Annotated in this window: 52 protein-coding genes and 2 pseudogenes (1 of these 54 only partly in view); 19 read left to right on the forward strand and 35 right to left on the reverse strand. The window is 73.0% G+C overall.

Annotation, left to right across the window (positions count from 1 at the left end; translation table 11 throughout):
* The 3 genes in view from pyrE to ABC138_RS07865 are tightly spaced (at most 25 nt apart) and all read right to left on the reverse strand, a layout consistent with a single transcriptional unit that may run on beyond the window.
* Positions 1-87 carry the beginning of an orotate phosphoribosyltransferase gene (gene pyrE / locus ABC138_RS07855; RefSeq protein ID WP_345913200.1) on the reverse strand. The gene continues 468 nt to the left of window position 1, outside the view, so 87 of the gene's 555 nt are visible here — the first part of the coding sequence; its start codon is at positions 85-87; its stop codon lies off the left edge, out of view.
* A gap of 25 nt (positions 88-112) precedes the next feature.
* Positions 113-886: an SDR family oxidoreductase gene (locus ABC138_RS07860; protein ID WP_068328683.1), complete on the reverse strand. Its 774-nt coding sequence runs from the start codon at positions 884-886 to the stop codon at positions 113-115.
* Positions 883-1,659, reverse strand: a complete 777-nt coding sequence (locus tag ABC138_RS07865; protein ID WP_068424144.1) for a dienelactone hydrolase family protein — start codon at positions 1,657-1,659, stop codon at positions 883-885. The genes ABC138_RS07860 and ABC138_RS07865 overlap by 4 nt, the downstream gene beginning before the upstream one ends.
* A 65-nt stretch (positions 1,660-1,724) precedes the next feature.
* Here ABC138_RS07865 and ABC138_RS07870 point away from each other — a divergent pair, with 65 nt between their 5' ends.
* Both ABC138_RS07870 and ABC138_RS07875 read left to right on the forward strand, forming a co-directional pair.
* A complete protein-coding gene (locus tag ABC138_RS07870) occupies positions 1,725-2,528 on the forward strand; it encodes an exodeoxyribonuclease III (RefSeq protein ID WP_345913201.1) in 804 nt (267 codons plus the stop codon).
* Complete coding sequence (locus ABC138_RS07875) at positions 2,525-3,403, forward strand: alpha/beta hydrolase (RefSeq protein WP_345913202.1); 879 nt, start codon at positions 2,525-2,527, stop codon at positions 3,401-3,403. Before ABC138_RS07870 ends, ABC138_RS07875 begins: the two co-directional genes overlap by 4 nt.
* Here the strand turns inward: ABC138_RS07875 and ABC138_RS07880 are convergent.
* The 4 genes from ABC138_RS07880 to ABC138_RS07895 form a co-directional block, all read right to left on the reverse strand.
* Positions 3,365-5,146, reverse strand: a complete 1,782-nt coding sequence (locus ABC138_RS07880; protein ID WP_345913203.1) for an MFS transporter — start codon at positions 5,144-5,146, stop codon at positions 3,365-3,367. The genes ABC138_RS07875 and ABC138_RS07880 overlap by 39 nt on opposite strands.
* Positions 5,147-5,148: 2 nt before the next feature.
* Positions 5,149-5,841 (reverse strand): LppX_LprAFG lipoprotein, encoded by a 693-nt coding sequence (locus ABC138_RS07885; protein ID WP_082807715.1) that lies wholly within the window; start codon positions 5,839-5,841, stop codon positions 5,149-5,151.
* Positions 5,842-5,894: 53 nt separating this feature from the next.
* A complete protein-coding gene (locus ABC138_RS07890) occupies positions 5,895-6,764 on the reverse strand; it encodes an ATP-binding protein (RefSeq protein WP_345913204.1) in 870 nt (289 codons plus the stop codon).
* Between the two features lie 411 nt (positions 6,765-7,175).
* Positions 7,176-8,204 carry an NAD(P)/FAD-dependent oxidoreductase gene (locus tag ABC138_RS07895; RefSeq protein ID WP_345913205.1) on the reverse strand — a complete coding sequence of 343 codons (1,029 nt, stop codon included), beginning with the start codon at positions 8,202-8,204 and terminating at the stop codon, positions 7,176-7,178.
* 48 nt (positions 8,205-8,252) lie between these two features.
* Between ABC138_RS07895 and ABC138_RS07900 the strand changes: the two genes are divergently transcribed.
* Positions 8,253-9,428, forward strand: a complete 1,176-nt coding sequence (locus ABC138_RS07900) for an acyl-CoA dehydrogenase family protein (RefSeq protein ID WP_068328643.1) — start codon at positions 8,253-8,255, stop codon at positions 9,426-9,428.
* Positions 9,429-9,431: 3 nt separating this feature from the next.
* Positions 9,432-10,520 (forward strand): acyl-CoA dehydrogenase family protein, encoded by a 1,089-nt coding sequence (locus ABC138_RS07905; protein WP_068328640.1) that lies wholly within the window; start codon positions 9,432-9,434, stop codon positions 10,518-10,520.
* A gap of 63 nt (positions 10,521-10,583) precedes the next feature.
* On the opposite strand, the gene clpB is transcribed toward ABC138_RS07905, so the two are convergent.
* The 8 genes and pseudogenes from clpB to ABC138_RS07945 form a co-directional block, all read right to left on the reverse strand.
* On the reverse strand, positions 10,584-13,148 hold the full coding sequence (clpB, locus tag ABC138_RS07910; RefSeq protein WP_345913206.1) for an ATP-dependent chaperone ClpB: 2,565 nt from the start codon (positions 13,146-13,148) through the stop codon (positions 10,584-10,586).
* Positions 13,149-13,241: 93 nt separating this feature from the next.
* Entirely contained in the window at positions 13,242-13,973 is a 732-nt protein-coding gene (locus ABC138_RS07915) for an aldolase/citrate lyase family protein (RefSeq protein WP_345913207.1), read from the reverse strand.
* 2 nt (positions 13,974-13,975) lie between these two features.
* Complete coding sequence (locus tag ABC138_RS07920; RefSeq protein WP_303621118.1) at positions 13,976-14,977, reverse strand: nitronate monooxygenase family protein; 1,002 nt, start codon at positions 14,975-14,977, stop codon at positions 13,976-13,978.
* A gap of 57 nt (positions 14,978-15,034) precedes the next feature.
* The gene (locus tag ABC138_RS07925; RefSeq protein WP_345913210.1) at positions 15,035-15,847 is read right to left on the reverse strand and encodes an enoyl-CoA hydratase-related protein; all 813 of its coding nucleotides are present in this window, start codon (positions 15,845-15,847) and stop codon (positions 15,035-15,037) included.
* A complete protein-coding gene (locus tag ABC138_RS07930) occupies positions 15,844-16,467 on the reverse strand; it encodes a hypothetical protein (RefSeq protein WP_345913211.1) in 624 nt (207 codons plus the stop codon). Before ABC138_RS07930 ends, ABC138_RS07925 begins: the two co-directional genes overlap by 4 nt.
* A 50-nt stretch (positions 16,468-16,517) precedes the next feature.
* Positions 16,518-16,676 (reverse strand): annotated as a pseudogene (locus ABC138_RS07935) (LysR family transcriptional regulator); the annotation flags it as partial.
* A gap of 62 nt (positions 16,677-16,738) precedes the next feature.
* Complete coding sequence (locus ABC138_RS07940) at positions 16,739-18,235, reverse strand: LCP family protein (RefSeq protein WP_345913212.1); 1,497 nt, start codon at positions 18,233-18,235, stop codon at positions 16,739-16,741.
* Between the two features lie 135 nt (positions 18,236-18,370).
* Positions 18,371-18,643, reverse strand: a complete 273-nt coding sequence (locus ABC138_RS07945; protein ID WP_068328589.1) for a ribonuclease E inhibitor RraB — start codon at positions 18,641-18,643, stop codon at positions 18,371-18,373.
* A gap of 62 nt (positions 18,644-18,705) precedes the next feature.
* Here ABC138_RS07945 and ABC138_RS07950 point away from each other — a divergent pair, with 62 nt between their 5' ends.
* Both ABC138_RS07950 and ABC138_RS07955 read left to right on the forward strand, forming a co-directional pair.
* Positions 18,706-19,170, forward strand: a complete 465-nt coding sequence (locus ABC138_RS07950; protein WP_345913213.1) for an SRPBCC family protein — start codon at positions 18,706-18,708, stop codon at positions 19,168-19,170.
* A gap of 46 nt (positions 19,171-19,216) precedes the next feature.
* Positions 19,217-20,431, forward strand: coding sequence for a cysteine desulfurase-like protein (locus ABC138_RS07955; protein WP_345913214.1), 1,215 nt, complete (start codon positions 19,217-19,219; stop codon positions 20,429-20,431).
* 52 nt (positions 20,432-20,483) lie between these two features.
* Here ABC138_RS07955 and ABC138_RS07960 read toward each other — a convergent pair whose 3' ends face one another.
* A complete protein-coding gene (locus ABC138_RS07960) occupies positions 20,484-21,050 on the reverse strand; it encodes a maleylpyruvate isomerase family mycothiol-dependent enzyme (RefSeq protein WP_068328580.1) in 567 nt (188 codons plus the stop codon).
* Positions 21,051-21,190: 140 nt separating this feature from the next.
* Between ABC138_RS07960 and ABC138_RS07965 the strand changes: the two genes are divergently transcribed.
* Entirely contained in the window at positions 21,191-22,030 is an 840-nt protein-coding gene (locus ABC138_RS07965; RefSeq protein WP_068328577.1) for an SGNH/GDSL hydrolase family protein, read from the forward strand.
* A 7-nt stretch (positions 22,031-22,037) separates the two neighbouring features.
* Here ABC138_RS07965 and ABC138_RS07970 read toward each other — a convergent pair whose 3' ends face one another.
* The 7 genes from ABC138_RS07970 to ABC138_RS08000 all read right to left on the reverse strand — a co-directional run bounded on the left by ABC138_RS07970 (position 22,038) and on the right by ABC138_RS08000 (position 27,767).
* Positions 22,038-22,238 carry a helix-turn-helix transcriptional regulator gene (locus ABC138_RS07970; protein WP_068328574.1) on the reverse strand — a complete coding sequence of 67 codons (201 nt, stop codon included), beginning with the start codon at positions 22,236-22,238 and terminating at the stop codon, positions 22,038-22,040.
* Positions 22,238-22,666: a hypothetical protein gene (locus tag ABC138_RS07975; RefSeq protein WP_345913215.1), complete on the reverse strand. Its 429-nt coding sequence runs from the start codon at positions 22,664-22,666 to the stop codon at positions 22,238-22,240. The genes ABC138_RS07970 and ABC138_RS07975 overlap by 1 nt, the downstream gene beginning before the upstream one ends.
* Positions 22,667-22,734: 68 nt before the next feature.
* Positions 22,735-23,172 carry a helix-turn-helix transcriptional regulator gene (locus ABC138_RS07980; RefSeq protein ID WP_068328564.1) on the reverse strand — a complete coding sequence of 146 codons (438 nt, stop codon included), beginning with the start codon at positions 23,170-23,172 and terminating at the stop codon, positions 22,735-22,737.
* 61 nt (positions 23,173-23,233) lie between these two features.
* Complete coding sequence (locus ABC138_RS07985; RefSeq protein WP_068328563.1) at positions 23,234-24,256, reverse strand: DnaJ C-terminal domain-containing protein; 1,023 nt, start codon at positions 24,254-24,256, stop codon at positions 23,234-23,236.
* A 21-nt stretch (positions 24,257-24,277) separates the two neighbouring features.
* Positions 24,278-24,919: a nucleotide exchange factor GrpE gene (gene grpE, locus ABC138_RS07990; RefSeq protein ID WP_068424116.1), complete on the reverse strand. Its 642-nt coding sequence runs from the start codon at positions 24,917-24,919 to the stop codon at positions 24,278-24,280.
* The gene (gene dnaK / locus ABC138_RS07995) at positions 24,916-26,802 is read right to left on the reverse strand and encodes a molecular chaperone DnaK (RefSeq protein WP_345913218.1); all 1,887 of its coding nucleotides are present in this window, start codon (positions 26,800-26,802) and stop codon (positions 24,916-24,918) included. Before dnaK ends, grpE begins: the two co-directional genes overlap by 4 nt.
* 182 nt (positions 26,803-26,984) lie before the next feature.
* Positions 26,985-27,767 (reverse strand): DUF427 domain-containing protein, encoded by a 783-nt coding sequence (locus ABC138_RS08000; RefSeq protein ID WP_345913219.1) that lies wholly within the window; start codon positions 27,765-27,767, stop codon positions 26,985-26,987.
* Between the two features lie 89 nt (positions 27,768-27,856).
* On the opposite strand from ABC138_RS08000, the gene ABC138_RS08005 reads away from it, so the two are divergent.
* The gene (locus ABC138_RS08005) at positions 27,857-28,111 is read left to right on the forward strand and encodes a type II toxin-antitoxin system prevent-host-death family antitoxin (protein WP_345913220.1); all 255 of its coding nucleotides are present in this window, start codon (positions 27,857-27,859) and stop codon (positions 28,109-28,111) included.
* A 1-nt stretch (position 28,112) separates the two neighbouring features.
* The gene (locus tag ABC138_RS08010; protein WP_345913221.1) at positions 28,113-28,370 is read left to right on the forward strand and encodes a Txe/YoeB family addiction module toxin; all 258 of its coding nucleotides are present in this window, start codon (positions 28,113-28,115) and stop codon (positions 28,368-28,370) included.
* 51 nt (positions 28,371-28,421) lie between these two features.
* Here ABC138_RS08010 and ABC138_RS08015 read toward each other — a convergent pair whose 3' ends face one another.
* Both ABC138_RS08015 and ABC138_RS08020 read right to left on the reverse strand, forming a co-directional pair.
* The gene (locus ABC138_RS08015) at positions 28,422-29,129 is read right to left on the reverse strand and encodes a spermidine synthase (RefSeq protein ID WP_345913222.1); all 708 of its coding nucleotides are present in this window, start codon (positions 29,127-29,129) and stop codon (positions 28,422-28,424) included.
* A 23-nt stretch (positions 29,130-29,152) separates the two neighbouring features.
* A complete protein-coding gene (locus ABC138_RS08020; RefSeq protein WP_345913223.1) occupies positions 29,153-29,956 on the reverse strand; it encodes a hypothetical protein in 804 nt (267 codons plus the stop codon).
* Positions 29,957-30,018: 62 nt separating this feature from the next.
* Here ABC138_RS08020 and ABC138_RS08025 point away from each other — a divergent pair, with 62 nt between their 5' ends.
* The 3 genes from ABC138_RS08025 (at position 30,019) to ABC138_RS08035 (ending at position 32,373) form a co-directional block, all read left to right on the forward strand.
* A complete protein-coding gene (locus ABC138_RS08025; protein ID WP_338537412.1) occupies positions 30,019-31,383 on the forward strand; it encodes a potassium transporter TrkG in 1,365 nt (454 codons plus the stop codon).
* The gene (locus ABC138_RS08030; RefSeq protein WP_068328541.1) at positions 31,376-31,783 is read left to right on the forward strand and encodes an NAD-binding protein; all 408 of its coding nucleotides are present in this window, start codon (positions 31,376-31,378) and stop codon (positions 31,781-31,783) included. The genes ABC138_RS08025 and ABC138_RS08030 overlap by 8 nt, the downstream gene beginning before the upstream one ends.
* 317 nt (positions 31,784-32,100) lie before the next feature.
* Complete coding sequence (locus ABC138_RS08035) at positions 32,101-32,373, forward strand: hypothetical protein (RefSeq protein ID WP_345913227.1); 273 nt, start codon at positions 32,101-32,103, stop codon at positions 32,371-32,373.
* Here the strand turns inward: ABC138_RS08035 and ABC138_RS08040 are convergent.
* Positions 32,349-33,089: a hypothetical protein gene (locus ABC138_RS08040; protein ID WP_338537410.1), complete on the reverse strand. Its 741-nt coding sequence runs from the start codon at positions 33,087-33,089 to the stop codon at positions 32,349-32,351. The genes ABC138_RS08035 and ABC138_RS08040 overlap by 25 nt on opposite strands.
* Positions 33,090-33,162: 73 nt before the next feature.
* Here ABC138_RS08040 and ABC138_RS08045 point away from each other — a divergent pair, with 73 nt between their 5' ends.
* Positions 33,163-33,738 (forward strand): GNAT family N-acetyltransferase, encoded by a 576-nt coding sequence (locus ABC138_RS08045; protein ID WP_170307560.1) that lies wholly within the window; start codon positions 33,163-33,165, stop codon positions 33,736-33,738.
* Here ABC138_RS08045 and ABC138_RS08050 read toward each other — a convergent pair.
* The 4 genes from ABC138_RS08050 to ABC138_RS08065 are packed head-to-tail and all read right to left on the reverse strand — an operon-like array spanning position 33,659 to position 35,704.
* Complete coding sequence (locus ABC138_RS08050; protein ID WP_345913235.1) at positions 33,659-34,288, reverse strand: RsmD family RNA methyltransferase; 630 nt, start codon at positions 34,286-34,288, stop codon at positions 33,659-33,661. The two genes, ABC138_RS08045 and ABC138_RS08050, sit on opposite strands and share 80 nt — an antisense overlap.
* Complete coding sequence (locus ABC138_RS08055) at positions 34,288-34,494, reverse strand: CDGSH iron-sulfur domain-containing protein (protein WP_068328525.1); 207 nt, start codon at positions 34,492-34,494, stop codon at positions 34,288-34,290. The genes ABC138_RS08050 and ABC138_RS08055 overlap by 1 nt, the downstream gene beginning before the upstream one ends.
* Positions 34,491-35,486 carry an iron-containing redox enzyme family protein gene (locus tag ABC138_RS08060; RefSeq protein WP_345913239.1) on the reverse strand — a complete coding sequence of 332 codons (996 nt, stop codon included), beginning with the start codon at positions 35,484-35,486 and terminating at the stop codon, positions 34,491-34,493. The genes ABC138_RS08055 and ABC138_RS08060 overlap by 4 nt, the downstream gene beginning before the upstream one ends.
* On the reverse strand, positions 35,483-35,704 hold the full coding sequence (locus ABC138_RS08065; RefSeq protein ID WP_068328521.1) for a hypothetical protein: 222 nt from the start codon (positions 35,702-35,704) through the stop codon (positions 35,483-35,485). The genes ABC138_RS08060 and ABC138_RS08065 overlap by 4 nt, the downstream gene beginning before the upstream one ends.
* An 87-nt stretch (positions 35,705-35,791) precedes the next feature.
* On the opposite strand from ABC138_RS08065, the gene ABC138_RS08070 reads away from it, so the two are divergent.
* The 4 genes from ABC138_RS08070 to hrpB all read left to right on the forward strand — a co-directional run bounded on the left by ABC138_RS08070 (position 35,792) and on the right by hrpB (position 40,447).
* Positions 35,792-36,559, forward strand: a complete 768-nt coding sequence (locus ABC138_RS08070) for an SDR family oxidoreductase (RefSeq protein ID WP_068424094.1) — start codon at positions 35,792-35,794, stop codon at positions 36,557-36,559.
* Positions 36,556-37,104: a DUF1697 domain-containing protein gene (locus tag ABC138_RS08075; RefSeq protein ID WP_068424092.1), complete on the forward strand. Its 549-nt coding sequence runs from the start codon at positions 36,556-36,558 to the stop codon at positions 37,102-37,104. The genes ABC138_RS08070 and ABC138_RS08075 overlap by 4 nt, the downstream gene beginning before the upstream one ends.
* A 351-nt stretch (positions 37,105-37,455) precedes the next feature.
* Positions 37,456-37,857, forward strand: a complete 402-nt coding sequence (locus tag ABC138_RS08080) for an aromatic ring-opening dioxygenase LigA (protein WP_345913244.1) — start codon at positions 37,456-37,458, stop codon at positions 37,855-37,857.
* An 82-nt stretch (positions 37,858-37,939) separates the two neighbouring features.
* Entirely contained in the window at positions 37,940-40,447 is a 2,508-nt protein-coding gene (gene hrpB, locus ABC138_RS08085) for an ATP-dependent helicase HrpB (RefSeq protein WP_345913246.1), read from the forward strand.
* A gap of 92 nt (positions 40,448-40,539) precedes the next feature.
* Here hrpB and ABC138_RS08090 read toward each other — a convergent pair whose 3' ends face one another.
* From ABC138_RS08090 to ABC138_RS08110, 5 genes are read right to left on the reverse strand one after another with little or no spacing between them, the layout of a single operon-like run.
* Positions 40,540-40,986: a hypothetical protein gene (locus ABC138_RS08090; RefSeq protein ID WP_345913248.1), complete on the reverse strand. Its 447-nt coding sequence runs from the start codon at positions 40,984-40,986 to the stop codon at positions 40,540-40,542.
* Positions 40,983-41,483 (reverse strand): DinB family protein, encoded by a 501-nt coding sequence (locus ABC138_RS08095; RefSeq protein WP_338537404.1) that lies wholly within the window; start codon positions 41,481-41,483, stop codon positions 40,983-40,985. Before ABC138_RS08095 ends, ABC138_RS08090 begins: the two co-directional genes overlap by 4 nt.
* Positions 41,483-42,187 carry a DsbA family oxidoreductase gene (locus tag ABC138_RS08100; protein ID WP_338537403.1) on the reverse strand — a complete coding sequence of 235 codons (705 nt, stop codon included), beginning with the start codon at positions 42,185-42,187 and terminating at the stop codon, positions 41,483-41,485. Before ABC138_RS08100 ends, ABC138_RS08095 begins: the two co-directional genes overlap by 1 nt.
* A 29-nt stretch (positions 42,188-42,216) precedes the next feature.
* Positions 42,217-43,425, reverse strand: coding sequence for an MFS transporter (locus tag ABC138_RS08105; protein WP_338537402.1), 1,209 nt, complete (start codon positions 43,423-43,425; stop codon positions 42,217-42,219).
* Positions 43,422-44,126 carry a DUF1361 domain-containing protein gene (locus ABC138_RS08110; protein WP_345913251.1) on the reverse strand — a complete coding sequence of 235 codons (705 nt, stop codon included), beginning with the start codon at positions 44,124-44,126 and terminating at the stop codon, positions 43,422-43,424. Before ABC138_RS08110 ends, ABC138_RS08105 begins: the two co-directional genes overlap by 4 nt.
* A gap of 54 nt (positions 44,127-44,180) precedes the next feature.
* On the opposite strand from ABC138_RS08110, the gene ABC138_RS08115 reads away from it, so the two are divergent.
* Both ABC138_RS08115 and ABC138_RS08120 read left to right on the forward strand, forming a co-directional pair.
* Positions 44,181-44,765 (forward strand): DinB family protein, encoded by a 585-nt coding sequence (locus tag ABC138_RS08115; RefSeq protein WP_345913254.1) that lies wholly within the window; start codon positions 44,181-44,183, stop codon positions 44,763-44,765.
* 11 nt (positions 44,766-44,776) lie between these two features.
* Positions 44,777-45,439: pseudogene (locus ABC138_RS08120) on the forward strand (hypothetical protein); the annotation flags it as partial.

The raw sequence follows: 45,439 nt of genomic DNA on the forward strand, positions 1-45,439 counted from the left end.
GGAGGACAGCGTCACGCGTCCGTGGACGATGGCCTTGTCCTTGACGATCTCGAGCAGGCGGGCGCGGTCGGCAGCGATGTCAGTCACGCCTGCCAGTTTAGGTCGACCGTCGTCAGTGGGTGTCCTTGCGATGCAGCGCGGTGACGCGCGGGTTGCGCAGGAGCACCCGGGGCAGGTGGCGGACGAGCGCGACGACGGCCTTGTACTGCGGGCTCGGCACGGAGACGACGCGACCCCGCTCCGAGTCGGCGAGCGCCGCGCGCACGAGGTCGCTCGCGTCGAGCCAGAAGGGACCGGACCGGGTGCCCTTGTCGATCCCGGCGCGCTCGTGGAACTCGGTGCGCACGTAGCCGGGCAGGAGCGCGGTGACGCGGACCCCCTTCGGCCGCAGCTGTGCCGCGATGGACTCCGTGAAGGTCGTCACCCAGGCCTTGGCCGCGGCGTACGTGCCGCTCGTCAGGTGGCCGGCGACGGATGAGACGTTGATGATCCGGCCGTGCCCGCGCGCGACCATGGCGCCGGCGGCCGCGTGGCTGAGGACGAGCACCGCGCGCACGAGCACGTCGAGCAGGCGCTCCTCGTCCTCGACGTCGGTGTCGACGAAGGGGGTCCCCAGCCCGTACCCCGCGTTGTTGACGAGCAGGTCGACGGGCCGGTCGGCGGCGCGCAGCCGCTCGGCGACCCGCTCCAGCTGGGCACGGTCGGACAGGTCGGCCGCGAGCACCTCGGCGTGCACCCCGTGCGCCTCGCCCAGCTCGGTGGCGAGGTCGTGCAGCCGCGCGGTGTCGCGGGCGACGAGGACGAGGTCGTGACCCTGCGCGGCCAGCTGGACCGCGAACTCGCGGCCGATGCCGGCCGTGGCACCGGTGACGAGGGCGGTGCTCATGCGTGCTCTCCCCCGGCCTGCAGGGTCCGCGCGAAGAGCTCCTCGAGCTCGGCGAAGTGCCGCTCGGCGCCCGCCTCCTGGTAGCTCGACGTGTCGCTCATCGTGAAGCCGTGCGGGGCGTCGGGGTAGATCGCGGTCTGCGCCTGCAGGCCGTGCTCCGCGAGCGCCGCGTCGAGCCGCTCGACCATCTCCGGCGGCATCGTGCCGTCGCGGTCGGCGTGCCCGTAGACGAAGGCCGCCCGCGCGCTCCCCAGCGACAGGTGCGGGCTGTCGGGCCCGTCGGAGGCGACGTGCGCCCCGTGGAAGCCACCGCAGGCCGCGATGCTCGGGTCGACGCAGGCGGCCCGGGTCGCGTGCTTGGCCCCCATGCAGTACCCCGTGGTCCCGATCGGGCCCTCGGCGACGCCGGGCAGGGCGCGCAGCGCGGCGACGAAGGGGGCGACGTCCGCCTCGGTGCGCTCCTTCGTCAGCTCGGCGACACGCGGCAGGCTCAGCTGACCGTAGGTCGCCCGCTGCTCGGGGTCGGTCAGGTCGGTACCTGCAGGGGGCGACATCTCTGCCGCAGAGCCGAGCCGGTAGAAGGTGTTGGGCGCCAGCACGATGTAGCCCCACGAGGCGATGCGGTCGGCCATCTCCTCGATGCGGGGCCGCAGCCCGATGGCGTCCATCCACAGCAGGACGCCGGGGTACGTGCCGTCCGCGTCGGGCCGGGCGACGACCGCCTCGGCCGTGCCGTCGGCAGCGGGGATCTCGACGAGGGGTCGCATGGCCATGGGCCCATGGTGTCAGGCCGCGCTCACCCGCGGGGCAGGCCAAGGCGCCCGGCTAGGGTGGCGCCGTGCGTATCGCGACCTGGAACGTCAACTCCATCCGCTCCCGCGTCGACCGCGTCGAGGCCTGGCTGCAGCGCAGCGACGTCGACGTGCTCGCCATCCAGGAGACCAAGGCCAGGGAGGAGCAGTTCCCCTTCGACCGCTTCACCGCCCTGGGCTACGAGGTCGCCCACCACGGCCTGAACCAGTGGAACGGCGTGGCGATCCTCTCCAGGGTCGGCCTGCAGGACGTCTCGATCGGGTTCGACGGTGACCCCGGGTTCGGCGATCCGCTCGCGCCCGAGGCGCGCTCGATCGGCGCGACGTGCGGGGGCGTGCGCGTGTGGTCGCTCTACGTCCCCAACGGTCGCACCCTCGACGACCCGCACATGGCCTACAAGCTCTCCTGGCTCGAGCAGCTGCGGCAGCGCGCGAGCGAGTGGAGCGCCGACGGGACCCCGACGGCGCTGTGCGGCGACTGGAACGTCGCGCCGCAGGACGAGGACGTGTGGTCGATGGCGTACTTCGCCGACAAGACCCACGTCTCGCCGCCGGAGCGGGCCGCCTTCAACGCCTTCCTCGAGTCCGGTTTCGTCGACGTCGTCCGCCCCCACACCCCCGGGCCGGGTACCTACACCTACTGGGACTACCAGCAGCTCGCCTTCCCCAAGAAGCGCGGCATGCGCATCGACTTCATCCTCGGGTCGCCGTCCTTCGCCGACCGCGTCACGGGCGCCTCGATCGACCGCGAGGAGCGCAAGGGCAAGGGCGCGAGCGACCACGCGCCGGTCATCGTCGGGCTCGACGGCGACCCGGGGAGCCCTGCGTGACCTCGACGGCCCGTCGCCTCACGGTCGCCGCCCCTGACGGGGCGCGCATCGCGGTCCTCGACCACCCGGCGGCCGGCGACCGTCCCGAGGGCCCGACGCTCGTCCTCGCCCACGGCTGGTGCTCGACGACCGAGGTGTGGGAACCGGTCGTCGCCGAGCTGCAGCGCCGGCGCCCCCACCTGAGGGTCATCACCTACGACCAGCCGGGCCACGGCCGGTCGACGCCGGGCCGGGACCGCCGCGTCTCCCTCCTGGACCTCGGGGTCACGCTGCGTGAGGTCATCGCGGAGACCGCGCCGGAGGGCGATGTCGTCCTCGGTGGCCACTCGATGGGCGGCATGACGATCATGGCGATGGCCCAGGTCGACCCCGAGCTGGTGCGCCGCCGCGTCCGTGGCGTCGCCCTGGTCGGCACCGCCGCGCACCTCGACCGGCGGGCGATCCGGGGCGAGGCCCTCGCCATGGGGCTGCTCGGCCGTCTGCCGGCCAAGGCCCGCGGGCTGCCCTCCACGGCGCGGCTCACGGCAGCCAACCTCTTCGGTCCGGACCCCGACCCGGTCGCCGTGCGGACGACGATGCGGATGACCACGCGCACCCGGGCCAATGTCGTCTCCGACTGGCACCGCGCGATCGGCGAGCTCGACTTCCGCAAGCACCTCGCCCCCTTCGCGGACGTGCGCACGGTCGTCGTGACGGGCGGGATGGACCGGCTCACCCCGGTCTCCGCCGGCCGGCGGCTGGCCGCCGGCATCCCGGGGGCCGACTTCTGGATGGTGCCGCGCACCGGCCACATGGTCCTGCTCGAGGTCCCTGCGGTGGTCGCCGACAAGATCGAGCTACTCCTCGACGCCGAACCCGCGCGCCAACGAGCCTGAGCCCTCGCGCCGCCGGATGCCGAGGAAGACGAAGGCGAGCAGCGCGCCCACCGCGGCGGCACCGGCGGCCCCGACGAAGACCGTGTGCACCTGCAGCAGCGCGGCGTCGAGCAGCGCCCGGCCGCTCGTCTGCTGCTCGCGCGGCAGCGCCTCGACGGCCGCGTAGTAGCGGTGCAGGCCGACACCGGTGAGCAGCGCGAGCCCGACGACCATCCCGACCATGCGGGCGACGACCACGAGGCTCGAGGCGGTGCCGTGGACGTCCTGGGGCGAGTCCGCGAGCGCGGCGTCGTTGACCGGCGCGAGCGCCATGCCGAGCCCGAGCCCGACGAGCGCGAGGGTGAGGGTCGAGGTGAGCTCGGCGAGCGACCCGCGCTCCCAGCCCGACATGAGCAGCAGCCCGACGGCGGCGAGGGTGAGCCCGACGCCGGCGGCCAGACCGTCGCCGACCCAGCGCAGCACCCACCCACCGAGGAGGGCGCCGACCGGGACGGCGACGAGGAACTTCACGAGCTCCATCGCCGCGTCGGTCTGCGAGCCCTCCGTCGTCAGGCGGGAGAAGAGCGGCACGTCGACGACGACCGCGACGAGGGCCACCCCCACGGCGAGCGAGACGAGCAGCGACCAGCCCGTGCGGCCGCGGACCGTGCCCCGCGGGACGAGCGGCGCTCCGGCCGTGCGGTGCCGGACGACGTAGAGCAGCACGGCGACGACCGCGACGGGCAGCAGCGCGTAGCCGAGCGGGCCGACGACCTCGCTCTCGGGGTCCGCCGAGCTGAAGGTGAGCACGACACTCCCGAGTGCCGTCCCGAGGAGCAGCGCGCCCGGGAGGTCGCTGTCGCGCAGCGGCGCCCACCAGAGGCGGGCGGTGCGGACGAGCAGGAGCACGGCGAGGGCCGCGGTCAGCGCACCGACCGGCGTGAGCACCCGGCGGTCGCCGACGAAGGGGACGAACGGCACCCCGAGGTAGACGTCCGTGGCGAGCACCGCGGGGGCCGCGAGCGTCAGCCAGAGCAGGCCGACGGTGACGACCCCGAGGACGACCGTCCCAGTACGCCTCCCCCGCTCCCTGCCCGCAGCCGGACTCCCCCGCTCCCTGAGGAGGCCGCCCGCAGCCGGACTCCCCCGCTCCCTGAGGAGGCCGCCCGCGGCCGTCTCGAAGGGCGCCACCCGGGTGATCGACGCGATCGCGACCCAGAGGACCAGGCCGAGCACGACGTTGAGCCAGAAGATCGCCCGCCAGTCCGCGACGGCGAGGACCGCTGCCCCGAGCAGGGGGCCGAGGACCGAGCCGAGCTCCTGGACCGCGCCGACGACGCCGAGCGGCATCCCCCGGCGTCCCGGCGGCCAGAGGTCCGCGACGAGCGCGAGGGTCGCTGGGACGAGGCCGCCTCCGCCGACGCCCTGGACGACGCGGCCGACGACGAGCACGTCGAGGTCGACCGCGAGCGCGGTGATGCCTGAGCCGACGACGAAGACGGCGAGGCAGCCGAGGAGGATCCGCGATCGGCTCACGACGTCGGCGAGGCGCCCGATGAGGGGCAGGACCGCGACGTAGCCGAGGAGGAAGCCCGAGATGATCGGTGCGGCGCGCTGGAGGTTGTCCAGGCCGAGGCCGACGCCGTTCATCATGTCGGTCAGCGCGAGGACGACGACGTAGGTGTCCGCGGCGGCGAGCGCGACCGCCGTCGAGGCGAGCGCGAGCAGGGCCCGGGGGCTGCGCCCGGGGACGTCGAGCGTCACGGTCAGGACGCGGGCTCGGAGATCTCGACGGCCTTGCCGTAGTCCTTGATCTTGAGCGTGAAGGTCGTCTCCTGCTCCTCGTAGAAGTTGCCGGTGATCTCCGCCGAGCGCAGCTCCCCGCTCTCGGGCTCGATGCCGTACGTGACGTCGAAGTCGTCGGCGCCCTCACCGAGCGCGAACAGTCGGTGGACGTCCTCGGCCGGGACCTTGCCGGTGTACTCCTGCAGGACGGTGTCGCCGGCGCGGGTGCGCTCCCCTTCGCTCGCGTCGGTCGTGCCGGCGAGGATCTGGTCGACGCCGCTGCCGGGGCGGAAGAACTCGGCCGGGTTGGGCGCGCCGAGGTCGGACATGTCGACCGGGTTGAAGTCCTTGGTGAAGAAGGACATCCACGTCTTGTCGTCGACGGCGATGATCTCGACGCCTGCGGAGTTGCCCCGGATGACCCCGGTGACCTCTCCCTGGAACTTGGGCGTGGTCGTGTCGACGATGCCCGAGCCGTCCGCCGCGGACACGCCGTCGCGCCCCTTGGGGATGGCGGACTGCTTGAGGTCGAAGCCGACCGCACCGGCGTCGACGAAGGCCGTGCGCGCCGTCTCGAGGGCCTCTGCGGGCGGGGCTGCGTCCTCGAAGGCCGAGCAGCCGGCCGGCAGTGCCAGGGCGAGGGGCACGGCGGCCACCAGGAGTCGTCGTCGCATGTCGGCCAACCTAACCGCTGCGGGCACCGGTCCCGGTGCGGACGTGACCCGGGTCAACGCACCTTGTTCTTGCGCATCCAGTCCCGCAGCTCGTCGTAGGCACCATCGACGTTGGCGAACTCCACGACATTGCGCGCGGACGTGAACCATGGCCCGGTGGAGGGGCGCACCTCCCCGAGCGAGCGCTTGAGGTCGGCCATGCCGATCCAGCGCATCGTCCCGGTGCGCGCGCCCTCCATGAGCGCGAACTCGGTGGCGGTCGCGCAGACGTGCGCGATGTCGGCGCCCGAGAGGCCCTGCGACCGGCGCGCGAGCCAGGCGACGTCGACGCCCTCGACGGGTCGGTCGGTGAGGTGGTGGCGGAAGATCGCGGCCCGCGCCTCCTCGTCGGGCGGGGCGACGAAGAGCGTGCGGTCGAGTCGGCCGGGGCGGCGCAGGGCCGCGTCGACGTCCCACGGCTGGTTGGTCGCGCCGACGACGAAGACGCCCTCGTTGTCGGCCTCGACCCCGTCCATCTCCATGAGCAGCTGGTTGACGACCGTGCGCAGGCCGCTGTTGTGCGTCGTCGCGCGCTTGGCGCCGATGGCGTCGAGCTCGTCGAGGAAGACGACCGTCGGCGCGTGCGAGCGGGCGAACTCGAAGATCTCCGAGACATTGCGCTCGGACCGGCCCGTGTACATGTCGAGGACGTCGCTGATCCCGACGTTGACGAAGCCGGCGCCGAGCTCGCCTGCCAGGGCGCGGCCGATGAAGGTCTTGCCGCAGCCGGGCGGACCGTAGAGCAGGATGCCGCCCTTGAGCGACGTGCCGTAGGCCTTGCGCAGCCCCGGATGGCGAAGGAGGGCGAGGAAGGCCGCGTCGAGCCGCGCCTTGACCTGCTGCATGCCCCCGACGTACATCGGCTGCGGGGAGATGTCGCCCATCTCCCCCTCGGCGGAGCTCCAGTCAAGGCCCTCGTGGGAGCGGTCAGGCGCGGCCGTGGTGGGCCCGGGTGAGGTGGGCCCTGGCGTGAGGGTCGCGGCCATCGAAGGGGGCCAGCCGCGACGGCGTCGCCGTGGTGGCCGAGTCGCGACAGGGCCATCGACGCGAGGAGGTGCAGGGTCGAGTCGTCAGGGTCGGCGACGAGCGCGTGGTTGGCCGCGTCGAGGGCCCACTGCGAGCGACCGGAGTCGAGGAGGGCGACGACGCGCAGGCGTTGCAGCTCGGCGTCGTCCGGGGCGCTCGCCAGGGCCTGCTCGACGTCCTGGAGCGCCGCGTCGTAGAGCCCTCGCGACAGGTGGAGGCGCACGCGCTCGCGCGCGACGTCCAGGTGGTCGTGGTCCACGCGCCAGAGACTAGGGCACGAGGCGCAGCGCTCGGTCGCGCACACCGCGGCCGCGGCGGCTCGTCGCCGCCCGGAGGGCGACGGTCGCGGTGAGCCGCAGGACCTGGCCGGAGGCGTGGCGGCGTCTGCTGTAGGCGAGGGGGGCTCCCTTCGTCCCCCGGCGGTGGATCTCCTCGGCGAGGACGACCGCGTCCCGGAGCGCCTCGTTGGCGCCGCGGCCGAGGTTGGGGCTCATCGCGTGCGCGGCGTCGCCGACGAGGACGAGGCCGTCGTCGACGATCGTGCGCATCGGCGGCGCGAGGAGCACCCGCTGGACGTCCGCGGCATCGCCGACGCGGGCCAGGACGTCGCGGACCGTGAGGTCCCAGTCACCGAAGTGGCCCCGCGCGGCGGCGACCGCCTCCGCCGGGTCGACGGTGACGCCCCGGTGGTCGGCGCGTACCGCGCAGAACCACGCAGCGCCCTGTGGGCCGGGCGTCGTCCCGAAGAGGCCGTCCGGCCCCCACCACTCCGTGGCGCTCGTCGTCGGCGGTCCGGGCAGGTGGCCGCGCAGCGCGATCCACTCCGTGACGACCGGCGCGCTGCCCTCGAAGGCCTGCTGCCGGCAGACCGAGCGCACCCCGTCGGCCCCGACGACGAGGTCGGCGCCGACCTCCGCGGCGAGCGCGCGCGGGTCGGTGACCTGCCGGGTCGTGCGCGTGACCGAAGGGGGGATCCCCGCCTCGAGCGCCGTCACGAGATCGCGGCGCGGGACGAACCACAACGGCAGGTCGCGGCGGGCGACGAGGGGGGCGCCGTCCGCCGAGCGGAGCGCGGCCCGCTCGACCGGCAGCGCGGTGCGCCGGACCGTCTCGCCGACCCCGAGGTCGTCGAGGGCCGATCGGCCGCCGCGCCACAGGGCGAGGACGGTGCCGTGCCCGGCCCGCTCGGGGCGTTCCTCGACGAGAGTGACATGCACCCGGCGCGGGTCGAGGGCCGCGGCGAGCGCGAGGCCGGCGATGCCGCCCCCGACGACGAGGACGTGATGGCGTGGTCGCACGGGTCCACCCTGCCAGCAACCGGAGGTCGTCCCGACTAGCCTGACCCCATGCATCGACGCCTCTCAGCCGACGACTCGGCCTTCCAGCAACGGCTGCGTGAGTACTTCACGACGACCTTCCCCCAGGATCTCCGCGACAAGGTCGGGGCGGGCGAGAAACTTGGACCAGAGGACATCCGACGCAGTCAGGCAGCCCTCGCCGAGGCGGGTCTCGCCACGCCCGGGTGGCCGACGGAGTGGGGCGGTCAGGACTGGACCGCGTTGCAGAAGCACATCTGGAACACCGAGCTGCAGGCAGCGGGTGTCCCGCCGCCGCTCCCCTTCAACGCGTCGATGGTGGGGCCGGTCATCGCGACCTTCGGGTCCCAGGAGCTCAAGCAGAGGTTCCTCCCCAAGACGGCCACCGCCGAGATCTGGTGGTGCCAGGGGTTCTCCGAGCCGGGTGCCGGGTCGGACCTCGCGTCCTTGCGCACGACCGCTGTGCGCGACGGTGACGTGTACGTCGTCAACGGCCAGAAGACCTGGACGACCCTCGCGCAGCACGCCGACTGGATGTTCGCCCTCGTCCGCACCGACCCCGCGGCACCCAAGAAGCAGGCCGGGATCTCCTTCCTGCTGCTCGACATGCGCAGCGAGGGGGTGACGGTCCGGCCGATCCGCACGCTCGACGGGGGCCAAGAGGTCAACGAGGTCTTCTTCGACAACGTCCGCGTACCGGCCGACCAGCTCGTCGGCGAGGAGAACAAGGGCTGGGACTACGCGAAGTTCCTGCTGGGCAACGAGCGCGTGGGCGTCGCCAACACCGGGCTCGTCAAGCGCTGGCTCGTCGAGCTCAAGGAGCACGCTCGACAGGTGCGCCTCGGCGACGGCACCCTCCTCGACGACCCGGGCACGGCCGCGCGATTCGCCGACCTCGAGTCGCGGCTCATGGCGCTCGAGCTGACCGTCGTGCGGGTCTCGGGCACCTCGGAGGACGGCCGGCCCAACCCGGCGTCCTCGATCCTCAAGCTGTGCGGCTCCCAGCTCCAGCAGGAGGTCCTCGAGCTGGCGGTGGACATCAGCGGCCCGATGGGCCTGGTCTGGGACGAGCTCGACTCCGTGCCGGCCTGGGCCGCGCGCAGCGTCCCCACCTACCTCAACTACCGCAAGGCGACGATCTACGGCGGATCCAGCGAGGTCCAGCGCGGCATCGTGGCCGCGACCATCCTCGGACTGAAGGGCTGACCCATGGACTTCACCCCCACCGACGAGCAACGTGCCCTGGCCGATGCCGTCCGCGGCGTGCTGCGCCGCCACGGCTCCCCTGCGGCCGAGCGCGGCGACTCCGCCGCCCCTGCTCACCATGACGAGACCGTCTGGTCGGGTCTGGTCGAGACAGGCGTGCCGGCTCTGCTCTGGTCCGAGGAGGACGGAGGGGTAGGCGCCGGTTTCGCCGACCTCGCCGCCGCCGCCACCGAGGTCGGCCGGTCCCGAGTGCAGGTACCGCTCGCCGAGACGGTCGTCGCCGGGTCGCTCGTCCGCTCCCTCGCCACCGACGAGGTCCGCCGCGAGGTCCTCGCCGGCCTGTCGTCAGGAGAGGTCCTGGCGGTTCCCGCGCTCGCCGAGCCGATGCGCGCGTGGTCCCCCGTCCCGACCGACGTCACCGCGACCGGCGCCGACGGTGCGTGGACCCTCACCGGCACCAAGTCGCCCGTGCGCTACGCCCCGTCCGCGACCCACCTGGTCGTCACGGCAGCCACGGACGCGGGGACCGGGGTCTTCCTCGTGTCGACCACGGGTGCGACCACGCAGGAGGTCGTGCTCGACGCCACCCCTGCGACCCTGCTCGGGCAGGGGCCGGCCGCCGACACCGCGCTCCGTGAGGCGCTCGCCTCCGGCCACACGGTCCTGTGCGCCGAGGCGATCGGCGCCATGGACGAAGCCCTGCGCCTCACGACGGAGTACCTGCGCACCCGGACCCAGTTCGGCCGCAGCCTCGCCAGCTTCCAGACCCTGACCCACCGGGCCGCCGACATGTACGCCGAGCTGGAGCTGGCCCGCAGCGCGACGCTCTACGCCGCGATGGTGGTCGACGAGTCACCCCTCGACGTCGACACCGTCCTGCGCGCCCTGGTCGTCGTGGACAGGGCAGCCCGGCTCGTCGGCCAGGAGGCCATCCAGATGCACGGAGGCATCGGGGTCACCGCTGAGCACCCGGTCGGGCACCTGACCTCCCGGCTGACGATGATCACCCGCACGTGGGGTGACCGGCGAGCACACCTCGCGGACCTGTCCGAGCGCATCGCCGACCACGCCGGCGTCGACGTCCTCGCGTGAGCCACGAGGGCCCACGGACTCCTGGTCCGTGGGCCCTCGTCGACCGTGCCGGCGGTTCGGCCCTCAGCGAAGGGAGAGCCGCCCCCCTTCGTCATCGACGTCCACGACGACGGTCGAGCCGTCGCGCACGTCACCGGCGAGCAGGGCGGTGGCCAGCCGGTCACCGATCTCCTTCTGCACCAGGCGACGCAGCGGTCGGGCGCCGTAGGCGGGGTCGTACCCGGTCTCGGCGAGCCACTCGCGCGCGGCCAGGGTGACCTCGAGCCCGATCCGCCGGTCGGCCAGGCGGGTGGTGAGCTCACGCACCTGCAGCTCGACGATGTGGCCGAGCTCGTCACGGGTCAGCGCGTCGAAGATGACGATCTCGTCGAGCCGGTTGAGGAACTCCGGCTTGAAGGACTGCCGCACGAGGCCCATGACCGACTCGCGTCGCGCCTCCTGCTCGATGAGCGGGTCCGTGAGGAACTGGCTGCCGAGGTTGGAGGTCATCACGAGGATGACGTTGCGGAAGTCCACCGTGCGCCCCTGGCCGTCGGTCAGGCGGCCGTCGTCGAGCACCTGCAGCAGGATGTCGAAGGTCTCGGGGTGCGCCTTCTCCACCTCGTCGAGGAGCACGACGGAGTACGGACGGCGCCGCACGGCCTCGGTGAGCTGGCCGCCCTCCTCGTACCCGACGTAGCCGGGAGGCGCACCGATGAGGCGCGCGACCGCGTGCCGCTCGGCGTACTCCGACATGTCGATGCGCACCATCGCACGCTCGTCGTCGAAGAGGAAGTCCGCGAGCGACTTGGCCAGCTCCGTCTTGCCGACACCGGTCGGGCCGAGGAAGAGGAAGGAGCCGGTCGGCCGGTTCGGGTCGGCGATGCCGGCCCGCGAGCGGCGCACCGCGTCGGAGACGGCCCGCACGGCCGCGGTCTGGCCGATGAGGCGTGAGCCGATGATCGACTCCATGCTCAGCAGCTTCTCCGTCTCGCCCTGGAGCAGGCGCCCGGCCGGGATGCCGGTCCACGCGGAGATGACCTCGGCGATGTCGTCGGCCCCGACGCGCTCCTTGACCATGAGGTCGTCGTCGCGGTTGGCCTCGGCCTCGCTGGCCTGCGCGAGCTCGGCCTCCAGCGCGGGGATGTCGCCGTACATCAGGCGCGACGCCCCCTCGTAGTCACCCTCGCGCTGCAGCCGGTCGGCCTGGGTGCGCAGGTCGTCGAGCCGCGCCTTGAGGTCACCGACGGCGTTGAGGCCGGTCTTCTCCGCCTCCCACCGCGCGGTGAGCCCGGCGAGCTCCTCGCTCTTGTCGGCGAGGTCCTGGCGCAGCCGCTCCAGGCGCTCCTTCGACGCGTCGTCGCTCTCCCGGGCGAGGTGCAGCTCCTCCATCTTCAGCCGGTCGACGGCGCGGGAGAGCTCGTCGATCTCGACCGGGCTGGAGTCGATCTCCATGCGCAGCCGCGAGGCCGCCTCGTCGACGAGGTCGATCGCCTTGTCGGGCAGCTGCCGACCGCTGATGTACCGGTCGGACAGGGCCGCGGCCGCGACGAGCGCGGTGTCCTCGATCTCGACCTTGTGGTGGGCCTCGTAGCGCTCCTTGAGGCCGCGCAGGATCGCGACGGTGTCCTCGACGCTCGGCTCGCCGACGAAGACCTGCTGGAAGCGTCGCTCCAGCGCCGGGTCCTTCTCGATGTGCTCACGGAACTCGTCGAGCGTCGTCGCGCCGACCAGCCGCAGCTCGCCGCGGGCGAGCATCGGCTTGAGCATGTTGCCCGCGTCCATCGCGCCCTCGCCGGTGGCGCCGGCGCCGACGACCGTGTGCAGCTCGTCGATGAAGGTGATGATCTGCCCGTCGCTGCTCTTGATCTCCTCGAGCACCGCCTTGAGCCGCTCCTCGAACTCACCCCGGTACTTCGCACCCGCGACCATGGCCGCGAGGTCGAGGCTGACGAGCCGCTTGTCCCTCAGCGACTCGGGCACGTCGCCGTCGACGATGCGCTGGGCCAGGCCCTCGACGACGGCGGTCTTGCCGACGCCGGGCTCGCCGATGAGCACGGGGTTGTTCTTCGTCCGACGAGAGAGCACCTGGACGACGCGGCGGATCTCGGCGTCGCGACCGATGACCGGGTCGAGCTTGCCGTCACGGGCGACCTGGGTGAGGTCGGTGCCGTACTGCTCGAGCGACTCGCCACCCTCGCTCGGGGTCTCGGAGGTGACCTTGCGTCCACCGCGCAGCTCGTCGATCTTCGCCTCCATGTCGGCGGCACCGCGCTTCTCGACCGCCGCGAGGTGGCCGCCCTCGGCGAGCGCGAGGAGGAGCAGGTCGAGGGCGAGGTGGGTGTCCCCCTTCGCCCGCATGAGGGTGTCGGCCTGCTGCAGGACGGCCAGCGCCTCCCGGCCGAGCGAAGGGGAGGCCGCGGCACCGCTCGTGGTCGGCAGCGCCGCCACGGCCCGGTCGGCCTGGCCCAGGACGTGGGCGGCGCCGGTCCCGGCGGCCTGCAGGAGGGTGTCGCACTGCGGGGTGTCGAGGCGCACGAGGGCGCTCACGAGGTGGGCGGGGGTGATCTCCGGGTGCCCCTCGGTCTGCGCGGCGCGCTGCGCGAGGGCGATCGCCTCGGCCACCTTGGCGGTCGGCTTGAGCTCCATGGGTCTCCTTCACGGCTGGTGGGGGTCTCTGCTGGGAGCAACCTCTCCAGAGTTGAGTCTATTCCGCTCAACTCTCTGCCGTGAAGGGCCGGGTCAGGGTCGGCCGCGCCCGGCCGCCCCGAGGACCCGGCGGGCCCGGTCGACGACCGGCTTGTCGACCATCGTGCCGTCGAGCGCCACCGCCCCGGAGGTCGCGGACTCCCAGGCCTCGACGACCCGCTGCGCCCACGCCACCTCCTGCGCCGAGGGGGCGAGTGCCGCCGCCACGACGGGCACCTGCCGCGGGTGGATGCACAGCTTCGCGGCGTACCCACCGCGGAGCGCGTCGCGCGTGTCCGCCTCGATCGCCGCGGCGTCGTCGATGGCGCCGCTCACCCCGTCGACCGGCGCGGGCAGACCGGCCGCCGCGGCGGCCACGACGAGCTGGGTGCGCAGCGAGCGCAGCGTGTCGCGGTCGTCCGGGTGGAGCCCCAGCTCCGTCGCGAGGTCGAAGTTGCCGAAGGCCAGGCGCACGACGCCCGGCACCGCCGCGGTCGCAGCTGCGGCGAGCACCCCCGCGGCGGTCTCGACCAGCGCGAGCACGCCGGCGTCCGGACGCTCCCGGCGCAGGCGGGCGACGAGCTCGGACACCACGGACGGGTCCTGCGCCTTGGGCAGCAGCACCACGTCGACGTGCGGCGCGAGCGCCGCGACGTCGTCCTCGAGGTCGACGACGACCACGTCCGCACCGGAGTCCACCGCTTTGGCGAACCGCTCCGGGCGGTCTCCGGGCACGAAGAGCATGGTCTGCGCGGCCGCGACCTCGGCGACCCGGGAGGCTGCCACGATCAGACCCCCGCCGGCTCGGTCACGAGGAGCCCGGACAGCCGCTCGGCGATCACCCCGGCGGCGTCGTCGACGATGCGATCGACGAGCTCCGCCACGGTCGGGACGTCCGTGACGAGTGCCTGGACGAGGCCGACGCTCCAGATGCCCGCGTCGAGGTCACCGGTCTCGTACACGCCTCGGCCGCGGGCGCCGGCCACGAGCTCGCGCACGTCGGCGAAGTCGGCCCCCGCCTCCAGTCGCGCGACGACCTCGCGGCTCACGGCGTTGCTCGCCACCCGGGAGGTGTTGCGCAGCTGGCGGAGGATCAGCTCTGTGGCGTGCTCGTCACCGGCGACGACCGCCTGCTTGACGTTGTCGTGCACCGGCGCCTCGACCGTCGCCATGAACCGCGTGCCCATGTTGATGCCGTCGGCGCCCAGGGCGAGGGCCGCAGCCAGACCCCGCCCGTCGCCGAAGCCTCCGGAGGCGATGAAGGGGATCGTCAGCGCGTCGGCCGCCCGCGGGATGAGCACGAGACCGGGCACGTCGTCCTCGCCGGGGTGCCCCGCGCACTCGAAGCCGTCGATGCTCACCGCGTCCACCCCGAGCGCCTGCGCCTTGAGCGCGTGCCGGACCGTCGTGCACTTGTGCACGATCTTCACTCCGTGCGGCTGCAATGCCTCGACGTGCTCGGCCGGCAGGTTGCCCGCCGTCTCGACGATGCGCACGCCGCCCTCGACGATCGCCTGCCGGTACTCGTCGTACGGCGGTGGGGTGATCGTCGGCAGGATCGTCAGGTTGACGCCGAAGGGCCGGTCGGTCATCTCCCGCGTGCGGGCGATCTCCGCCGCGAGGGCCTCCGGCGTCGGCTGGGTGAGGGCGGTGAGCATGCCGAGGGCGCCGGCCTCGGCGACGGCCGCGACGAGCTCGGCCCGGCCGACCCACTGCATGCCGCCCTGGACGACGGGGTGGTCGATGCCGAAGAGCTCGGTGAATCGGGTCCGGATGCGGGTCGAGGTCACTGCGTGCTCCTGGGGGTGGGGACGAAGGGGGATCGGTCGGGTGAGCGGTCGGGGGGCCTACAGGCGCCAGCGGCCCTCGAAGACCGGCTCGGTCTTGTCGAGGAAGGCCTGCTTGGCGACCGGCCCGTCGGTGCCCTGGTTGACGACCTGGGCGACGGCCTCGCGCTCCAGCGCCTCGCGCAGGGACGAGCCGCTGCCGGCGTGCAGCATCTCCTTGGTCTGGGCGAGGGCGATCGGTGGGCCTGCGGCCAGCCCGGCGGCGAGATCCTCGACGAACTCGTCGATCTCGTCGGGCTCCTTCAGCCAGGTGACCAGGCCGAGCCGCTCCGCCTCCGGCCCCTCGATGATCTCACCGGTCAGGGCCAGTCGCTTGGCCTGCTGGATCCCGACGATGCGGGGCAGCAGCCAGGTGCCACCGAAGTCGACCGACAGCCCGCGCTTGGCGAAGATCTGCGAGAAGCGTGAGCGCGGGGTCGCGACGACGAGGTCGCAGCCGAGGGCGAGGTTGCAGCCAGCGCCGACCGCGACCCCGTCGATCCTGGCGACGACCGGCTTGGGCAGCTCGTAGAGCGTGGCCGCGATGTCACCCAGCGCACGCATCCGGGTGAGGGCGTGGCGGGGGTCGGGCGGTCCGCCGAGGTCGGAGCCGGCGCACAGGTCGCCACCGGTGCCGCACAGGACGACGGCCCGGACCTCCGGGTCGACGCGCACGGCCTCGACGACCTCCCCGAGGAGCTCCCAGGAGGCGGTCGTCACGGCGTTCTTGCGACGGGGGCGGTTGATGGTGATCGTGGCGACGCCGTCGGCGACGTCGAGGAGCACCTCGGGCTCGATGACGTCCGGGAGCGGCTCGCTGGTCTGCGCGGTCATCGGGTACCTCCGTCGGTCGTCCGGGACAGGGTCGCACTCGCGGTGGTGCGCCCGTGGACGTCGAGCACGCGCACCGCGTCGTCGACGGACCCGGCCTCGTCGGCTCCCTCCTCGTCGACTCCTGCCGGGGCAGCGGTCACCGTCTGGGTGCCCACGAGGGGCGCCACGAGGCGGTAGTCGAAGACGCGGCCGAGCAGCCCGGCGCCCTGCCGACGCACGAGCTCACCCATGAGCAGTGCCTGGAGCGGGCCGTGGACGACGAGGCCCTCGTACCCCTCGACGGCGCACCAGCCAAGGTCGTAGTGGATGCGGTGCGCGTTGTACGTCAGCGCGGAGAAGCGCATGAGCGCGACCTCGTCGGCGCGGAACCGCAAGGTGGGACCCGCCACCGGCGCGGGCTGCGCGTCGAGGGTCCCGACGGGTACCTCCAGGGCGGAGCCGGCGGCGCGGTAGACGATGTCGTTGTCCTCGACGACCGCCACCTCGTCGGCCTGGCTCACCTCGGTGCGCACGGAGACGAACCGCAGTGTGCCGGAACGACCCTCGACCTCGCGCGAGCCGGTCACCCAGGTGCGGCGCGTCGCCTGCTCACCCATCCGCAGGGGACGAAGGGAGTGCACCCGGCCTCCCGCGAACATCCGCTTGGTGCCCGGCCCGGGCGGCGACGGCACCTCGTCGTGCGGTCGAAGAGGGCGCTGCCGAGGCTGCGCTCGAGCTGCTTGATCGTCCGGCTCAGCGGCGGCTGGGCCATGTGGAGACGCTGGGCCGCGCGACCGAAGTGCAGCTCCTCGGCGACCGCGAGGAAGGCCCGGACGTGGTGAAGCTCCATGCCTCATCCTCCCATCCCACCCGGAGCGGCACCGCCGGTGACGGGGCCCGGCGGCTCGGTACTCAGCAGGTCGAGGTGATGTCGCTCAGCTCGTCACCGGTGGAGGTGCTCGACGAGGGCGTCGGGGTGGTCGTCGTGGACGACGGGGTCGCCGACGGCTTCTTCTTCCCGGGCGTGGCCTCCGGCGGGTCGACCGCCTTCTGGACCATCTGGTGGATCTTCACGTAGTCCGGGTGGTTGACGTCGATGTTCTGGTTGGTGAGCGGCAGCGACTTGATCGAGCCCCCCTCCTGGATGCGCAGGACGAGCTCGGCCCAGGCCGAGAGGTCCTGCTGCGGGATGTCGACCTTGACGTTGTCGCGCAGGGTCTTGGCCAGCGCCGGGTAGCGCACGAGCATCGAGGTCGGGTTGACCTGGTTGAGCAGCGCACCCACCATGCAGCGCTGGCGCCGCATCCGGGAGAAGTCACCGTCGGCGGACTCCGCGCGGGAGCGCGAGTACCACAGGGCCCGGTAGCCGTCGAGGCGCTGGATGCCCGGCTCGATGTAGCCCGTCGTGCCCACGACGTTGCCACCGGGATCGAGGTGGCAGCCGATGCACACCCGCTCCTTGACGTCGATCTCGACGCCGCCCATCGCGTCGACGAGCTGGGTGAAGCCCTCGAGGTTGATGACGGTCGTGTAGTCGATGTCGAGCCCGAGGACCTGCGAGGCCGCGTCCTTGGTCACCGTCAGCCCCGGGTTGGGGTCACCCGGGAAGAGCGCGGCGTTGTCGCGGCCCAGGGTCCAGACGTACTCCATGAGGCACTCGTCGCCGCAGTTGAACCCCTCCGGGTACTGCTTCGACAGCGGGTTGTCCGGGGAGAAGGGGATGTTCTGCAGGTTGCGGGGGATGCCGAAGAGGACGGTCTCACCTGTCTGGGTGTCCACGCTCGCGACCATGACCGAGTCCGGACGGATGCCGTCGCGGTCCTGGCCGGCGTCGGACCCGACGAGCATGATGTTGACCCGCTCGGTGCCGGCCCACGGGTCCTCGCCCTCGACGGGAGCGGCCGCGCCGTCCGGGCGGAACTTCTCGAAGACCGTGCCGATGACGGAGCGCTGGATGACGGCGTACCGGACCGACTGCGCGGCCGGCGCGAAGACCAGGATCGAGGCGAACGCGGCGAAGACGACCATCGCCACCTTGGATCGCCCCCGCGTGCCCTCCGGCAGGTTGTCGCGAGCGGTGGTGATGATCCCCCAGATCCACACGAGAGCGCCGACGACGACGAGCGGGATGAGCACCATCAGGGCGCGACGGCTCACCCCGACGCTGATGACCGAGGAGGTCACCCCCTTCGTCAGCATCCAGCCGAGCGCGGCCAGGAGGGCGATGACGAAGCCGGTGAGGATCGCGATGCCGGTGCGCCGCCGGGTGCGGATCAGGCCGAGGCCGGGGACGAGCGTGCTCGCGGCCGTCAGCGTGTAGTACCTGCGGGTCTGCAGCGCCTTGCGCCGCGAGATGCGGGCGCGTTCCCCCAGGGCACGGCTGGGCCCGGTCTCGCTCTCAGGTACCAACTGGTCCTACCTCCGACGTCCGGGACCCGTGGACGAGCGGGAGCCATCCGTGGGGAGTTCTTCATCGTATCGTGACACGGGGGTGGCCCACGGACGCAAACTCGGCCCGCGACGAGCCCCCTCACGCAGGTCGGGTCACGCGCCGGTCGCCGGCTCCGGGTCGTACCACCCGTCGAACTCCTCGGCCAGCGCCGCGAAGCGCTCGCGCAGCCCGTGGGCCACAGCGCCACCGTCGTCGCCGACCATCTCCTCGCGCACGTGCACGGCCCACTCGTGGTCCTCGCCGTCGTCCTCACCCGCGAGGGCCTCGCGGACGACGCGGACCTCGGTGAAACCCTCGTCACGCAGGTCGTCGGCGATGCGCTCGGCGTCGTCACGGTCGGGGAAGACCATCAGGTGCTCGGACATGGCTCCAGCCTGACACGCCGCAGGGGTGGACACCGACCGGCTTCGCGTGGTGTCGTCGAGGCATGGCACAGGAGCAGAGGATCACCGTCCAGCGCACCATCGACGCGCCCGCCAAGGACGTCTTCGAGGTGCTGACCAACCCCGAGCGGCACGCAGAGCTCGACGGGTCCGGCTTCGTCCGGTCGGACGAGAAGACCGACCGGATCCAGGCCGTCGGCGACGTGTTCCGGATGAACATGTCCGGGGACCACATGGGTGGCGACTACCAGACCGACAACCACGTCACCGCCTTCGACCCGAACAAGATGGTCGGCTGGAAGACCGCCCCCGCCGGCACCGAGCCGCCCGGCTGGGAGTGGCTGTGGGAGCTGGAGCCGCAGGGTCCCGACAGCACGCTCGTGACGCACACCTACGACTGGAGCGCCGTGACCGACAAGGCGCTCCTCGACAAGGTGGGCTTCCCGCTCGTCGAGGAGGGGCAGCTCGAGGAGACCCTGGGTCGGCTCGCGGCGGCTGTGAGCAGCTGAGCGGACCACCCTGTCGCGCGGCGGCGCCGACCTGCATGATCGACCCATGCCCCTCGACGTCGCCGCGCTGCGCACCGCGTTCCCGTCCCTCACCTCGGGGATCGCTCACTTCGACGGACCGGGCGGGACGCAGACGCCCGCCGTCGTCGGCGAGGCGATCGTCCGCACGCTCACCGGACCGCTGTCCAACCGCGGCACGTCCGTGCTCAGCGAGCAGCGCGCCGAGGAGTCCGTCGCGGCCTTCCGCGGCGCGATGGCCGACCTGCTCGGCGCCGACCCCCGCGGCATCGTGCACGGCCGGAGCGCGACGCAGCTGACCTTCGACATCGCCCGGACGATGGCGAAGGGGTGGGGCCCGGATGACGAGGTCGTCGTCACCGAGCTCGACCACGACTGCAACGTCCGGCCCTGGGTCGTCGCGGCCGAGTCCGTCGGTGCGACCGTCCGCTGGCTACGGCTGGACCCCACGACGGCCGAGCTGGACCTCTCCACGCTCGACGTCATCTCCGAGCGCACCCGCGTCGTGGCGGTGACCGGGGCGAGCAACCTGCTCGGCACCCGTCCGCCGGTCGCCGCGATCGCCGAGCGGGCCCACGCCGCAGGCGCGCTCGTCCACGTCGACGGGGTGCACCTGACCGCGCACGCCGCCGTGGACGTCGCCGCGCTCGGCGCCGACCTCTACGTCTGCTCGCCGTACAAGTTCTTCGGCCCGCACGGCGCCGCCCTCGCCGCCTCGCCCGACCTCCTCGAGACGCTGCGCCCCGACAAGCTGCTGCCGTCGAGCGACGCGGTGCCCGAGCGCTTCGAGCTCGGGACCCTGCCCTACGAGCAGCTGGCCGGTGCGAGCGCGGCCGTGGACTTCATCGCCGACCTGGTGCCGGAGGGCCCGTCACGACGTGAGCGGCTCGTCGCGGCGCACTCGCTCGTCCATCAGCACGAGAGCGGGCTGCGGGCCCGGGTCGAGTCCGGGCTCGCCAACCTCGGCGACCGGGTCGTGCTGCACTCGCGGGCTGCGGACCGGACGCCGACGCTCTTCATGACCTTCCCCGGTCGGGACGCCCGCCGCGTCGCTGCCGCCCTCGCCGACCGGGACGTGCTCGCGCCGGCCGGGACCTTCTACGCGTACGAGACCTTCCGCACGCTCGGCCTCGACGTGGACTGCGGCCTGCGCGTCGGCGTCGCGCCCTACACCGACGACGCGGACGTCGACCGGCTCCTCGACGGCCTGGCCCACGCCCTGTCCTCCCCGACACTCGGGTGATGGCCGCAATCGGGCGCCGGTAGCGGCCATCGCCCGAGTCTCGACGGGGCGGTCAGCGGGGGTCGCGGCCGGTGTCGGCCAGGACCCGGTCCTGGCGGGAGGCGTCCGGGCCCACCTCGACGGCCGGGCCGCACACGCCCTCGCCGCGGATCTGCTCGCCGAACCCCTCGATCGCGCGCTCGACCTCGTCGAGCTCGCGGTCGGTGAGGACGACGTCGACACCCGCGGCACGGCCGATGTCCCAACGGTGGACGAGCAGGTCGAAACCGTAGAACTGGTCGAAGGCGCCGCCCACGGTGCTCGTGCCGAAGGGCGTCTCGTAGGGCCGCTCGGCGAAGGTCGAGTCGGCGAGCTGGCGCGCCACGGCCTCGGCGTGCGTGCGCCACGCGGTCGGCGCCCCGAGTGCCTCGACGGTCGGGGCCGGGTCGGGCAGGTCGGCGCCGGCCTTGAGCATGAAGTCCCGCTGCGTGTCGATGAGGTGCTGCAGGACGTCGAGCCCGCTCCAGCCCTCGCAGGGGCTCGCCCCGGCGATGGCCTGCGGGTCGAGCGAGTCGACGAGACGCATGAGCGGGGTGTTCTTGCGGTCGAAGACCGACGCGGCATCACGAGGCAGGGGCATGCGGACAGCCTGCCAGCCCCCCGTGACGACCGCCACGGTCTCCCCCCTTCGACCTGCGGATGAACGTCGGGCGGCGAGATGGCGAAGGGAGCGCTCGGCACCTTGATCCGGGCCGGCCGCCCGGCGAGCATGGCCCCGTCATGAGCGGACTCTTCGTCGCGGTCGGCGACTCCTTCACCGAGGGCGTGGGCGATCCGCACCTGCACTACCCCAACCAGGTCCGCGGGTGGGCCGACCGGCTGGCCCGCCAGCTCGGCCGGGCGGACCCGACGTGGCGATACGCCAACCTCGCAGTCCGCAGCAAGTTCCTCCACCAGGTCGTCGCGCACCAGCTCGAGCCGGCCCTCGCGATGGACCCGACCCACATCTCCTTCGCCGCGGGCGGCAACGACCTGCTGTCGCTGCGCACCGACCTGGACTCACTCGCGCTGCGCTACGAGGCCGCCCTGCTGCGGCTCGTCGGCTCCGGGGCCGAGGTCATCGTCTTCACGACCTTCGAGCCGCGGGCCTCGCGCCTGCTCGAGCCGCTCGTGCGGCGGGCGCGCGGCTTCAACGCCGCGATCCGGGACCTCGCCAGCACGCACGGCGCGACCCTCGTCGACCACACGCTCATGCGTGAGTACGACCACCCCTCGCTCTGGGCGCTCGACCGCATCCACATGTCGCGGCACGGGCACAAGCGGATGGCGGCGGCGGTCGCCCACCAGCTCGGCCTGCCGCACACGCTCAAGCTGCGCGACCTCGTCCCGCACGAGCCGACCGGCTGGCGGCACGTCGTGGGCACGGAGGCAAGGTTCGTCCGCGAGGAGGTCGTCCCGCTCGTGCAGCGGCGCCTGCGGCGGGAGTACGAAGGGGACACCACGCGCGCGAAGTGGCCCGAGCCGATCCACCCCGCCGACGGCATGAAGCGCCTCGCCGCGGAGCAGGCCGCCGTCGAGCGCCGGCTGCGCGCCTGGGGTGAGGTGCTCGACCGGGTGTGAGACCCCGTCACTCGCCGACGTCGGGCCGGAAGATCTCCTCGATCGTGCACCCGAAGGTCTCCGCGAGGCGGAAGGCGAGCGGCAGGCTGGGGTCGAAGCGACCGCGCTCGATGGAGATGACGGTCTGCCGGGAGACGCCCAGCTCCTGCGCCAGGCGCGCCTGGGACCAGCCGAGCTGCGCCCGGCGCGCGGCCAGGTCGTTGTCCATCAGGACTCGCGGCGCGAGATGACCGCGTAGCGCCGGGTCGCGTCGACGCCGGCCGCCACGACGACCGCGAGCAGGACCAGCCCGCCGGGGAGGTCCATGTCGAGGACCGAGGTCAGCGTGAGGGCGACGCCTGCAGCGAGGACCAGGTCGACGAAGGCACCCGAGCACGCGCGCTCGACCCATCGCGCCTCGACGCTGTCCTCGACGTGCGGGTCGGGCTGGACGGTGTGGCCCGAGACGAAGACCAGCCAGCCCAGGGCGATCGCCGGGCCGAGCGTGCACGCGGCGAAGACGACGGCCACGGGCCAGAACTCGTCGGCGCGCACCCACCCCGCCACGGCTCCGGCGACGGCTGCGACGAGGAGCGCGAGCGCCCCTGCCCTCACGTACGCGCCCGTCGGTGCCGTCGGCCTCGTCGTCGTGGTCATGTTCTCCCCCTGAGAGTCAAGCGTGCTTTACAGGGGACAGTACAGCACGCTTGACAGCACGAAGGGAGTCAGCGCCGGCCGCGTGGCTCCCAGACGACGAGCGCCTGACCACCCGTGCGCGGGCTGGGCCGCTGCCCGTGGCGCAGGGCCACGATCTCCCCCTGCGAGCCGACGGCGAAGAAGCGCCGCCCGCGGCCGAGGGCCTCGCGGGCGGCGCCGAGCTCCTCGTCGAGCTCCGCGACCCGGGCACGCAGCGCCTCGACCTGGTGCTCGAGGTCGAAGATGCGCTGGATCGCCGCGAGCGAGACGCCCTCCTCCTGGGAGAGGCGCTGCACCTCGCGCACCCGGGTGACGTCGGCGGCGCTGTAGCGTCGGCCGCCACCCCGGGTGCGCGAGGGCGTGACGAGCCCGATCCGGTCGTACTGGCGCAGCGTCTGCGCGTGCATGCCGGCGAGCTCGGCGGCAACGGAGATGGCGTAGACGGGCGTGCGGTCGTCACCACTCATGGCGGATCCGTGCAATGTGCCCACCTCCCTTCGTCATCGGTGCGTCACCAGTGCGTCGCGGTCAGGCGCTCGCGGCGGCGAACAGCGCGGCACGCGGGTCATCGGTGCGGGCATCGCGCAGGACCTCGACCGCCTCGCGCTCGGCCTCGCTGAGCTCGGTCGGCACGATGATCTGGACCTTGGCGAGCAGATCGCCGGTGGCCTTCTTCGTCGCGATGCCGCGTCCCTTGAGCCGCAGGACGCGGCCGCTCGGGGTCCCCGGCGCGATCCTGACCTTGACCTGCGACCCGTCGAGGGTCGGCACGGCGACCGTGGCACCGAGGGCGGCCTCGGCGAAGGTCACCGGCAGGTCGAGGGTCAGGTTGTCGCCGTCGCGGCCGTAGACCGGGTGCTTGCCCACCGACACGGTGAGGATGAGGTCACCGCGGGGCCCGCCCTGGTCGCCGTGACCTCCCTTGCCGCGCAGGCGGATCTTCTGGCCGTCCTTGACGCCGGCAGGGATCCTGGCGTTGACCTTCTCGCCGTTGACGGTCAGGGCGATGGTGCGCCCCTCGACCGCGTCGCGGAAGGACAGCTCGGTGCGGGCGGTGAGGTCCTGGCCCTTGACCGGGCCCCGCGGGGCGCGGAAGCCCGCGCCCTGCTCGCCGAAGCCGGCGCCGCCGCCCCCGCCGAACATCGACAGGATGTCCTCGAGGTCGGGCTCGCCCGCCCCACCCCCGGCGAAGGGGGAGCCGCCGCCGGTGCTGTAACGCACCCGCGAGCCGCCCCCTCCCCCGCCGAAGGCGGAGAAGATGTCCTCGAAGCCTGCGCCCCCACCCGGGCCACCGGCGGTGAATCGCGCACCGCCGCCGGCCATCGAGCGGATGGCGTCGTACTCACGACGCTGCTCCGGGTCGGAGAGCACGGCGTGCGCCTCGCCGACGTCCTTGAACTTCTGCTCGGCGGCGTCGTCCCCGGCATTGCGGTCGGGGTGGTACTGCTTGGCGAGCTTGCGGTAGGCCTTCTTGATCTCGGCGGTATCAGCGTCCTTGGCGACACCCAGGACCGCGTAGAAGTCCTTGTCCAACCAGTCCTGACTGGCCATGTCTCCTCCTCTCGGTGGTGGTTACTGCGGGTCGGCGACCGCGACGCGGGCGGCGCGCAGGACGCGCTCGCCGGCGCGGTAGCCGGGCTGGAGCACGGTGACGACCGTCGTGGCCGTCGCGTCGCTCGGCAGCTCCGGGTCGGAGGCGTCCCACGCGCCGTGCATGAGGGCCTCGTGCACGTTGGGGTCGAAGGCCTCGCCCTTGACGCCCACGCGCTCCAGACCCTGCTTGGTGAGGACCTGCTCGAGCTTGTCGGCGATCGCGCGGAAGGGGGAGCCCTCCGGCAGGTCGCCGTGCTGCTCGGCGAGGTGGATCTCGTCGAGGACCGGCAGGAGCGACTCGAGCAGGTCGTGGACGGCGCGCTCCTTGTGCACCGGGAGGTCCCGGTCGACGCGACGCTTGTAGTTGACGTACTCGGCCTGGAGGCGCAGGTAGTCGTCCTGGAGCTGGTCGGCGCGGGCCGTGTCGGGGTGGACCTCGGCGTCTCCGGTGGCCTCCCCTTCGCCCGGGGCGGTGGCCCCGTCGGCCGGGGTGGCCGACTTGGGCGCAGCGTCGGCCGCGTCCTCGTCGACCACCTCGGCCTCGACGACCTGCTCCTCGGCCTCCGGGTTCGCCGCGTCGGCGGTCACCTCGGGCTCGATCGGCTGGTTGGGGTCGGTCACTTCTGCTCCTCGTCGTCGTCGACGACCTCGGCGTCGACGATGTCGTCGTCACCCTCGGGAGCGGGCTGCTCGGCGCCGGCGTCGCCGCCGGGGGCCGCGCCCTCGCCCTGCTCCGCGGAGGCCGCGTAGAGGGCGGCGCCCATCTTCTGCGACTCCTCGTTGAGGGTGTCGACCTTCTTGGCCAGCTCCTCGACGCTCACGCCGGACTCCGGCTTGAGGGCCTCCTTGAGGTCGGCGAGCGCGTCGTCGACGGGCTTGCGCTGCTCGTCGGTCAGCTTGTCGCCGGACTCGCCGAGGAACTTCTCGGTGGAGTAGACGAGGTTCTCGCCGTTGTTGCGGGCCTCGGTCTCCTCGCGACGCTTCTTGTCCTCGTCGGCGTGCGCCTCGGCCTCCTTGACCATGCGCTCGATCTCCTCCTTCGACAGCGCGGAGCCGCCGGAGATGGTGATCTTCTGCTCCTGGCCGGTGCCGCGGTCCTTGGCGGTGACGTGCACGATGCCGTTGGCGTCGATGTCGAAGGTGACCTCGACCTGCGGCACGCCGCGCGGCGCCGGCGCGATGCCGGAGAGCTCGAAGGTGCCGAGGTTCTTGTTCTGCTGGGCGATCTCGCGCTCACCCTGGAAGACCTGGATGAGGACGGAGGGCTGGTTGTCCTCCGCGGTGGAGAAGACCTCGGAGCGCTTCGTCGGGATGGCGGTGTTGCGCTCGATGAGCTTGGTGAAGAGCCCGCCCTTGGTCTCGATGCCGAGCGAGAGCGGCGTGACGTCGATGAGCAGGACGTCCTTGCGCTCGCCCTTGAGGACACCGGCCTGCAGAGCCGCGCCGAGCGCGACGACCTCGTCCGGGTTGACGCCCTTGTTCGGCTCCTTGCCACCCGTGAGCTCCTTGACGAGCGAGCTGACGGCCGGCATGCGGGTGGAGCCACCGACGAGGACGACGTGGTCGATGTCGGAGAGCTGGACGCCCGCGTCCTTGATGACGTTCTGGAAGGGGGCCTTGGTCCGGTCGAGCAGGTCCTTGGTCATCTGCTCGAAGTTCGCGCGGGAGAGCGACTCGTCGAGGTGGATGGGGCCGTTCTCGCCCATGGACAGGTACTGCAGGTTGATCGAGGTGTTCGACGAGGAGGACAGCTCCTTCTTCGCCTGCTCCGCGGCGTCGCGCAGACGCTGCATGGCGATCTTGTCGCCGGAGAGGTCGACGCCGGTGTTGTTCTTCACCTGCGTGAGGAGGTGCTTGACGATGCGCTCGTCCCAGTCGTCGCCACCGAGCTGGTTGTCACCGGAGGTCGCGCGGACCTGGATGGTGGAGAAGCCGTCCTCCGGGTCCTTGCCGACCTCGAGGAGGGAGACGTCGAAGGTGCCACCGCCGAGGTCGAAGACGAGGATGAGCTCGTCCTCCTTGCCCTTGTCGAGGCCGTAGGCCAGTGCCGCGGCGGTGGGCTCGTTGACGATGCGCAGGACGTTCAGGCCCGCGATCTCGCCGGCCTCCTTGGTGGCCTGGCGCTCGGCGTCGTCGAAGTAGGCGGGGACGGTGATGACCGCGTCGGTCACGTCCTCACCGAGGTAGGACTCGGCGTCGCGCTTGAGCTTCTGCAGCGTGCGGGCGCTGATCTCCTGCGAGGTGTACTTCTTGCCGTCGATGTCGTCCGTCGTCCAGTCGGTGCCCATGTGGCGCTTGACGGAGCGGAGGGTGCGGTCGGCGTTGGTGACCGCCTGACGCTTGGCGACCTCACCGACGAGGACCTCGCCGCCCTTGGTGAAGGCGACGACGGACGGCGTGGTGCGACCACCCTCGGCGTTCGCGATGATCGTGGGCTCGCCACCCTCGAGGACGGCGACGGCAGAGTTGGTGGTTCCGAGGTCGATGCCAACGGCACGGGCCATGGGGGCGCTCCTTTGTTCGGGTGGTCGAGGTGGTCTCCCCGACGCAAGTTGAGTTGCTGCTGCTCAACCTAGGAGCCGGTCCGCGACCTGCGCAAATCCGGCGCCCAAAAGTTGAGTTCACCTCGCTCAACTACGGACGAAGGGGGTTCATTCCCGCCCTTCACCCAGCGCTCACCCGGCGCTCACCCGGCGCCCGGGCGCTGCTCGCTCCTGCTGAAGGGCGACTCGGGCCGCTCGAGCAGGACCCCGTCGACGCGCAGGTCGACGAGCTCGTTGTAGAAGCAGACCCGCCCCTGGACCGCTTCGACGGCTCGCAGGGGGGAGGAGTAGGACCAGGCGATGTCGGCGAGCTCGGGCGGGCCCGGCCACGTCCAGTACCCGTCCGCCGTGCCCTTGTAGGGGCACGCCGAGGTGGTGTCGGTCGCAACGAGCAGGTCCAGCCGCACGTCCTCGCGCGGGAGGTAGTACCGCGTCGGCAGGTCGGTCTCGAGCAGGAGCACGGGCGCGTCGCTCACCGCGAGCACCTGGTCGCCCACGCTCACCTCGACGTGCCGGGAGCTGCGCAGGGTCTCCACCCGCTTGTGCGGGTCGCGTGGGTGCAGGCCGACGCTCTCGTCCTCCTCGGTCCACGACAGGCGGCCGGGCTCCCACGTGAGGACGACCCGGCCCGGCAGGTCGGCGAGTCGCCACGCGCCGCGCGGGACGACCTCGTCGCCTGCGACGACGTCGAACCACTCGTCGACCCGTGCGTGCGGACCGAAGAACCACTCGCCCGGGTAGCCGGCATCGCGGTCCGCTGCCGGTCGCAGGACCCCCTGCGCGATCTCGTCGGAGGCGAAGCCGTATACCGGCGGGAAACCCGGCTGCCACACGAGGAGGGGGTCCCGGGACTCGACGAGGACGACGTCACCCAGCCGGCCGCGAACCCGCTTGTCGATCCACTCCGTGCTCAGCTCATCGCTCATCCACCGAGTTTGGCACCGAAGGGTGGACTCGGCCCCGCTCTTGCCACCCTGAAGGCCCAGGCGTACGCTTATCTGTACAGGAGGTCACCATGAAGACCATGAGCTACACGGAGTCCCGGGCGCGCTACGCACAGGTCCTTGACGGGGTCGTCAACGACCGCGAGGAGGTCGTCATCACGCGCGCCGGGCATGACCCCGTCGTGATCGTCTCCCTGGACGACTACGAGTCCCTCCGCGAGACGGCGTACCTCATGCGATCGCCCCGCAACGCGCGCCGGCTGCTCGATGCCATGGAGCGTCTCGAGAGCGGTCGGGGCGGGCCCCACGAGCTCATCGAGGAGTGAGTTGCTCCTCGTCTGGGACGAGCATGCGTGGGAGGACTACGTGTGGTGGCAACGCCAGGACCGCAAGGTCCTCAAGCGCATCAACACCTTGCTGACGGACATCCAACGCAATGGCAACGACGGCATCGGCAAACCTGAGGCACTCAAGCACGACTTCGCCGGGTACTGGTCTCGTCGCATGACCGATGAGCATCGGCTCGTCTACAAGGTCGTCGACGACGAGATCCGTATCGCCGCCTGCCGGTACCACTACGGCTGACTCGACCGGTCCAGGCCTCGCGACCACCCTCGCCCGCACGCACCTCGCCCATCAGACCGCGACGTACACCGTGTTGCTCGACGTGCCGCCCGTGAGGAAGTTGTCGAACTCCACGACGTGCGCCTCCACCCGGTCGAAGACCCGCTCGAGCAGCGCGCAGAACCCGTCGTCCGGCGGGTCGTCGGACCAGAGCGCGAAGACCCCGTCGGGACGCAGGTGACGCTTCAGGCGGCGCAGCCCGTCCTCCGTGTAGAAGGGGGCGTGGTCGGGGTGGAGCAGGTGGTGCGGCGTGTGGTCGATGTCGAGCAGCACCACGTCGAAGGTCCTGCCCGGCGTCTCGACGTCGAAGCCCGCGTCGGACGCCGCGAGCTCGAAGAAGTTGGCCAGCTGCAGCCGGGTGCGCGGGTCCCGGACCAGCGCAGCGGCGTCGGGCAGCAGCTCGCGCTCGTGCCAGTCGATGACCTCCGGCATGGCGTCGACGACGATCATCGAGCGCACCCGCTCGTCCTCGAGCGCGGCGCGGGCGGTGCACCCGAGCCCCAGGCCGCCGACGACGACGGCGAGGTGCTCCCCCTTCGCCTGCGCCAGACCGAGCCGGGCGAGCTCGATCTCGGCGGCCGTGAAGAGGCTCGACATGAGGAACTCGTCGCCGAGCTTGACCTCGTAGACGTCGACCTCGAGCGTCGGCTCGACCCGACGTCGCAGGCTGATCTCGCCGCGGGGCGTCTCGCTCCAGGCGAGCTCCTCGAATCGTCGCATCGCCCCAGTCTGCCCTGCGGCGCTCAGCGCGAGGTCCGTCCGTAGAAGATCTCGGAGGTCAGGTCGGACAGGCGCATGTCGGGACGTACGCCGTAGGTGAGGACCGAGTTGATCCTCGGACGGCTGCCCTCGACGGGGGTGACGCGGTGCAGCGCGTGCTCCCCGCGGAAGAAGGCGAGCGACCCCGGCGCGGCGGGCAGCACCTGGAGGCCACCTTCGTCCCCGTCGAGGACGCGCCGCACGCCGTCGTGGCTGTCGTCGTCCTCGCTGCGCAGCCCCGGCACGTAGACGAACTCGCCTCCGCGCTCGGCCGGCTGGTACATGACCGTGACCGAGAACTCGGAGTTGTCGAAGTGCCACCCGAGCTCCTCGCCCGGGTGGAAGGCCGTGACCTGGAAGGCGTCGAGCGGGTCGGCGGAGCGGTACAGCGCGTCCTTGCCGAGGACGGTGGCGATGAAGTCCGTGAGCTCGTCCGACTCGTAGAGGCGCCGCACCGGCGCCTCCGCGGGGATGCGGTCGTAGGCGTAGCCGTGCTTGGCCGAGCGGACCTGCCGGCGAAGGGGGTGACCCGGGTCGAGCGTCTCGTCCGGCTCGGTGAAGTACACGGTGTGGGGACGGTCCGTGGCCCAGGCCTCGTCCGCGACCTGCTCCGCGACCTCGACCATTCGGGCGACGGCCTCGGGCCGGATGAAGCCGGGCAGGTTGCACACGCCCGCGGCGTCGAGCTCGGCCCGGCAGCGCCGCACCAGGTCCTGCCCATCCGCCGACCCGAGCTCGTGGATCGGGTAGCGCTCGAGGTCCACGACGTCGGCGTGGGTGGGAGTCATCGTCGGCCCCTTCCATGGCGGTCGGACCATCCTGCCGCACGACGGGAGTAGCGTGTCCGCCCGTGGGCCAGGCCGCGACCAACACTCACCTGCTCAACCGTCTGGTGGCGAACCCCGCCCGGACGGTCATGCTCGGCTTCGCCGTGACGATCGCCGTCGGCACGTTGGTCCTGATGACCCCCTTCGCCTCGCAGTCCCGCGAGGCCACCGACCCACTCACCGCGCTCTTCACCGCGACCTCCGCGACCTGCGTCACCGGTCTGGTCACGGTCGACACGGCGACGCACTGGTCGACCTTCGGTGAGATCGTCGTCCTCGCGCTCATCCAGCTCGGGGGTCTCGGGGTGATGTCCGCCGCCACGCTGCTCGTCATGCTCATCGGTCGTCGACTGAGCGCTCCCGCCACCGTCCTCACCGGCGCGGAGGCGCGCTCCATGTCCGACCGCAGCCCGGCCCAGGTGCTCGTCGGCGTCCTGCGGTTCACGCTCACGGTCGAGGTGGCCACCGCGGCGGTCCTCGCCGTCAGGCTGCGCATCGCGTACCACGAGGACTGGGCCACGGCGCTCTACTCGGGGGTCTTCCACGCGGTCTCGGCCTTCAACAACGCCGGCTTCGGCCTGCACGTCGACAGTGCCGTCTCCTGGGCGCAGGACCCGTGGATGTGCCTCCCGCTCATGCTCTCGGTGATGATCGGCGGTCTCGGGTTCCCCGTCTGGTGGGAGATCCTCAAGCACCGAGGTCGTCGATCCCGACGGTGGACGACGCAGGCGACGATCACGATCTGGGGCTCCGTGGTCCTGTGGCTCGTCGGCACGGCGCTCCTCGCGGGCTTCGAGTGGGACAACGCCGACACGCTCGGGCCGATGGGCACGGGCGGCAAGATCCTCAGCGCCGGGTTCCAGTCGGTCGTCGCCCGCACCGCCGGGTTCAACAGCGTCGATGTCGGTGCGCTGCACCAGGAGAGCCTGCTCCTCCTCGACGGCCTGATGTTCGTCGGTGGCGGGAGCGCGGGCACCGCGGGCGGCATCAAGATCACGACCTTCGCCCTGCTCGGCTTCGTCATCTGGGCCGAGCTGCGGGGAGAGCCGACCGTGCGCGTCCTGCGGCGACGCGTACCGCAGGACAACATCCGCCAGGCGCTCACCGTCGCGCTGCTCGGCGTCGGCCTGGTCGTCGCCGGCACGGCGGCGCTGCTCGTCGTCACGCCCTTCAGGCTCGACGTCGTGCTCTTCGAGGTGATCTCGGCCTTCGCGACGGTCGGGATGTCCACCGGCATCACGGCCGACATCCCACCGGTGGGCCAGCTGGTGCTCATCGGACTCATGTTCCTCGGGCGCCTCGGCCCGATCACGCTCGGCGCCGCCCTGGCGCTGCGCAACCGACCCCGGCGCTACGAGGTGCCGGAGGAGAGGGTCCTCATTGGCTAGGCACGACGTCGTCGTCATCGGGCTCGGCCGCTTCGGCGCGGCGCTCGCCCTTCGGCTCGAGGACGAAGGGAGGCACGTGCTCGGCGTCGACGTCGACGAGCGTGTCGTCGCCTCCCTGGCCGAGGAGCTGCGTGATCTCGCGATCGCGGAGGCCCGCGACGAGGAGACGCTGCGGCAGCTCGGCGTCGGCGCGGAGACCCTCGTCGTCCTCGGGATGACCAATGTCGCGGCCTCGCTGATGACGGCCACCGCGCTCAACGAGCTGGGCGTGCGCGAGGTCTGGGCCAAGGCCGGCTCGCGGCAGCACGTCGAGGCCCTGCGCAGGCTCGGCGTCGCCCGGATCATCCAGCCCGAGCGCGAGGCCGGGTTGTCGATGGCGGAGGAGATCCTGCGTCGGTGACCGGGGGTTGACCGCCGTCGCGACGGAGGGCCCACCGGGTGGTCACCACCGCCATCCGTGAGGAGCGTCGAGGGCATGGCGACGACGACCGCGACCACCGCACCGACGACGACCCGCTGGGCCGAGCGGCCACCGCAGGACTGGGCCGTGCTCGCCGCCTGGGGCACACTGCTCGCGAGCCTGGCGAGCGCACTCTGGCGGCTGCTGATGATCGGCGGCGCCCTGCCCGGCACGGATGAGCTGCGCCGGCTGCACGAGGGGAGGTCGGGTACGTCCTCGGGCTCTCGATCACCCAGGTCCTGTGCGGCGTCCTCGTCGTGGGGCTCGTGCGGCCGTGGGGCGAACGCTGCGTCGGGGTCGCGATCCACCGCTCGGTGCCGGTCGCCCTCGGCGCCCTCGGCGGTCTGGCGATGACCTACCTCTTCACGATCTCGATGGCCCTCGGGCTGCTCGCCGGCCGCCGTCCCGACGAGGGCACGGTGCACGACGGCGCCCTCGTGCTCATGGTCGTCGCGTACGCCCCGATGCTGCTCTTCGGGCCGCTCACGCTCGTCGCGACCGCGGGCTACGCGCTGCGGCGGCGCGGCTGACCCGTCGTCCCGGGATGCAGGTCGGCCAGTCGTCGGGCCTCGCTCTCGCGGGCCGTCCTCGTCACGAAGCTCTCGCGACGGGTGAGCACCGAGACGGTGGCGACGCCGAGGACGAGGAGCCCGAGCGCCCCGGGGACCAGAGCGGCGAGCGCCCGCCCGGTGGAGTCCGTCGACGCGCCGCCCAGGGCCAGGCGCGGGGGCAGGAGACCCGCGTCGTCCCTCAGCACCGCGACACGGGACCCCGCCCTCGGGACGACGTAGCCCGGGTACGGTCCATCAGTCATCCCGGTGGAGTACCCCCGCTCCCGGGTCCCGTCCTCGAGCTCGAAGAGGACCGACGGCGGTTGGTTGCCGCGAGGGTGCGCCTCGACGACGGTCGCGCTCGTGCGCTCCGAGCCCAGGGGGCCGTAGCCGGCGACCACGCCCAGGTAGACGAACCCGGGCGCGGCGACGAGCGCGAGGAAGCAGAGGCCGATCACGACGGGGTGCCACCGGTGGCTCACCTGCAGCAGCAACGCGACCATGAGGACGAACCACATGACGATCAGCACGACGGCGAGCGGGTTCACGCTGAAGATCCCAGCATCGAGCCCGGGGAAGACCAGCGCCGCGCTCGCCCCCACCAAAGCCGCCCACGTGAGCGCCACGAGCACGACGCGGCTGCGCAGCCGCATCCCGTCGACGTGGGGGAGGTCGACGGGGTCGCTGGAGGTCATGCGTCGATCATGCCGCCCCGTGGCGGTCTGCGCCGACGCACGGCGCCGCTCCCCCCGGGTGACAATGGCCCCCGTGACCGTGCTGATCCGACCCCGCCGTGACGACGACCTCCCAGCCCTCGGGCGTGCGCTCGTCGAGCAGCAGGCGGCGTCCGGCTACCCGCACCGCCGACCGCTGCCGATGCCGCCGGAGGACTTCATCGCCCGGTCCGGCACGCTCTCAACCTGGACCGCCGAGGTCGACGGCGCACCGGTCGGCCACGCCGCGGTCCTCCCCGTGCGCGTCGACGGCCACGAGCCCGAGCTCGCCCGGCTCTGGAGCGACGGCCACGGCCTGCCCGCCGAGCGGCTCGGCGAGATCGGCGTGTACTTCACCTCCAGCGCCGCGCGCGGCACCGGCGTCGGGGCCGCGCTGATGCGCACCGCCCTGGCCGACCTCGACGAGCGCGGGCTCGCGCCGTGCCTCGACGTCGTCTCCAGCGGTGCGGCCGTCGACTACTACCGCCGCCGGGGGTGGGTCGAGGTCGGCGCCACCCGCCCGTCCTGGCTCGCGGACGACGCCGCCGACGTCATCGCGATGATCCTGCCGGCGGCCCGGGACGACGCAGGCACGCCACGACCCCTCGGGGGTACTCGCGCACCTCGGTGAGCACGAGGCCGTCGGGCAGCTCGATCGCGTGGGCCTGCTCCGCGGTGCCGAGCTGCAGCAGCGCCGCGCCGTCGGCGTGGAGGTGTGCGGCGATGACCTCGACGCACTGCCGGGCGATGTCGAGCCCGTCGGCACCACCGTCGATGGCCCCGGGTGGGTCCTGGGGATAGGTGCCGATCGACGCGTGCGGCACCCAGGGAGGGTCGGCGACGACGAGCGGGTAGACCTCACCGGGGGCGACCACCTCGGACAGGTCGCCGCAGCGCACCTCGACGCGATCGGCCATGCCGACGCGCCCGGCGTTGGCCCGGATCGTCTCCGCCGCGACCTCCTCGCGGTCCACGGCGACGAGCACCCGGGCGGAGCCGCGCACCGCCGCCAGACCGATGTGGCCGGCTCCCGAGCACAGCTCGAGGACGGAGCCCTCGGGCAGGTGCGGCAGCAGCTCAGCCGCCCAGTCGGACTGGGCCCGGGTCCACTCGCGGGGCTCGAGCAGCCGCTCGTCCGTCTCGAGATCCATCCCGGCGAAGGCGAACGCGGTGCGCGCCATCAGCGACCTCCCTTCGCCGCGACGACCTTGTGCGTGCCGTCGCACCACGGCGCCCGGCCACTCATGCCGCAGGCGCACACGGCGACGACCGGCCGGGTGACCTCGTGCTCGACGCCGGAGGCATCCCGCACGACCTCGGCCCCCCGCACGAGGAGCGGCCCGCCGGGGCAGCGCTCCACGGACACCTCGGCCCGCGCGGGCCTCACGCCGAGACCTCGGCGACGCTGCCGGCGCGCCACAGCTCCAGCTGCTCGCGCGCCGCGAGCGCGTCGAGCTCCAGGCACGCCGCGACGCCGAAGAGCACGTCCTCACGCAGCTCCGGCTCCGCGTCGACGAGCGGCACGCAGATGCTGCGGATGGCCAGCTGCTCGTGCACGGCGTCCGCCTCCACGTGCTCGTCGTAGTACGCCTCGACCTCGTCGGGCAGGCCGAGGCGCCGGGCGCCGGCGGCGATGCGACGGCAGGGCACGGAGCTCGTGGACTCGAAGGCCGCGAGGTGGCCCATCGCTGCCCCACGCCAGCGCCGGGAGAGGCCGAGCACGAGCATCGTGGTGTTGACGGCCAGGGTGCTCGCGCGGGCCTCGTCGAGGTACGCGCCGTAGGTGGGGTCCAGGCCGCAGGCCTGCAGCGCCTGCGCGAAGAGCAACGAGTGCAGACGTGCCGGGCGCCCGGAGCCGAACTCGTCGTACTGCAGCTCGGCGAGCGCGACCTTGGCCGGCCCGTCCAGCCGCGGCACGACGAAGGCGTGCGGGTCCGACTCGGCCAGGTGGTAGATGCTGCGCTGCCGCAGGAACTCGTGGACCTGGTCGACGTCGGCCCGACGTGCCAGGAAGTCCGCGAGCGAGGGCCCGTCGTCGTCGGCGAGCAGGGCGGCGATCTGGTCCGCGAGGTCGGCACCGTCGTCGACGCGCGCGAGCCGCTCTCGGGTGAGCTCCCGCAGGGCCGCCAGGTGGGCGTCCTCGAGACCGCGCCGCAGCCGCAGGACCTCGGGGTCACCTTCCAGGCACGGGTCGACGCCCTCGAGACCGCGGTGGTGCAGCTCGAGCAGCAACCACAGCGCCAGCTGCACGTCGTCGTCCCCCAAGACGTCCACCCCGGCGCTGCCAGGCGCCGGACCGGGGCCGGCCGGACGGCCCTGCAGGACCCCCAGCACGTGCTCGCTCACCGGGCCGCGCGGCCCGGGCAGGGGTGCGCTCACTCGGTGTCCCTGCCCACGCCGTGGTCGACGGACTCGTCGACGTCGCCGTGCTCGGGGGAGACCTCGGCCTCCTTCGCCGACTGGTCCTCCTGCGGGGCGTCGGCCGACGGCGGGACCCCTTCGCTCTGCTGGTAGGCCTCGTCCACGTCGGTGTCGCGCAGGTTGCTCGTCTCCGAGACCTGACCGCCCTCGTCGCCGCCGTCCGCTTGCTGGCTCATGGCGCACTCCTCTCGCTGGTTGCCGCTCCCCTACCCGCCCCGCGGCGACCCATTCCTGCGGGACCGGGCGGGTCGTAGGGTACCGCCATGAGCCGCCACGTCCTCGTCACCGGAGCCTCCCGCGGCATCGGCCGTGCGGTGGCGCAGGCCTTCGCGGAGCAGGGTGATCGGGTCGCGGTCCACGTGCGCTCCGCGGTGGACGAAGGGGAGGCCACCCGCGCCTCCCTCCCGGGCACCGGCCACGCCCTGCTCGTCGCGGACCTCGGCGACGCGGCCGAGGCGGGAGCGCTGCCGGCGCAGGCCGAGGAGGCTCTCGGCGGACCGGTCACCGTGCTCGTCAACAACGCGGGCATCGCCACCGACGCCGGGCTCGCGCACCCACCCGCGACGACGGACCCCGCGGCCTGGCGGCAGCGTTGGGAGGCCTACCTGCGCATCAACACGCTCGGCACCGCGATCGTCACGCACGCGATGACCTCCCGGCTCGTCGAGCTCGGGCTGCCGGGCCGGGTGATCTCCATCGGGACGCGGGGGGTGCACAAGGGCGAGCCCGAGTTCCCCGCGTACGCCGCGAGCAAGGCCGCGCTGCACGCGATGGACGCCTCGCTCGCCGTGGCCCTGGCGCCGCACGACATCGCGGTCGCGACCGTCGCACCCGGGTTCGTCGAGACCGAACGGGTCGCGGACCGACTCGCCTCCCCGGCCGGGGACGAGATCCGGGCGGGCTCCCCCTTCGGTCGTGTCGGTCGTCCCGAGGAGGTCGCCTCCGCGGTGCTCTGGCTCGCCTCGCCGGAGGCGGTCTGGGCGTCCGGCGCGACGCTCGACCTCAACGGCGCCTCCCACCTGCGGCCATGACGCGCTACGTCGCGCTGCTCCGCGGGATCGCCCCCTCGCTGCCCAACAACTCCAACGCCCAGCTGCGCGCCGTCGTCGAGCGCCTCGGGCACGCGCGCGTAGAGTCGGTGCTGGCGAGCGGCAACATCCTCTTCCGCAGCGAGCAGGCCGACGTGCCCGAGCTCGAGCGGACGATCCAGCAGGCGCTCGTCGACGACCTCGGCATCGGCGGCGGGACGATCGTCCGCGAGCTCGGCGAGCTGCAGGCGCTCCTGGCGCGCGACCCCTTCGACGGGCTGGTGCACGGCCGCGGGACCTACCTCGTCGCGACCTTCCTCAAGGACGGGCACGAGCCCCCGAGCACGATCCCGGACGACCCGGACCCGCTCGTGCGGGTCGTCGGCTTCGACGAGGAGGCGCGCGCCTTCCTGGCCGTCATCGACAACGGGGACCCGGGGCGGACCCCGGACTTCATGCGCTGGCTCGACCGGACCTACGGCAAGGACATCACCACCCGCACCTGGCTCACGGTCCAGCGCATCGTCACCCGACTCGCCGCGCCCTGATCCCCCTTCGTCCCGCGCGCCCCATGACCGCCGGTCTGCATTCCCCTAGGGCAATGCAGACGAACGGTCGCGGCCGGTGCGAGGATCTGCGGGTGCCGGTGGGGGCGCTGGCCTGGCCCACCCCCTTCGCTCCGTGACGACGCGCCTGAGCCCGACCGGCCGCGTCCCTCCCACCGTCTGATCCGCAGCGCGAAGGGGACCGCCCTCGCTTTGCCAGCTATGTACTACACCCAGTAGTATTTGAAGTGTCATCCTCCGCGATGGACGCGCCGCAGGCTCCCTGCCACACCTCCTTCTCGGGACCCCTCGAACGACCCAGAAAGGCACTCCGCCATGCGCAGCAGCCGCACCATGAGCACCCTCCTGATGATCCTCGGCGCCGTCTTCATCATCGCCGGTGCAGGCACGTACGTGATGACGAGCCAGGAGCTGAGCAACGCCAACATCACCGCCGCGGACGACGCCGCCTTCCTCGCAGGCGACGACGTGAACGGCCCGTTCTCCGCCTACGCCCAGGCCCAGATCATCGACAAGCACGCCCTGGCCCTGACCGAGGGCAAGACCTACGCCGAGCTCGGCCGTGAGGACCCGCTGCGCGAGGTCGCGATGTCCGCCTCCTTCCTGCGGGCCTCCCTCTTCACCTCGGTCGTCGCCTTCGGTGTCGCCACGATGGCCATGGGTGTGGGCCTCGGGATGATCTTCGGTGGCCTGGGCCTGCGCGGCCGCGCCACCGAGGCGCCCACGGTCGCCTGACCCGACCAGCGCACCCTGCGAAGGGCCGGCCCCCACCCCGGGGCCGGCCCTTCCGCGTCCCCGCTCGTGCGAGGCTCGGTGCATGACCGACCTCGACCTGCCGGCCATCGGTGCGGGGCTCCCCTTCGCCGAGGCGCTGGGTGACCTGCGCGCAGCGGTCGAGGAGCGCGGGGTCGCCGTCGTCCAGGCCCCACCCGGCTCCGGCAAGACCACCCTCGCACCGCCGCTCGTAGCCACCCACGTCACCGGTCGCGTCGTCGTCACCGGCCCGCGCCGGGTGACCGTGCGCTCGGCCGCCCGGCGCCTCGCCCACCTCACCGGCACACCGCTCGGGGGGCTGGTCGGCTACACCGTCCGCGGCGAGCGCCACGTGCAGGCCGGGACGAGGATCGAGTTCGTCACGCCGGGTGTCCTCCTCCGCCGGCTCCTCGCCGACCCCGAGCTGACCGGAACCGCCGCGGTCGTCCTCGACGAGGTCCACGAGCGAGGGCTCGAGGGCGACCTGCTGCTCGGGATGCTCGCCGAGGTCCGTCAGCTGCGGGAGCTGCCGCTCGTCGCGATGTCGGCGACCCTCGACGCGCCGGCCATCGCCCGCCTGCTCGACGACGCCCCGGTCGTCGACAGCGAGGGTGCCCTCCACCCGCTCGACGTCGTGTGGGCGCCCGCCACCGGCCCCCGGACCGACGCGCGCGGGGTGACGCGGGAGTTCCTCGACCACGTCGCCGCGGCGACCGCCCACCACCATGACGAAGGGGGCGACACCCTCGTCTTCGTCCCGGGCGTCCGCGAGGTCGACCGGGTCGTCGAGCAGGTGCGCGGCCTCGTCCCGGGGGCCGAGGTCCTGCCCCTCCACGGTCGTCTCGCCCCCCGCGAGCAGGACCGGGCGACTGGGGAGGGTCAGGGTGATTCGTCGCGAATCATCGTCTCCACGGACCTCGCCGAGTCCTCGCTCACCGTGCCCGGCGTGCGGCTCGTCGTCGACGCGTGCCTGTCGCGCGAGCCCCGTCGCGACGCGGCCCGTGACATGTCCGGCCTCGTCACGGTGCAGGCCTCTCGGGCGTCGATGACCCAGCGCGCGGGTCGGGCCGCGCGGCTCGGCCCGGGGCGCGCCGTCCGGCTGATCGAGGCGTCGGCGTGGTCGCGGGCGCCCGAGCACGTCACGCCCCAGATCACGACGGCCGACCTCGCCGGCCCCGCGCTCACCCTCGCGGCATGGGGGTCACCCCGGGCGGAGGGCCTGCCGCTCCTCACGCCCCCACCGGCCACCGCGATCACCGCCGCCGAGGCCACCCTGCGCGGCCTCGGTCTCGTCGACGACGACGGCCGGATCACGCCGGACGGGGAGGCTGCGGCCCGCGTCCCGGCCGACCCGCGCCTGGCCCGGGCGCTGCTCGACGGCGCCCGGCTCGTGGGGACGACCGCTGCGGCCGAGGTCGTCGCCGCCCTCTCCGACGACCTGCGCAGCGAGGACGGCGACCTGGACCGCCTCGTCGCGGAGCTGCGCTCGGGGCGCGCCCGCGAGCCCGGTCGCTGGCGGAGGGAGGTCGAGCGGCTGACCCGTCTCGCCCCCTCCGGAGGCGGGGAGACCACGTCCGACGCCGTCGGGCTCGTCGCGGCGCTCGCCCACCCCGGCCGCATCGCCCGCCGGGTGGGTGACGGGCCGACCTACCTGCTCGCCTCCGGGACGCGCGCCGCGCTGCCGGCGGGGAGCCCACTTCGTCATCACGAGTGGATCGTCGTCGCCGACGTGGCCCGCGCCGACGGCCGGGTCGCGGCAGGGACCGGCGCCGTCATCCGCCTCGCCGCCGGGCTCGCCCGCGACGAGGCCGAGACCGCCGGGGCAGGGCTGCGCGTCCGCGAGGTCCGCGCCGACCTGGGCGAAGGGAGGGTCACCGCCCGCGAGGTCGACGCCATCGGGGCCATCGAGCTCAGCTCCACCCCCGTCCGCGCCGACGCAGCGACCGGCGCCCGGGCCGTGGCGCGCGCCCTGACCACGCAGGGTCTCGGCCTGCTCACCTGGTCCCCGTCGGCCGATGCGCTGCGACGACGCCTCTCCTCCCTGCACCACCACCTCGGCGACCCGTGGCCGGACGTGTCCGACGACGCCCTGACGTCCCGCATCGAGGAGTGGCTCGGCCCCGAGCTGCACCGCATCGCCGGGGGGACGCCGATCGGACGGATCGACCTGACCGACCCGCTCCGGCGGCTGCTGCCCTGGCCCGAGGCGGCCCGGCTGGACGAGCTCGCCCCCGAGCGCCTCGCCGTCCCCAGCGGGTCGACCGCCGCCGTCACCTGGCCGCCGCACGACGAGGCCGCTGCCGCACCGGTGCTCGCGGTCAAGCTGCAGGAGTGCTTCGGGCTGGCCGAGACGCCGCGGCTGGTCGACGGGCGCGTGCCCGTGCTCTTCCACCTGCTCTCACCGGCCCGGCGCCCGCTCGCCGTGACCGACGACCTCGCGAGCTTCTGGTCCGGCCCGTACGCCCAGGTGCGTGCGGAGATGCGCGGCCGCTACCCCAGGCACCCGTGGCCGGAGGACCCGTGGACCGCTCCGGCGACCGCGCGGACGAAGGGCCGCGAGCACAAGAGGTAGTGCTGGTGCATCTCGTGGCAGATCTGACCGCCTCGTGCACCAGGACGACCCTTCGTGCACGCGATCACAACTCCGCTCCCCCGCCCGGTGGGTCAGCCCAGCAAGGTCCGCAGCACCCGGCGGTAGCCGGGGGCCGCCACGCGGGCGGCGAGCCACTCCAGGCGACGCAGCGGCCGGGGCAGCCACGGCAGTGCCACCCGCTGGCGCCAGGTGATCCGCGTGCCGCCCGACCCTGCAGGAACGACGTCCACCTCGATGCGCCCGCCGAGCAACCGGCCGGTCTTCACGACCACCGCACGCCCGGGCTCGGCGACCGTGGGTGGGCGCCACTCCTCGATCCGCATCGTGTCGTCGAAACCGAGCCGACCGAGCGCGGTGCGGCCGGTGAACCCGGCCCCCACCGCTAGGGCGGTCGCCGGCGGGTCGAGCGCGACGCGGGTGAAGGGGATGACCGTCGTGTGGCGGTCGAGGTCCCAGATCCGGTCCCATGCGACCGCGGGCGCCAGGTCGGTCTCGACCCTCGCGACGAATTCGCTCATGGGAGCAACCCCTTGAGGTAGGCGGCCTGGCCGATGTGCTGGGTGTCGTCGTCGATGACGCTCACCAGGCGCACCCCGAGGGTCACCGGCGGGTCCCAGCGCGTGTCGACGACCCGGTCGAGGTCTGCCTCGGTGAGGCCCCCGACCCAGGCGCGGGTCTGGTGGTGGACGGCCTCGACGTAGCGGGCGAGCAGCTCCGCGGGGGCGCGCACCTCGGCGACCTGGGCGGACGTGTGCCCGTAGCCGGTGTCGTCCTCGTCGAGGTCGAGATCGAAGAACTCGATGAATCCCCGTGCAGCCCAGACCTGCTGGAGCCCGGCAGCATCGGCGAGGTGGTCGTCCTGGACCCGCATGGCGTGCCACACGAGCCACGCGATGGAGTTGGCGTCCGGCGTGATGCGGTGCGCGAGCTGGTCCTCCGTGAGCCCGTCGAGGACGGAGAGGGCGCCGTCGTGCACCCGCCCGAAGGAGTCGAGGAGCAGCTCCGCGGGCGTCATCAGATGGCGCAGCCGTCGGGGCCGCACGCCTCCGCGTCGCTCGACCCGTCGACGACCTGCAGGGCGGGGGCCCGCTCGGCGAGCGCCGTGTCGATGGCCTGACGGAAGACCTCCGGCGGCTGCGCCCCGGAGACCGCGTACTTCATGTCCAGGACGACGAAGGGGACGCCCGTCACCCCGATCTGCCGGGCCATGTCGATGTCGGACGCGACGGCAGCCTGGTACCGGCGGTCCTCGAGGGCCGCGCGGATCTCCCCTTCGTCCAGCCCGGCGCCGACACCGACCCGCACGAGCTGGTCGACGTCGCCGATGTCCATGCCGTGCTCGAAGTGCCCGGAGAGCAGCGCCTCCTTGACTGCGTCGGCGAGGCCGCGCTCCTTGGCCAGGTGCAGCAGCTCGTGGGCGCGTGCGGAGTTGGCGACGACCAGCGTGTCGAAGTCGTAGGCCAGACCCTCACCGGCCGCCTGCTCGGTGACGTGGCCGAACATCTGCCGGACCTGCTCGACCGGCATGCCCTTGCGAGAGGCGAGGTACTCGACCTCGGTCCCTTCGTAGTGCTCCGGCAGCGTCGGGTCGAGCTGGTAGCTGTGCCAGGTCACCTCGATCTCGTCGCGCTGCGGGTGGTCGGCCAGTGCGGTCTCGAGGCGGCGCTTGCCGATGTAGCACCACGGGCAGGCGATGTCGGACCAGATGTCGATCTGCATGCCGGTGCCAACACCGCTGCGCGCGGGGATCATCCCGAGTGCGCGACGAGCGTCTCGCGGGCACGCAGCCACGGGATGACCGCGAGCGCCGAGACGAGGCCGCTCAGGGCGAAGGCCCACTGCCAGCCCCACAGGTCGGCGACCGCGCCGATGACCACGGGACCGCCGATGCCGCCGGCGTCCTGGCACATCTGGAAGGCCGCGAGCACCTTGCCCCCGGACCGGCCGTTGCCGACGACGTCGGCGACCGTGGCCTGCTGCGCGGGGTTGAGCAGGCCGGCCCCGACGCTCAGCACGGCGGTGAGCGCGAGGATCACGGCCAGGCTGCCCGCGAGGCCCATGGCGCCCATGCCCACGGCGCTCAGCGCCAGGCCGAGGATGATCGGACGACGGCGGCCGAGGCTGTCGGCGAGCCGTCCGGAGAACTGCAGGGTGATCGCGGTGGTGGCCGCGCCCACGGCGAGCGCCACGGCCGCGGCCCAGGTCTCACCCACGACCGCGACGGCGAAGAGCGGCAGGATCGCGACCCGCACCCCGAAGTTGGTCCAGCCGTTGGCGAAGGCGGAGACCATCGCGGAGCGGTACGCGCTGTCCTGCAGGGCCTCGCCGACGGTCATCGGGGGGACGGACGCGTGGGCCGGGTCGGCGCGAAGGGGGGTCCCCCGCAGCATGATCGCGACGAGGGCCGCGGCGATGAGCAGCGCGACGCCGTAGACGACGAAGGGGACACGCATCCCGAGCTCGCCGAGCGCGCCCCCGATGACCGGCCCGATGACCCCACCGATGAGGAAGGCGCTGCCGTACATCGAGGAGACCCGGCCGCGGATGAGCGGCGGCGCCATGCGCACGAGCAGGGCCATGGCCGAGACGGTGAACATCGTCGACCCGATGCCGCCGAGCGAGCGGAAGACGAGCAGCTGCCAGTAGGACTGCGCGAAGGCCGAGGCGCCCGTCGACAGCGCGACGATGACCAGGCCGATGATGTAGATCGGCCGCTCGCCCAGGCGGGTGACGAGCGCGCCGCCGGCCGGGGCGAAGAGCAGCCGGAAGAAGGCGAAGGCCGAGACGATGACCGAGGCCGCGGTGACCCCGACGTCGAAGCTCTGCGCGAACTGCGGCAGCACCGGGGTGATGAGCCCGAAGCCGACCGCGATGACGAAGGCAGCCGCGACCAGGACCTTGATCTCGACGGGTACGGCCGGGCGCTCCCGGAGGGTCTCGGCCGAGGGGTGGGTCACCCTGCGTACTGTGCCACCCCGGTCCGACGACGACCGGCACAGGCCTGGCCGACGGCCCAGGTCAGCAGGTAGCACACGACGAGCCCCGCGGTCATGAGCGCGGCGAACTGCAGGAGGAAGGGGTTGCCGAGCGGGTCGGCGAGCCGGTAGGCGATGACGTCGACGAGGCCACGGGGGTTGGTGAGCACGTCCCAGGAGTTGAACCGCGGGAAGCGCCCGAGGTAGATCCCGAGCGAGGACAGGGCGAGCGACCCGATCGCGAGCACCCAGCCCGCGAGGTGCCCGACCCGTGCGGCGACGACGTGGTGGACGAGGAGCAGGGAGGCCAGCCCGAGGAGCAGCCCGGTGCCGGCGAAGGCCCCGATGAGGAGCACGTCGAACCACAGCGGTGCGCCGGGGATCGCCCCGACGTGGATGAAGTCGGTGAGGATGTACGGCGCGTTGGGCAGGAAGAGCAGCCACACGACGCCGAGGCCGGCGAGGAGCCAGCCGGGCGAGCGCACCCGGTGCAGCGCGAGCAGCGCGAGCGCCAGGACGTACGGCACCCAGGCGAGGAAGAGGTTCCAGTGGAGGAAGGCGAAGACCGGGGCCCCGGTGCGCTCGGCGCGCACGTCCTGCAACCCGGCCGCCAGCACGGTGCCGGCGAGCAGGAGCGCGGTGAGCCCCGCGAGCCATCGTGCGGGGTGGGAGGACTGTGACATCCCACCGAGCCTAGGGGGCAGACCTTGGGACAACCTTGGGACAGACTGAGTGCCATGCCAGACCTCAAGGAGCAGCTGCACGGTCACCTCAGGGCCCAGCGCGCGGCGCTGCGCCTCAAGCTCGAGGGGGTCCCCGAGCGGGAGGCACGCCTGCCCCGGACCCCGACGGGCACCAACCTCCTCGGCCTCTACAAGCACGCGGCGGCCTGCGAGCTGGGCTACTTCGGCGAGACCTTCGGACGGCCGAGCGAGATCGTCCTGCCGTGGGAGCGGCCGGGCGTGGAGCCGGACGACAACGAGGACATGTTCGGCACCGAGGACGAGTCGCTGGCGGACGTGCTCGCGTGGTGCGAGTCCTGCTTCGCCCACGCGGACGCGACGATCGAGGCGCTCCCGCTCGACGCCGAGGGGACGGTGGCGTGGTGGCCGGCGGACCGCAACGCGGTCACGCTCGCGCAGGTCCTCGTCCACGTCGCCCTCGACGAGGCTCGCCACGCCGGGCACGCCGACATCCTGCGTGAGCAGCTCGACGGTCGCGTCGGTCTGCGCTCCGAGGGCAACAACCTGCCGGAGTGGGACGAAGGGGGCTGGCGCGCCTACGTCGAGCGCCTCACGCGCATCGCCGACCAGCACGCCTGAGAGGACCGGTCGTGGACCTGTCGGACGCCGTCGACGAGATCTACGGAGCCCCGCTCGCGGACTTCGTCGCGACGCGCACCCGGTGGGTCACCGCCGCGAAGGACGGTGGTGACGACGACCTGGCCCGGGAGATCAAGGCCCTGCGCAAGCCGACGGTCGCCGCGCACCTGCTCAACACCGTGGCCCGCGAGGAGCCGGCGGTCGTCGCCGCGCTGACCGACCTCGGCGAGCGCATGCGCACCGCCCAGTCGCAGGGCGACGGGGTGGCCCTGGCCGACCTGCGTCCCGAGCGGCGCGAGCGGATCGACGCGCTCGTGGCCGCGGCCGGGCGCGCCGCGAAGGAGCGGGGGGTGTCGTACGCGCCCGCCGCGCAGGAGGAGGTGTCGGCGACCGCCGTCGCGGTCCTCGCGGACGAGGGCAGCGGGCGGGCCCTGGCGTCGGGCCGGCTGCTGCGCCCGCTCTCCTACGCGGGCTTCGGCGAGGTGGAGCTCGACGACGCGGTGGCGACCCCCCTTCGCCTCGTGCCGCCGCTGCCCGACACGGAGACCGTCGCAGAGCCCGACGACGAGCCTCAGGACGACGAGCCCCAGGACGACGAGGCCGAGACCGTCGACCCCGAGCAGGAGGCAGCGGAGGCGGCCCGTCGGGAGGCCGCCGACGCGGCCCGGGGCCCG

The organism is Janibacter sp. LM, assembly GCF_039631275.1.
In the GTDB taxonomy this organism is placed as follows: domain Bacteria; phylum Actinomycetota; class Actinomycetes; order Actinomycetales; family Dermatophilaceae; genus Janibacter; species Janibacter terrae.

Bases quoted from the DNA above. Each gene is read 5' to 3' on its own strand.
- ABC138_RS07860 (WP_068328683.1), bottom strand. From the start codon at position 886: ATGAGCACCGCCCTCGTCACCGGTGCCACGGCCGGCATCGGCCGCGAG.
- ABC138_RS07865 (WP_068424144.1), bottom strand. From the start codon at position 1,659: ATGGCCATGCGACCCCTCGTCGAGATCCCCGCTGCCGACGGCACGGCC.
- ABC138_RS07885 (WP_082807715.1), bottom strand. From the start codon at position 5,841: ATGCGACGACGACTCCTGGTGGCCGCCGTGCCCCTCGCCCTGGCACTG.
- ABC138_RS07890 (WP_345913204.1), bottom strand. From the start codon at position 6,764: ATGGGCGACATCTCCCCGCAGCCGATGTACGTCGGGGGCATGCAGCAG.
- ABC138_RS07900 (WP_068328643.1), top strand. From the start codon at position 8,253: ATGCATCGACGCCTCTCAGCCGACGACTCGGCCTTCCAGCAACGGCTG.
- ABC138_RS07905 (WP_068328640.1), top strand. From the start codon at position 9,432: ATGGACTTCACCCCCACCGACGAGCAACGTGCCCTGGCCGATGCCGTC.
- clpB (WP_345913206.1), bottom strand. From the start codon at position 13,148: ATGGAGCTCAAGCCGACCGCCAAGGTGGCCGAGGCGATCGCCCTCGCG.
- ABC138_RS07925 (WP_345913210.1), bottom strand. From the start codon at position 15,847: ATGACCGCGCAGACCAGCGAGCCGCTCCCGGACGTCATCGAGCCCGAG.
- ABC138_RS07945 (WP_068328589.1), bottom strand. From the start codon at position 18,643: ATGTCCGAGCACCTGATGGTCTTCCCCGACCGTGACGACGCCGAGCGC.
- ABC138_RS07950 (WP_345913213.1), top strand. From the start codon at position 18,706: ATGGCACAGGAGCAGAGGATCACCGTCCAGCGCACCATCGACGCGCCC.
- ABC138_RS07955 (WP_345913214.1), top strand. From the start codon at position 19,217: ATGCCCCTCGACGTCGCCGCGCTGCGCACCGCGTTCCCGTCCCTCACC.
- ABC138_RS07960 (WP_068328580.1), bottom strand. From the start codon at position 21,050: ATGCCCCTGCCTCGTGATGCCGCGTCGGTCTTCGACCGCAAGAACACC.
- ABC138_RS07965 (WP_068328577.1), top strand. From the start codon at position 21,191: ATGAGCGGACTCTTCGTCGCGGTCGGCGACTCCTTCACCGAGGGCGTG.
- ABC138_RS07970 (WP_068328574.1), bottom strand. From the start codon at position 22,238: ATGGACAACGACCTGGCCGCGCGCCGGGCGCAGCTCGGCTGGTCCCAG.
- ABC138_RS07975 (WP_345913215.1), bottom strand. From the start codon at position 22,666: ATGACCACGACGACGAGGCCGACGGCACCGACGGGCGCGTACGTGAGG.
- ABC138_RS07980 (WP_068328564.1), bottom strand. From the start codon at position 23,172: ATGAGTGGTGACGACCGCACGCCCGTCTACGCCATCTCCGTTGCCGCC.
- ABC138_RS07985 (WP_068328563.1), bottom strand. From the start codon at position 24,256: ATGGCCAGTCAGGACTGGTTGGACAAGGACTTCTACGCGGTCCTGGGT.
- dnaK (WP_345913218.1), bottom strand. From the start codon at position 26,802: ATGGCCCGTGCCGTTGGCATCGACCTCGGAACCACCAACTCTGCCGTC.
- ABC138_RS08000 (WP_345913219.1), bottom strand. From the start codon at position 27,767: ATGAGCGATGAGCTGAGCACGGAGTGGATCGACAAGCGGGTTCGCGGC.
- ABC138_RS08005 (WP_345913220.1), top strand. From the start codon at position 27,857: ATGAAGACCATGAGCTACACGGAGTCCCGGGCGCGCTACGCACAGGTC.
- ABC138_RS08015 (WP_345913222.1), bottom strand. From the start codon at position 29,129: ATGCGACGATTCGAGGAGCTCGCCTGGAGCGAGACGCCCCGCGGCGAG.
- ABC138_RS08020 (WP_345913223.1), bottom strand. From the start codon at position 29,956: ATGACTCCCACCCACGCCGACGTCGTGGACCTCGAGCGCTACCCGATC.
- ABC138_RS08040 (WP_338537410.1), bottom strand. From the start codon at position 33,089: ATGACCTCCAGCGACCCCGTCGACCTCCCCCACGTCGACGGGATGCGG.
- ABC138_RS08050 (WP_345913235.1), bottom strand. From the start codon at position 34,288: ATGGCGCGCACCGCGTTCGCCTTCGCCGGGATGGATCTCGAGACGGAC.
- ABC138_RS08065 (WP_068328521.1), bottom strand. From the start codon at position 35,704: ATGAGCCAGCAAGCGGACGGCGGCGACGAGGGCGGTCAGGTCTCGGAG.
- ABC138_RS08070 (WP_068424094.1), top strand. From the start codon at position 35,792: ATGAGCCGCCACGTCCTCGTCACCGGAGCCTCCCGCGGCATCGGCCGT.
- ABC138_RS08075 (WP_068424092.1), top strand. From the start codon at position 36,556: ATGACGCGCTACGTCGCGCTGCTCCGCGGGATCGCCCCCTCGCTGCCC.
- ABC138_RS08080 (WP_345913244.1), top strand. From the start codon at position 37,456: ATGAGCACCCTCCTGATGATCCTCGGCGCCGTCTTCATCATCGCCGGT.
- hrpB (WP_345913246.1), top strand. From the start codon at position 37,940: ATGACCGACCTCGACCTGCCGGCCATCGGTGCGGGGCTCCCCTTCGCC.
- ABC138_RS08090 (WP_345913248.1), bottom strand. From the start codon at position 40,986: ATGAGCGAATTCGTCGCGAGGGTCGAGACCGACCTGGCGCCCGCGGTC.
- ABC138_RS08095 (WP_338537404.1), bottom strand. From the start codon at position 41,483: ATGACGCCCGCGGAGCTGCTCCTCGACTCCTTCGGGCGGGTGCACGAC.
- ABC138_RS08100 (WP_338537403.1), bottom strand. From the start codon at position 42,187: ATGCAGATCGACATCTGGTCCGACATCGCCTGCCCGTGGTGCTACATC.
- ABC138_RS08110 (WP_345913251.1), bottom strand. From the start codon at position 44,126: ATGTCACAGTCCTCCCACCCCGCACGATGGCTCGCGGGGCTCACCGCG.
- ABC138_RS08115 (WP_345913254.1), top strand. From the start codon at position 44,181: ATGCCAGACCTCAAGGAGCAGCTGCACGGTCACCTCAGGGCCCAGCGC.